The organism is Micromonospora sp. LOL_013 (assembly GCF_048060315.1).
Lineage (GTDB): Bacteria > Actinomycetota > Actinomycetes > Mycobacteriales > Micromonosporaceae > Micromonospora_E.
The window spans coordinates 1-56281 of sequence record NZ_JBHMIQ010000031.1; the positions used below are offsets into that span (position 1 = coordinate 1).

54 protein-coding genes, 1 tRNA gene and 4 pseudogenes (1 of these 59 cut by a window edge) are annotated in these 56281 nt (G+C 70.7%); 23 read left to right on the top strand and 36 right to left on the bottom strand.

The features are described 5' to 3' along the window. Positions 1–355 precede the first annotated feature (355 nt). Complete coding sequence (locus ACFHWS_RS20225) at positions 356–883, bottom strand: hypothetical protein (protein WP_416557402.1); 528 nt, start codon at positions 881–883, stop codon at positions 356–358. Beyond that, positions 880–1638, bottom strand: a complete 759-nt coding sequence (locus ACFHWS_RS20230) for a GntR family transcriptional regulator (protein WP_416557401.1) — start codon at positions 1636–1638, stop codon at positions 880–882. Before ACFHWS_RS20230 ends, ACFHWS_RS20225 begins: the two co-directional genes overlap by 4 nt. A 201-nt stretch (positions 1639–1839) precedes the next feature. Here ACFHWS_RS20230 and ACFHWS_RS20235 point away from each other — a divergent pair, with 201 nt between their 5' ends. Next, entirely contained in the window at positions 1840–3495 is a 1656-nt protein-coding gene (locus ACFHWS_RS20235) for a tetratricopeptide repeat protein (protein WP_416557400.1), read from the top strand. Positions 3496–3623: 128 nt separating this feature from the next. Here the strand turns inward: ACFHWS_RS20235 and ACFHWS_RS20240 are convergent, their stop codons facing one another. The 8 genes from ACFHWS_RS20240 to ACFHWS_RS20275 all read right to left on the bottom strand — a co-directional run bounded on the left by ACFHWS_RS20240 (position 3624) and on the right by ACFHWS_RS20275 (position 11928). Continuing rightward, a complete protein-coding gene (locus tag ACFHWS_RS20240; RefSeq protein WP_416557399.1) occupies positions 3624–4763 on the bottom strand; it encodes an ABC transporter substrate-binding protein in 1140 nt (379 codons plus the stop codon). A 76-nt stretch (positions 4764–4839) separates the two neighbouring features. Next, entirely contained in the window at positions 4840–5604 is a 765-nt protein-coding gene (locus tag ACFHWS_RS20245; protein ID WP_416557398.1) for an ABC transporter permease, read from the bottom strand. Beyond that, positions 5601–6401: an ABC transporter ATP-binding protein gene (locus ACFHWS_RS20250; protein ID WP_416557397.1), complete on the bottom strand. Its 801-nt coding sequence runs from the start codon at positions 6399–6401 to the stop codon at positions 5601–5603. The genes ACFHWS_RS20245 and ACFHWS_RS20250 overlap by 4 nt, the downstream gene beginning before the upstream one ends. Then, a complete protein-coding gene (locus ACFHWS_RS20255; protein ID WP_416557396.1) occupies positions 6398–7279 on the bottom strand; it encodes an ABC transporter permease in 882 nt (293 codons plus the stop codon). The genes ACFHWS_RS20250 and ACFHWS_RS20255 overlap by 4 nt, the downstream gene beginning before the upstream one ends. After that, complete coding sequence (locus ACFHWS_RS20260) at positions 7276–8289, bottom strand: TIGR03842 family LLM class F420-dependent oxidoreductase (protein ID WP_416557395.1); 1014 nt, start codon at positions 8287–8289, stop codon at positions 7276–7278. The genes ACFHWS_RS20255 and ACFHWS_RS20260 overlap by 4 nt, the downstream gene beginning before the upstream one ends. A gap of 11 nt (positions 8290–8300) precedes the next feature. Further along, positions 8301–9707, bottom strand: a complete 1407-nt coding sequence (gene hydA / locus ACFHWS_RS20265; RefSeq protein ID WP_416568780.1) for a dihydropyrimidinase — start codon at positions 9705–9707, stop codon at positions 8301–8303. A gap of 16 nt (positions 9708–9723) precedes the next feature. Continuing rightward, positions 9724–10566, bottom strand: a complete 843-nt coding sequence (locus ACFHWS_RS20270) for a nitrilase-related carbon-nitrogen hydrolase (protein ID WP_416568781.1) — start codon at positions 10564–10566, stop codon at positions 9724–9726. A 288-nt stretch (positions 10567–10854) separates the two neighbouring features. Continuing rightward, positions 10855–11928 carry a lytic polysaccharide monooxygenase auxiliary activity family 9 protein gene (locus tag ACFHWS_RS20275; protein ID WP_416557392.1) on the bottom strand — a complete coding sequence of 358 codons (1074 nt, stop codon included), beginning with the start codon at positions 11926–11928 and terminating at the stop codon, positions 10855–10857. Between the two features lie 505 nt (positions 11929–12433). Here ACFHWS_RS20275 and ACFHWS_RS20280 point away from each other — a divergent pair. From ACFHWS_RS20280 to ACFHWS_RS20290, 3 genes are all read left to right on the top strand, one after another. After that, positions 12434–12808 carry a hypothetical protein gene (locus ACFHWS_RS20280; protein ID WP_416557292.1) on the top strand — a complete coding sequence of 125 codons (375 nt, stop codon included), beginning with the start codon at positions 12434–12436 and terminating at the stop codon, positions 12806–12808. 32 nt (positions 12809–12840) lie between these two features. Continuing rightward, positions 12841–14838, top strand: a complete 1998-nt coding sequence (locus ACFHWS_RS20285; RefSeq protein WP_416568810.1) for a glycogen debranching N-terminal domain-containing protein — start codon at positions 12841–12843, stop codon at positions 14836–14838. A 144-nt stretch (positions 14839–14982) separates the two neighbouring features. Beyond that, positions 14983–16086 (top strand): Vms1/Ankzf1 family peptidyl-tRNA hydrolase, encoded by a 1104-nt coding sequence (locus ACFHWS_RS20290; protein ID WP_416568782.1) that lies wholly within the window; start codon positions 14983–14985, stop codon positions 16084–16086. 38 nt (positions 16087–16124) lie between these two features. On the opposite strand, the gene ACFHWS_RS20295 is transcribed toward ACFHWS_RS20290, so the two are convergent. Further along, positions 16125–17000: a universal stress protein gene (locus tag ACFHWS_RS20295; protein WP_416557294.1), complete on the bottom strand. Its 876-nt coding sequence runs from the start codon at positions 16998–17000 to the stop codon at positions 16125–16127. Then, positions 16997–17974, bottom strand: a complete 978-nt coding sequence (locus tag ACFHWS_RS20300) for an Acg family FMN-binding oxidoreductase (protein ID WP_416557295.1) — start codon at positions 17972–17974, stop codon at positions 16997–16999. Before ACFHWS_RS20300 ends, ACFHWS_RS20295 begins: the two co-directional genes overlap by 4 nt. A gap of 196 nt (positions 17975–18170) precedes the next feature. Here ACFHWS_RS20300 and ACFHWS_RS20305 point away from each other — a divergent pair, with 196 nt between their 5' ends. After that, positions 18171–18809: a response regulator gene (locus ACFHWS_RS20305; RefSeq protein ID WP_123600861.1), complete on the top strand. Its 639-nt coding sequence runs from the start codon at positions 18171–18173 to the stop codon at positions 18807–18809. A gap of 44 nt (positions 18810–18853) precedes the next feature. Here ACFHWS_RS20305 and ACFHWS_RS20310 read toward each other — a convergent pair whose 3' ends face one another. From ACFHWS_RS20310 to ACFHWS_RS20320, 3 genes are all read right to left on the bottom strand, one after another. Beyond that, positions 18854–20521 (bottom strand): GAF domain-containing protein, encoded by a 1668-nt coding sequence (locus tag ACFHWS_RS20310; RefSeq protein WP_416568811.1) that lies wholly within the window; start codon positions 20519–20521, stop codon positions 18854–18856. A 118-nt stretch (positions 20522–20639) separates the two neighbouring features. Beyond that, on the bottom strand, positions 20640–21518 hold the full coding sequence (locus tag ACFHWS_RS20315) for a universal stress protein (protein ID WP_416557296.1): 879 nt from the start codon (positions 21516–21518) through the stop codon (positions 20640–20642). After that, the gene (locus ACFHWS_RS20320; protein WP_416568783.1) at positions 21515–22633 is read right to left on the bottom strand and encodes an Acg family FMN-binding oxidoreductase; all 1119 of its coding nucleotides are present in this window, start codon (positions 22631–22633) and stop codon (positions 21515–21517) included. The genes ACFHWS_RS20315 and ACFHWS_RS20320 overlap by 4 nt, the downstream gene beginning before the upstream one ends. A 518-nt stretch (positions 22634–23151) precedes the next feature. Here ACFHWS_RS20320 and ACFHWS_RS20325 point away from each other — a divergent pair. Beyond that, positions 23152–23274: a hypothetical protein gene (locus tag ACFHWS_RS20325; RefSeq protein WP_416568784.1), complete on the top strand. Its 123-nt coding sequence runs from the start codon at positions 23152–23154 to the stop codon at positions 23272–23274. A gap of 209 nt (positions 23275–23483) precedes the next feature. Continuing rightward, complete coding sequence (locus ACFHWS_RS20330) at positions 23484–24794, top strand: FAD-dependent oxidoreductase (protein ID WP_416568785.1); 1311 nt, start codon at positions 23484–23486, stop codon at positions 24792–24794. Positions 24795–24947: 153 nt separating this feature from the next. Here the strand turns inward: ACFHWS_RS20330 and ACFHWS_RS20335 are convergent, their stop codons facing one another. The 8 genes and pseudogenes from ACFHWS_RS20335 to ACFHWS_RS20370 all read right to left on the bottom strand — a co-directional run bounded on the left by ACFHWS_RS20335 (position 24948) and on the right by ACFHWS_RS20370 (position 29543). After that, positions 24948–25073 (bottom strand): glycine radical domain-containing protein, encoded by a 126-nt coding sequence (locus ACFHWS_RS20335; RefSeq protein WP_416568812.1) that lies wholly within the window; start codon positions 25071–25073, stop codon positions 24948–24950. 121 nt (positions 25074–25194) lie between these two features. After that, positions 25195–25704 (bottom strand): annotated as a pseudogene (locus ACFHWS_RS20340) (pyruvate formate lyase family protein); the annotation flags it as partial. Then, the gene (locus tag ACFHWS_RS20345) at positions 25701–26156 is read right to left on the bottom strand and encodes a pyruvate formate lyase family protein (RefSeq protein WP_416568786.1); all 456 of its coding nucleotides are present in this window, start codon (positions 26154–26156) and stop codon (positions 25701–25703) included. The pseudogene ACFHWS_RS20340 and the gene ACFHWS_RS20345, both read right to left, overlap by 4 nt. Before the next feature lie 43 nt (positions 26157–26199). Next, positions 26200–26394, bottom strand: a pseudogene (locus ACFHWS_RS20350) (hypothetical protein); the annotation flags it as partial. Positions 26395–26638: 244 nt separating this feature from the next. Next, positions 26639–27517 (bottom strand): universal stress protein, encoded by an 879-nt coding sequence (locus ACFHWS_RS20355; protein WP_416568787.1) that lies wholly within the window; start codon positions 27515–27517, stop codon positions 26639–26641. A 10-nt stretch (positions 27518–27527) separates the two neighbouring features. Next, positions 27528–27977 carry a universal stress protein gene (locus ACFHWS_RS20360; protein WP_416557301.1) on the bottom strand — a complete coding sequence of 150 codons (450 nt, stop codon included), beginning with the start codon at positions 27975–27977 and terminating at the stop codon, positions 27528–27530. A 206-nt stretch (positions 27978–28183) separates the two neighbouring features. Then, positions 28184–28474, bottom strand: a pseudogene (locus ACFHWS_RS20365) (helix-turn-helix transcriptional regulator); the annotation flags it as partial. 208 nt (positions 28475–28682) lie between these two features. Continuing rightward, complete coding sequence (locus ACFHWS_RS20370) at positions 28683–29543, bottom strand: universal stress protein (protein ID WP_416568788.1); 861 nt, start codon at positions 29541–29543, stop codon at positions 28683–28685. Positions 29544–29686: 143 nt separating this feature from the next. Here ACFHWS_RS20370 and ACFHWS_RS20375 point away from each other — a divergent pair, with 143 nt between their 5' ends. The 4 genes from ACFHWS_RS20375 to ACFHWS_RS20390 all read left to right on the top strand — a co-directional run bounded on the left by ACFHWS_RS20375 (position 29687) and on the right by ACFHWS_RS20390 (position 32751). Beyond that, a complete protein-coding gene (locus tag ACFHWS_RS20375) occupies positions 29687–30352 on the top strand; it encodes an HAD family hydrolase (RefSeq protein ID WP_416568789.1) in 666 nt (221 codons plus the stop codon). Between the two features lie 175 nt (positions 30353–30527). Next, a complete protein-coding gene (locus tag ACFHWS_RS20380; RefSeq protein ID WP_416557304.1) occupies positions 30528–31355 on the top strand; it encodes an SAM-dependent methyltransferase in 828 nt (275 codons plus the stop codon). Positions 31356–31696: 341 nt separating this feature from the next. Beyond that, on the top strand, positions 31697–31909 hold the full coding sequence (locus ACFHWS_RS20385) for a hypothetical protein (protein ID WP_416557305.1): 213 nt from the start codon (positions 31697–31699) through the stop codon (positions 31907–31909). A gap of 143 nt (positions 31910–32052) precedes the next feature. Next, positions 32053–32751 carry a DedA family protein gene (locus ACFHWS_RS20390; RefSeq protein WP_416557306.1) on the top strand — a complete coding sequence of 233 codons (699 nt, stop codon included), beginning with the start codon at positions 32053–32055 and terminating at the stop codon, positions 32749–32751. 31 nt (positions 32752–32782) lie between these two features. On the opposite strand, the gene ACFHWS_RS20395 is transcribed toward ACFHWS_RS20390, so the two are convergent. From ACFHWS_RS20395 to ACFHWS_RS20405, 3 genes are all read right to left on the bottom strand, one after another. Continuing rightward, a complete protein-coding gene (locus ACFHWS_RS20395; RefSeq protein ID WP_416568790.1) occupies positions 32783–33199 on the bottom strand; it encodes an NUDIX hydrolase in 417 nt (138 codons plus the stop codon). A 159-nt stretch (positions 33200–33358) separates the two neighbouring features. Then, positions 33359–34738, bottom strand: a complete 1380-nt coding sequence (locus ACFHWS_RS20400) for a cellulase family glycosylhydrolase (protein WP_416568791.1) — start codon at positions 34736–34738, stop codon at positions 33359–33361. Positions 34739–34995: 257 nt separating this feature from the next. Continuing rightward, the gene (locus ACFHWS_RS20405) at positions 34996–36207 is read right to left on the bottom strand and encodes a LolA family protein (protein WP_416568792.1); all 1212 of its coding nucleotides are present in this window, start codon (positions 36205–36207) and stop codon (positions 34996–34998) included. A 136-nt stretch (positions 36208–36343) separates the two neighbouring features. Between ACFHWS_RS20405 and ACFHWS_RS20410 the strand changes: the two genes are divergently transcribed. Then, the gene (locus tag ACFHWS_RS20410) at positions 36344–37000 is read left to right on the top strand and encodes a response regulator transcription factor (protein ID WP_416568793.1); all 657 of its coding nucleotides are present in this window, start codon (positions 36344–36346) and stop codon (positions 36998–37000) included. Between the two features lie 47 nt (positions 37001–37047). After that, positions 37048–38502, top strand: a complete 1455-nt coding sequence (locus ACFHWS_RS20415) for a sensor histidine kinase (protein WP_416568813.1) — start codon at positions 37048–37050, stop codon at positions 38500–38502. Positions 38503–38513: 11 nt separating this feature from the next. Here the strand turns inward: ACFHWS_RS20415 and ACFHWS_RS20420 are convergent, their stop codons facing one another. Next, positions 38514–41045, bottom strand: coding sequence for a tetratricopeptide repeat protein (locus ACFHWS_RS20420; RefSeq protein ID WP_416568794.1), 2532 nt, complete (start codon positions 41043–41045; stop codon positions 38514–38516). A 58-nt stretch (positions 41046–41103) separates the two neighbouring features. After that, positions 41104–41394 carry a MarR family winged helix-turn-helix transcriptional regulator gene (locus ACFHWS_RS20425; RefSeq protein WP_416557311.1) on the bottom strand — a complete coding sequence of 97 codons (291 nt, stop codon included), beginning with the start codon at positions 41392–41394 and terminating at the stop codon, positions 41104–41106. 56 nt (positions 41395–41450) lie between these two features. Between ACFHWS_RS20425 and ACFHWS_RS20430 the strand changes: the two genes are divergently transcribed. Next, complete coding sequence (locus ACFHWS_RS20430; protein ID WP_416557312.1) at positions 41451–42389, top strand: hypothetical protein; 939 nt, start codon at positions 41451–41453, stop codon at positions 42387–42389. Here the strand turns inward: ACFHWS_RS20430 and ACFHWS_RS20435 are convergent. From ACFHWS_RS20435 to ACFHWS_RS20455, 5 genes are all read right to left on the bottom strand, one after another. After that, on the bottom strand, positions 42340–42891 hold the full coding sequence (locus ACFHWS_RS20435; RefSeq protein WP_416568795.1) for a potassium channel family protein: 552 nt from the start codon (positions 42889–42891) through the stop codon (positions 42340–42342). The two genes, ACFHWS_RS20430 and ACFHWS_RS20435, sit on opposite strands and share 50 nt — an antisense overlap. 84 nt (positions 42892–42975) lie before the next feature. Then, entirely contained in the window at positions 42976–43122 is a 147-nt protein-coding gene (locus ACFHWS_RS20440; protein ID WP_416557314.1) for a DUF4236 domain-containing protein, read from the bottom strand. A gap of 15 nt (positions 43123–43137) precedes the next feature. Next, entirely contained in the window at positions 43138–43593 is a 456-nt protein-coding gene (locus ACFHWS_RS20445; protein WP_123600883.1) for an RrF2 family transcriptional regulator, read from the bottom strand. After that, positions 43548–44534 (bottom strand): helix-turn-helix domain-containing protein, encoded by a 987-nt coding sequence (locus ACFHWS_RS20450; RefSeq protein WP_416554081.1) that lies wholly within the window; start codon positions 44532–44534, stop codon positions 43548–43550. The genes ACFHWS_RS20445 and ACFHWS_RS20450 overlap by 46 nt, the downstream gene beginning before the upstream one ends. Before the next feature lie 192 nt (positions 44535–44726). After that, positions 44727–45158 (bottom strand): SsgA family sporulation/cell division regulator, encoded by a 432-nt coding sequence (locus ACFHWS_RS20455; RefSeq protein WP_282230144.1) that lies wholly within the window; start codon positions 45156–45158, stop codon positions 44727–44729. A 384-nt stretch (positions 45159–45542) separates the two neighbouring features. On the opposite strand from ACFHWS_RS20455, the gene ACFHWS_RS20460 reads away from it, so the two are divergent. The 3 genes from ACFHWS_RS20460 to ACFHWS_RS20470 all read left to right on the top strand — a co-directional run bounded on the left by ACFHWS_RS20460 (position 45543) and on the right by ACFHWS_RS20470 (position 47385). Continuing rightward, positions 45543–46028 carry a TIGR02611 family protein gene (locus ACFHWS_RS20460; RefSeq protein ID WP_416568796.1) on the top strand — a complete coding sequence of 162 codons (486 nt, stop codon included), beginning with the start codon at positions 45543–45545 and terminating at the stop codon, positions 46026–46028. A gap of 60 nt (positions 46029–46088) precedes the next feature. Further along, positions 46089–46163, top strand: a tRNA-Val gene (locus ACFHWS_RS20465). Positions 46164–46530: 367 nt separating this feature from the next. Next, positions 46531–47385 (top strand): fumarylacetoacetate hydrolase family protein, encoded by an 855-nt coding sequence (locus ACFHWS_RS20470; RefSeq protein ID WP_416568797.1) that lies wholly within the window; start codon positions 46531–46533, stop codon positions 47383–47385. Positions 47386–47575: 190 nt separating this feature from the next. On the opposite strand, the pseudogene ACFHWS_RS20475 reads toward ACFHWS_RS20470, so the two are convergent. From ACFHWS_RS20475 to ACFHWS_RS20485, 3 genes and pseudogenes are all read right to left on the bottom strand, one after another. Next, a pseudogene (locus tag ACFHWS_RS20475) lies at positions 47576–47623 on the bottom strand (hypothetical protein); the annotation flags it as partial. Between the two features lie 160 nt (positions 47624–47783). After that, entirely contained in the window at positions 47784–48533 is a 750-nt protein-coding gene (locus tag ACFHWS_RS20480) for an IclR family transcriptional regulator (protein WP_416554087.1), read from the bottom strand. A 10-nt stretch (positions 48534–48543) separates the two neighbouring features. Beyond that, positions 48544–49605, bottom strand: coding sequence for a LacI family DNA-binding transcriptional regulator (locus ACFHWS_RS20485; RefSeq protein WP_416554089.1), 1062 nt, complete (start codon positions 49603–49605; stop codon positions 48544–48546). A gap of 254 nt (positions 49606–49859) precedes the next feature. On the opposite strand from ACFHWS_RS20485, the gene ACFHWS_RS20490 reads away from it, so the two are divergent. The 6 genes from ACFHWS_RS20490 to ACFHWS_RS20515 all read left to right on the top strand — a co-directional run. Next, entirely contained in the window at positions 49860–51146 is a 1287-nt protein-coding gene (locus ACFHWS_RS20490) for an ABC transporter substrate-binding protein (protein ID WP_416568798.1), read from the top strand. Positions 51147–51255: 109 nt separating this feature from the next. After that, a complete protein-coding gene (locus ACFHWS_RS20495; protein ID WP_416554093.1) occupies positions 51256–52098 on the top strand; it encodes a carbohydrate ABC transporter permease in 843 nt (280 codons plus the stop codon). Continuing rightward, positions 52088–52951 (top strand): carbohydrate ABC transporter permease, encoded by an 864-nt coding sequence (locus ACFHWS_RS20500; RefSeq protein ID WP_416554095.1) that lies wholly within the window; start codon positions 52088–52090, stop codon positions 52949–52951. The genes ACFHWS_RS20495 and ACFHWS_RS20500 overlap by 11 nt, the downstream gene beginning before the upstream one ends. Before the next feature lie 12 nt (positions 52952–52963). After that, complete coding sequence (locus ACFHWS_RS20505; protein WP_416554097.1) at positions 52964–53731, top strand: SDR family NAD(P)-dependent oxidoreductase; 768 nt, start codon at positions 52964–52966, stop codon at positions 53729–53731. Continuing rightward, on the top strand, positions 53728–55302 hold the full coding sequence (locus tag ACFHWS_RS20510; RefSeq protein ID WP_416568799.1) for a heparinase II/III domain-containing protein: 1575 nt from the start codon (positions 53728–53730) through the stop codon (positions 55300–55302). The genes ACFHWS_RS20505 and ACFHWS_RS20510 overlap by 4 nt, the downstream gene beginning before the upstream one ends. After that, a protein-coding gene (locus ACFHWS_RS20515) for a hypothetical protein (protein WP_416568800.1) crosses the window boundary here: on the top strand, positions 55302–56281 show its 5' end (the start). The gene runs 1069 nt beyond the window's last position; only the first 980 of its 2049 coding nucleotides appear in the window; its start codon is at positions 55302–55304; the stop codon falls past the right edge of the window. The genes ACFHWS_RS20510 and ACFHWS_RS20515 overlap by 1 nt, the downstream gene beginning before the upstream one ends.

Genomic DNA, 56281 nt, shown 5'->3' on the forward strand with positions numbered 1-56281 from the left:
CGACAGCAGCCACACAACCGCAGGCCACACCCCAAGATCAACTTAAGCTACGCAGCATTGGTTCAGTCCTTGGTCGGGCCAAGTGGGAGTTGATCGAGCCGCTATTGCCGCGCCGGCCACATCGATCACCAGGACCACGACCGGCCCGACCGACCCCGCCAGCAAGGTATTCTGTACGTGCTGCACACCGGGATCGGCTGGGAGGACCTGCTGGCGCCGCCTCAGCAATCAGGCCAGCCCAAGATCGTTTAGAAGATCATCTGACGAAAAACCGGGCGACACGCCGGCGCCATCCCGGTTTTTCGTCAGATGATCATGGGGGTAGGCGTGCAGGATCGACGATCGGTCGTCCCGATCAGGGGCCGGAGAAGGTGCTGAGGCCGGCGAACGCAATGAGGCCGGCCAGTACGCCGGCGAGTCCGGTGAAGGCCTGCGTCCAGCGCGTCGTCGGGGAGATGGCGTACCGGGCGCCCCAGATGGCGAACACTACAAGGGCGGTCCCACCGAGGAGGAAGCCCCATCCGAGGGGCATCGGGCCGGTGTCGGGGCTCAGGTCGTGCAACCGGCCAGCCGCGACGGTCACCGCCATCACCAGGACCACTGTGTTGAAGGTGGCGTCTGCCGCGTCCAGCCGGTTGGTGAGGCTGTCGAACACGGTGACCACGCCGATCGCCGTGGCGGCGACCGTGGTTACGATCCGCGCCTGGCTGGTCAGCCAGGGCAGCACGACTCCGATGCCGCAGCACAACCCGAGCGTCGCCATCGCGGCCGCACCGATCGGCTGGCGGGCGTGACCCTGGCGCAGCAGATAGGGCATGCTCAGGAAGGACGACAGCATCACCGCACCGAGTGTCCACTGCAGCACCCACAGGACGACGTTCATCGCGGCGCGTTGGTAGGGGCCGCGCGGCCGGTGCCGGCCGAGGGAGCGCCGCCGGTCCGCTGTGGCGGGAAGGCGTCCAGGAGTTGGCGTTCGGCGGCGTCGAGGTAGGCGGTCAGGACCCGATGGGCCTCGACGAACTCGCCAGTGACGAGTAGCTGGTGGATCTGCCGGTTGTCTCGGATGTAGGGCTGGTGGAACGCCTGTACGGCGGGGACCACCAGAAACACCAGGCGTAGCTCGGCCAGCAGGCGACGCGCGGTCTGACTGAGGCGGCTGTTGCCGGCCAGGTCGGCGATGGCCTGGTGGAACCGCATGTTCGCCGTACCCACCTTCGCCCAGTCACCGGCGGCGGCGGCGACCTCGGCCGCCTCGACCGCCTCGCCGACGCGGTCCAGCGCGCCGGGTGGCGCGTCGGCGGCGGCGAGGACCGCGGCACCCTCGATGATCCGGCGGAACGCGTAGAGATCCCGGACGTCGGCGGCGGTCAGTTCCCGGATGAAGACGCCGCGGTTGAACTCGTGCGTGAGCAGGCCCTCGTGCGACAGCAGCCGGAACGCTTCCCGCAGGGTGTTGCGGGACACCCCTAGTGCCTCGCACAGGGCGTTCTCGCTCAGCCGGACACCGGGCGGGAAGACGCCCTCGGTGATCCGTTCACGAAGGACGTCCGCAACCCGTTCGCCGTAGCCGCCGAGGTCGAGGCGGGTGCGGTCGTCGGTCAGTCGGGCGACCCAGTCTTCACGCATCGCAGCTGCCACGACTGGAGGATACAAACAGTCGGATCGTTCAACGATCCGGTCACGCAGGACACGAGCAACCATCGATCTAGTATTGCAGGATTGTTGAACAATCCGCTACCTTCATCGTGTGTCGCATCCAGCGGAGGCTGCTATGTCCAAGCGCACGTCCCTACCTGTCGGCGTTGGTGCCCGCGCGACAGCGACCCGAGGAGGCCGACGATGAACCTGGAGGCCAGCCTCCGGGAGCGGGCGGCGCTGGACGATTCCGCCGCGATGGTGGAGCTGGCGCAGTGGCTGTTGGTACGGGGTCGGCGGTCCGAAGCCCAGCAGTGGCTGCGCAACGCCGCCGCCGCTGGCGACCTCGTCGGGATGACTCACCTGGGCGCGCGGCTCGCCCAGGAGGGCGATCTGCATGGCGCGAAGAGTTGGCTCGAGCGGGCCGCCGAAGCCGGGCAGGCCACCGCGATGGTGAGTCTGGGGATGGTGCGGGTCGACATCGCCGCAGGCCGTCACGGCAACCTGCGCACCCACCTGTTGCCGCGCAGCGGACCGGTGCACGACCGGAAAACCAGGCACTGGTGGCGACGGGCGGCCGAGGCGGGGGACCCGCTGGGAATGTTCCTCTGGTCGGTTGTCTGCGCGCGACGCAACCGTCCCGACGACAGCCTCCGGTGGCGGGAGGCCGCTGCCGAGTGCCGCGATCCAGCCGTGTTGCGCGCCATCGGCGACTTCTGCCGAATGCACAACGTGGACGACGCCGAGCCGTGGTACGACCGGGCGGTCAGCGCCGACGGTGACCCGATCGAGCGGTCGACCGCAGCCGCGCGCCTAGCTGAGCTGCTCCCCGATGACGAGGCCGAACGGCGGCTTCGCGACGCGGCCACATCGGTCGGAGCGTACGGCCGGGGTGTCCTCGGCGAGTGGTTGGAGCGGCGCGGACAGGTCGCGGAGGCCGAGGAGTGCTACCGCGCCGCCGCCGAGCAGGGCAGCCACCGCGCGATGAACAATCTAGCCGCCATCCTGCTGGATCGGGCCGAGACCGGCGCGGCCGAACGCTGGTTCCGGCTGGCCGCCGACGACGGGTTCGCCGAGGCCATGAGCAACCTCGCGGCCGTTCACCTGCGTCGCGGAGATCAACAAAGCGCGGCGTTCTGGCTGATCCGGGCGGTGGGCGCGGAGAACGACGTCGCCTGGCCGGCACTGCGGCAGATGCTCACGGGTGAGGGCCTGGACCTGCTCTCCGGTGCGGTCGCCGGTGACACGCACCAGATGGCACTCGCGGGTACCTGGCTGGCGCGCTCGGCGATGACGGCGGAGGCGGAACCCTGGCTGCGGCGCGCGGCTGCCGCCGGCGATCCCGACGGCATGGACAGCCTGGGCTTCATGCTCAGCCAGCGACCCGGTGGCGGCACCGAGGCGGAGGCGTGGCTGGGCAAGGCGGTCGACGCGGGCAGCGTCAACGCCTGCTGCGAATTCGGCGTCTTCCGCGAACGCCAGCAACGCTATGCCGAAGCCGAAGAGCTCTACGCACGTGCCGCACGCGCCGGGCACGTCCTGGGTATGACGAACCTGGCCTCGCTGCTCGAGCAACGTGACGAGCTGACCGAGGCCGAACACTGGTACCGACAGGCCGCCGACCACGACCATCCCCGCGCCATGTCCAACCTTGGACGCTTGCTGGAACTGCGGGCCGATCACGGTCAGGCCGAGCATTGGTTCCTGCGCGCGGCCAGGACCGGCGACGCCGACGCGATGCACAACCTCGGCGCGATGTACGGACGCCGAGGCGACGAGCAACTGGCCCGGCTCTGGTACGTCAAAGCCGCCAAGGCCGGCTCCGACATCGCCAAAGCCAAGATCACCGGCCGATTCTGACCACCACGCGGTCCCGTCCACGTGCGACATGAAGATCAGATGACGAAAAACCGGGCGACACGCCGGTGCCGTTCCGGTTTTTTGTCATCTGATCATGGAGAACAGCGCGGTTGCCGACCGACCCTGGCTCAGGCGCCGCCGGGGTTGAGGGTGACGGTCAGCGGGGTGAAACCGGAGCCGGTGACGTCGACACCGTCCGCCTCCGCAGCTTCGAGCGCCTCGGTGATGTAGTCGTTGGTGTAGGCCAACCCCTCCGGCTCGGCGGTCAGCACCGTCTGGCCGTCCTGGTTCTTCGTGGCCAGCGACAACTCGACCGTGCGCGCCCAGTCCGCCTCGTCGATCAGCCCGATCCCGCCGGTCGACGGCCAGATCAGCTTGTTGACCTCGTTGACCTGCCACAGCTGATGGCTGGCGCCCAACGTCGACCCGGCCGCGACGGACAGGTCCCGGCACTCCTCCGGGTTGTCCCGGCAGTACGCCCAGCCCTTGATGGTGCCGGTGAGGAACTTGACGGTCTGCTCCTGGTACGCCGGGTCGTCGAGCTTGGTGGTGTCGGCCCAGATGGCGTCCTGCAGCATCGCCGTCCCGACCTCGTTCCAGTCGAGCACCGTGAAGTCCTCCGGCGTGTACAGCTCACCGGTGTCCGGGTTCTCCGCCTCCAGCAGCTGCGCGTACTCGTTGTAGCTCATCGCCTGGGCGGCGTCGATGTCGCCGCGCAGCAGCGCCTGCATGTCGAACTGCTGCTGCACCAGGGTCACATCGGACCCCGGGTCCAGCCCGGCCTGGGTCATCGCGGCGAACAGCTCGAACTCGTTGCCGAAACCCCAGTTGCCGACCTTCTTGCCGCGCAGATCCGCCGGCCCACTGATGCCGGGGTCGGCGAACGCCACCTGGTAGGTGCCGGAGCGGGCGAAGATTTGCCCCACGTCGGTGATCTCAGCACCCTGTTCGCGCGAGGCGAGCGCCTTCGGCACCCAGGCGATCGCGTAGTCGGCCTGCCCCTGAGCGAGCACCGTCTGCGGGACGATGTCCACCCCGCCTTCGAGCAGCTCGACGTCGAGCCCTTCCTCCGCATAGAAGCCCTTTTCGACGGCCGCGATGTAGCCGGCGAACTGGGCCTGGAAGAACCACTGCAACTGCACCTTTACCGTGGTGGTGCCGTCGATGGCACCGCCAGAACCGTCCGGCTCGGCGTCCGCCGTACCGCAGGCGCTGATCAGCAGCGCGGCACCCGTCAGCGCCGCCGCGGCGGCCAACCGTCTTCTCATCTTCGTCGTTCCTCCTGGTCGCGATGATGGAGCGGGGGACTACGGCGCGGGACGGGTGCGCCAGGGGAGGTGGGGGTCACGGGGCCTGGCCGGTGCGCCACGGCATCGCGAGGCGTTCCAGCAGCAGGGTCGCCAGGTAGAAGACCAGGCCGAGCAGGCAGGCGCCGACGACGAAAGCCCAGGCCCGGGGGTACGCGGTGAGCGCCGCCGCCGAGGTGATCCGCGCCCCCAGCCCGTCCTGCAGCCCACCGAAGTACTCGGCGACCACGGCCGCGATCACCGCCAGCGACGACGCCTGCCGTAGCCCGGTGAAGACGAACGGCAGCGCGCCGGGCAGCCGGACCAGCCGGGCGAACGTCGCGCCGCTGGCGGCGTAGCTGTCCATCAGTTCGCGGTGGATCGGCTGCACCTGGCGCAGCCCACGCAGCGTGTTGACGAAGACCGGGAAGAACGCGACCAGGCCGACGACGATCCGCCGGGGCACGCTGCTGGCCGCGTCGAACATGTTGTTCAGCACCGGGGCGAGCGCGATGATCGGCAGCGCGTTGACCAGCGCGGCCAGTGGCACCGACACCTCGCTGAGCAGCCGCAGCCGGCTGACCGCCAACGCCACCAGCACCCCGAGCGCTGCCCCGGCCAGCAGCCCGATCAGCGCGTTGGTGCCGCTGGCCAGCCCGGCGGTCAGCACCACGGTACGGCTGGCCCAGAACTGTTCGGCGATCGCTGACGGGGCCGGCAGCACATAGGAGGCGACCCGGCCCAGCCGTACCGTCGCTTCCCACAGCGCCAGCCCGGCGAGCCCGACGGCGACCGGCGGCCCGGCCGCCCGCAGCGCTTTCACGCCACCGCCGCATCCGCAGCCGGCGCGCCGGTGCCGCGCAGCGCCCGGCGGACCTCGGTGACGGCGGCGAAGAACTCCGCCGACTGCCGGGTCTGCTCCGTACGCTCGCCGAGGTCGACGTCGACGACGGCGGTGATCCGACCCGGCCGGGCCGACATCACCACCACCCGGTCGGACAGGTACACCGCCTCGGAGATCGAATGGGTGACGAAGACGGTGCTGGTCGCGGTGCGCGCGCAGATGCCGAGCAGTTCGTCCTGCAGGCGTTCGCGGGTCATCTCGTCGAGGGCCCCGAACGGTTCGTCCATCAACAGCAACGGCGGGTGTACGGCGAGCGCCCGCGCGATCGCCACCCGCTGCTGCATGCCACCGGACAGCTGAGCCGGGTAGTGCCCGGCGAAGTCGGCCAACCCGACCAGGGCCAGCATCTCGTCGACCCGGGCCCGCCGCTGCGCCCGCCGCACCCCGCGCAGCTCCAACGGCAGTTCCACGTTGCGCCGCACCGTCCGCCAGTCGAAGAGGCCGGCCTGCTGGAAGGCGATTCCGTACTCCTGGTCCAGTCTGGCCTGCCGGGCGGGTTTGCCGTTGACGGTGACCGTGCCGGCGGTCGGGGTGATCAGGTCGGCGATCAGCCGCAGCAGGGTGCTCTTGCCGCAGCCGGACGGCCCGATCAGCGACACGAACTCGCCCCGGCCGATGGCCAGCTCCACCCCGGTCAGCGCGGTGACCGCGTCGGCCCGGCCGGCGTGGAAGACCTTGTCGACCCCGGTGAGACCGACAGCGAACTCGCTGCTCATCCGGTCACCGCCACCCGCCGCTGGTGCCGGGTCAGTCCGACCTCCAGCAGGGTCACCGTGGCGGCGACGACCAGGCCGAGGACGGCGGCACCGAGGATCGCCGCGTACACCTTCGCCGGGGCGCTGGTCGCCTGCCGCGAATATTCCAGGATCAGTCGGCCGATGCCGCCCCGGGTGCCGGTGGAGATCTCCCCGACGACCGCGCCGACCACGGCCGCCGCCCCGGCCAGCCGCAGCGCCGGGAACAGGTACGGCAGCGCGGCCGGTGCCCGCAGTTTCCACAGGGTGCGCCACCAGCCGGCGGCGTAGCTGCGCATCAGCTCGACCCCGGCGGCCGGCGGCGACTGCAGGCCGCGCAGCATGCCGACGGCGACCGGGAAGAACGCCAGGTACGCGGCGATCACCGCGACCGACATCCACGGCTGCCACGGGTAGGTGCCGATGGACAGCCGCCCGCCCCAGCCGGCGATCACCGGGGCCAGGGCGACCAGCGGCACGGTCTGCGACAGCACCACGTACGGCAGCAGTCCACGTTCGACGATCCGCCACCGCTGCATCGCCACCGCCAGGACCAGCCCGACCAGCGTGCCGGCGGCGAACCCGACGCCGGTCACCCCGAGGGTGAACAGGCAGGCGTCCACGACGACCCGCCACACCGGCTGGCCGGCGGCGACGTCGACAGCACCTAGGCCGGCGACCACGTCGGCCAGGTGTGGCATGGCGGCGTCGTCGGCGCGCGGCAGCAGCGGTACGCCGTACACGTCGGTGCCGTCCGGGTCGCCGACCAGTTTGTAGCCTTCCCAACCGGTGGCGGCGAGGGCGAGCGCGGCCAGCGCGACCCCGGCGACGCTGGCCCGGCGCGTCCAGCCGCTGGTCAAGACGCGACCACCCGGCGGTACGCGGGGATGATCTGCTCGCCGTACGCGGCCAGGGTCTCCTGCTTGGCGTCGTGTTGCAGGTAGACGGCGAACTGGTCGACGCCGAGATCACGCAGCTCGGCGAGCCGCCGCAGGTGCTCCTCGGCCGGGCCGAGCAGGCAGAACCGGTCGATGATCTCGTCGGGCACGAAGTCGGTGTGGGTGTTGCCGGCCCGGCCGTGTTCGGCGTAGTCGTAGCCCTGCCGGCCGGCGATGTAGTCGGTGAGCACCTTCGGCACCGCGCTGCCGCCACCGCCGTAGCGGGCCACGATGTCGGCGATGTGGTTGCCGACCATGCCGCCGAACCAGCGGGTCTGCTCCCGCTGGTGGGCCAGGTCGTCGCCGACGTAGGCGGGGGCGGCGACGCAGAAGGTGACCGCGTCCGGGTCGCGGCCGGCACGTTCGGCCGCCGCCCGGACCGCACCGATCATCCAGGCGGCGATGTCCGGGTCGGCGAGTTGCAGGATGTAGCCGTCGCCGACCTCGCCGGCCAGGGCGAGTGCCTTCGGCCCGTACGCGGCGACCCAGACCTCCAGCGCCCCGTCACTGACCCACGGCAGGGTGATGTCGCGGTCGCGGTAGCGCACGGTCCGCCCGGCGGCCAGGTCGCGGATGACGGTGACGCATTCGCGCAGCTCGGCGAGGGTGGTGGGGCGGGCACCGAGGACCCGTACCGCTGAGTCGCCCCGGCCGATGCCGCAGACCGTACGGTTGCCGTACATCTCGTTGAGGGTGGCGAACGTCGACGCGGTGACGGTCCAGTCCCGGGTGCTCGGGTTGGTCACCATCGGCCCCACCGTCACTGACGAGGTGGCGGCGAGGATCTGGCTGTAGATGACGAACGGCTCCTGCCACAGCACGTGCGAGTCGAACGTCCACACGTGGCTGAAGCCGGCCTGCTCGGCCCGTTGGGCCAGCGACACCAGCTCCCGGCCGGGCGGGTCACACTGGAACACGACGCCGAAGTCCATGCTCGCCTCCTTCACAGCAGGTAGTCCGACAGGCCGCGGCGCAGGTAGCGGCCGTGGCCGGCGCGGCCGTGGTAGGCCCCATCGCCGCTGACCAGGACGGTGCCGCGGGAGAGCACGGTGTCGACCTTGCCGGTGATCTCGAACCCTTCGTACGCCGAGTGGTCCATGTTCATGTGGTGGGTGGCCGCCGAGATGGTGGTCCGGCCGGCCGGGTCGTAGACGACGATGTCGGCGTCGGAGCCGGGGGCGATGACGCCCTTGCGCGGGTAGAGGCCGAACATCCGGGCCGGCGTGGTGGCGATCGTCTCCACCCAGCGGGCCAGGGACAGTTTGCCGTCGACGACGCCCTGGTAGACCAGGTCGACCCGGTGTTCGACGCCGCCGATCCCATTGGGGATCTTGGAGAAGTCGCCGAGGCCGAGTTCCTTCTGGTCCTTGAAGCAGAACGGGCAGTGGTCGGTGGAGACTACCGCCAGGTCGTTGGTGCGCAGCCCCCGCCACAGGTCGGCGCGGTGGGGTTCGTGCCTGCTGCGCAGCGGAGTGGAGCAGACCCATTTCGCGCCCTCGAAGCCGGGCGCGCCGAGCTGGTCCTCCAGGGCGAGGTAGAGGTACTGCGGGCAGGTTTCGGCGAAGACGTTGCGGCCGGTGTCGCGGGCGGCGGCGACGGCGGCGAGGGCTTCGCTGGCGGACAGGTGCACGATGTAGAGCGGGCAGTCGGCGGCGACCCCGGCCAGCGCGATGGCCCGGCTGGTCGCTTCGGCCTCCAACGCGGCCGGGCGGGTCAGTCCGTGGTGGATCGGGTCGGTCTCGCCCCGGGCGAGGGCCTGGCCGATGAGCACGTCGATGGCGATGCCGTTCTCGGCGTGCATCATGATGGTGGCGCCGTTGTCGCGGGCCTTCTGCATGGCCCGCAGGATCTGGCCGTCGTCGCTGTAGAACACCCCCGGGTACGCCATGAACAGCTTGAAGCTGGTGATCCCCTCGGTGGCGACCAGCGAGTCCATCGCCTTGAGCGATTCGTCGTCCACCCCGCCGATGATCATGTGGAAGCCGTAGTCGACGTGGCAGTTGCCCTCGGCCTTCGCGTGCCAGGCGGCCAGCCCGTCGCCGACCACCTCACCGGCACGCTGCACCGCGAAATCGATGATCGTGGTGGTGCCGCCGTGTGCGGCGGCCCGGGTGCCGGTGTCGAAGGTGTCACTCGCGTTGGTGCCACCGAACGGGAGCTCCATGTGGGTGTGGACGTCGACGCCGCCGGGGATGACGTACTTGCCACTGGCGTCGAGGACGTCGACGCCAGTGGCCGGCCCGGTGCCGGGGGAGTGCAGCGCGGTGATCGTCTCGCCGTCGACGAGCACGTCGGCGGCGTACGGTCCGGTGGGTCCGATCACGGTGCCGCCGGTGATCAGCAGACTCATGGCTTCCTCCGCCGGCTCAGGGTTGGACCAGGTCGCCGTAGGCGTCCGGGCGGCGGTCGCGGTAGAAGGCCCAGCGGTTGCGGACCGTCTCGATTAGGCCGAGGTCGAGGTCCCGGACGATTAACTCCGACTGGTACGGGTCCCCGGTGTCGCCGACGAACTTGCCTTCCGGGTCGACGAAGTAGGAGGTGCCGTAGAAGTCGTTGTCGCCGTAATCGGCCTCGACGCCGACCCGGTTGATCGCGGCGATGAAGTACTCGTTGGCCACCGCTGCCGCCGGCTGCTCCAGCTTCCACAGGTACGACGAGAGGCTGCGGCTGGTCGCCGACGGGTTGAACACGATCTGCGCGCCGGACAGGCCCAGCGCCCGCCAGCCTTCCGGGAAGTGCCGGTCGTAGCAGATGTAGACGCCGATCCGACCGACGGCGGTGTCGAAGACCGGGTAGCCGAGGTTGCCGGGGCGGAAGTAGAACTTCTCCCAGAAGCCCTTGACGTTGGGGATGTGGGTCTTGCGGAACTTGCCCAGGTAACTGCCGTCGGCGTCGATCACGGCGGCGGTGTTGTAGAGCAGGCCGGCCTGCTCGCGCTCGTACATCGGCAGCACCATCACCATGCCGTGCTCGGCCGCGAGGGCGGCGAACCGTTCGGTGATCGGCCCGGGGATCGATTCGGCGTACGCGTAGTACTCGCTCTCCTGCACCTGGCAGAAGTACGGCCCGTAGAACAGCTCCTGAAAGCAGATCACCTTGGCGCCCTGGGCGGCGGCCTGCCGGACGTACTCCTCGTGCGCTTTGATCATGGATTCCTTGTCGCCGGTCCAGGCGGTCTGGACGATGGCGGCGCGGACGACTCCTGACATGGGCGGATCCTCTCTGCGGTACCGGTTTCCCGGCACCATTGATCCACTTCGGACAGCATGGCTGATCCGGTTGACCGGCCGTGACCTGCGCTTCCTGGCCCCGAGAAGGTACGACTGTAACCACGTGGGCAATGGCTGACAATAATATCCGTGTTACCGCCTGTTTCGGATGTGTAAGACGGTCAATTACCTACGATGGCCATCGATCTGATTTCGGCCCGGCATGACAACCGGGGCGGTGCCGCGAACCGCGACACCGCCCCGGAAGGCGTGCTGACCCGGTACGCCTCAGGTGGCGCGGCAGGTCACCGACGGTGTGCCGCCGGAGTTCGAGCCAATGAAGCCGAAGTTGGTACTGGCTCCGGCGGCGAGGCTGCCGTTGTAGCTGACGTTGCGGGCGGTCACCGTCGAGCCGCTGGCCGAGACGGTGGCGTTCCACGCCTGCTGCACGGTCTGTCCACTGGGGTAGCTCAGGGTCACCGTCCAGCCGCTGATCGCCGACGCGCCCGCGGTCACCCGTACGTCACCCTGGAAGCCGCCGGACCAGCTCGAGGCGACCGTGTAGGACGCGGTGCAGCCGGCCGAGCCGGGCGGCGGCGCGGTGGTCGGTGGCGCGGTGGTCGGCGGCGGCGTGGTCGGTGGCGCGGTGGTCGGCGGCGGGTTGCTACCGCCGAAGTTCACGTCGCTGCAGAAGTAGTAGGACTGGTCCATGTGGCTGGCCTGCCAGATGGTGTAGACCATGTGCCGGCCGGTGCGCCCCGGAGCGGTCGCCGGGATGTCGATCTGCACCCCGCTGGGCACGCTCTGCCACTGCGACGCCGGTGTGTTGCCGATCTGGGCTACGAGCTCCAGATTGCCCCAGCCCAGCGCCTGGGTGATCGGGTTGAAGCCCTGCCGGGTCACGTAGACCCGGATGTAGTCGGCGCCGTGGCTGGCCCCGTCGAACAGCCGGACGTTGAAGGAGTTGTTGATCGACGTGGCGCGCCAGTCGCCGATCGCGTCCATCGCGTTGTAGCGACCGCCTTCGGTGCGTCCACCGCTGCAGAGCTGGCCGTCCGGGATGGCGCCCTGGTGGTTGCCACCGACGCCCTCCCGGTAGAGGCCGTTCCAGTTCCACATCGCGGCGGCGTTGGCCTGCCACGCCTGGTAACACATGGGGTCCTCGGTGGCCATCTCCGGCGCCATGTGGTTGTCGCCCCAACGCTCGAGGCAGCCGTAGTTGCGTGAGGCCGGGCTGATCACCGAACCGTGCGCCGAGGCGACGTTGGCCAGCGCCGTGGTCAGCAGCAACCCGGCGGTGACCGCGACAACCAGGGCGTACAGCCCCAGCGGTCGGCGGTCGGTGGTGGTGGGAAGGGACATGACGACTCCAACTGTGGTGGGTACGCGCCGGTGGACGGCGCGACCTGGTTACGTGTGCGTTCTGCCCGGAAGATGCGCGTGGTCGTCGACGCGTGCCGAGTCAGTGGAGAGTTGCCCTGCTCCCCACGCGGATGTCAGGCTCCTACGCGGTACCCTGAGGTTGGCATCATGATCGATATTTGTCAATGGTGCTGGTTGGTCGTGGTATCGAAGATCGCTCTTGGTATCGCTGGGTTATGGCGAGTGTCGGGCGGCTGCCGTCGGCGGCAGGGACGGTCGGTGGTGCGGACCCACCGTCCCTGCCGTGGCAGGAGAAAGCGCTTTCCTCAGAGCGGTTGACATGCAACTACGAAGTCAACACGCTCGCCGGCCGGAACTCGGTATCCCACGGGCCGCAGCGAATGCCGTCGTCGGACACCCTGCCGGGTGATTTCCGGCGCAACCGCCCGCACCCCGCCGACCCAACCGGGAAGCTCGCTGAGTAGCGGACGACGGAGGTGGCGGATTGTCAGCGACCACGGAGGCCTTCTTCGCCGGTCTCGACGAACGTGCCCCCCGGCTACCCCCGACGATCGACGGCACGCTGCGATTCGACGTGCGGTACCGCGACCACATCGAGCAGTGGCTGCTGCACTTCGCAGCCGGCGGTGTACAGGCCGAACAGTCCGGTGCCGACGCGGACTGCGTCGCCGTCATCGACGGCCCACTGTTCGAGCGGCTACTGCGCGGCGAGGACCGGCTGTGGGCGACCTTCGTTCGGTTCGCGTTCATTGTCGAGGGCAACATCTTCATGGTGCCGGCGTTCGAGCGGCTGCTACCCGACACCGTCGGTGCCCGTCACCCCCGGCAGTTGGCCCAGGGCTGGGGGAGAGCACGGTGAGGAACCTGAGCTACACCAGCATCCTCGACGGCATGATGTTCATGATCAGCGACGGTCGGGGAGACATCCTTCCGTCGGCTGAACTGCCCACCGGACTCTTCTCGTTCGACATGCGGGTGCTCTCCACCTGGGATCTCACCGTCAACGGCGAAGGGCTCACCGCCCTGTCGGTCGACGACCTGCGGTACTTCGAGTCGCGGTACTTCCTGGTGCCCGGCGAACCGACCCACTACGTGGACGCCAACCTCTCGGTGATCCGGCAGCGGTCGGTCGGTGGCGGGCTGTTCCTGGAGCGGCTCACCGTCCTGAACCATCAGGACGTGCCGGTGGACCTGCGGATCCGCCTCGACATCAGCACCGACTTCGCGGACATCACCGAAGTCGCCGACGTGCAGAAGAAGGGCAAGATCTCCGTCGCGGTCGAGGACGGCACGCTGCGCCTGCTCTACCACCGGGAGAACCAGCGACGCGAGGTCGTGGTATCCAGCAGCGCGGACGCCGCCGTTGACGACCACGGCATGACCTTCGAGATCCAGGTCGGGCCGCAGGGCGCCTGGGATACCACCTTCCAGGTGGTGCTCTGGAGCCGCGGAACCGAAGGGCGGGACATCCGGGAGGCGGTGCCGGCCTACGATACCCCCGCAAAGGTGGAGACGGGCGAGGCGCTCGACGAATGGCTGGCCGCCGCGCCCACCCTCACCTGCGACTCGGCGAGCCTCGACCAGGCATACCGCCGCAGCCTCGTAGACCTGGCCGCGCTGCGGTTCCAGGGCAACACCCGCGGCGAGATGGTCTTCGCCGCCGGGCTGCCCTGGCTGATGGGCTTCTTCGGCCGGGACGCGATCATCACTAGCCTGCAGGCACTGCCGTTCGCCCCGCAGCTCACCCCCGCTGTGCTGCACACCCTCGCCGATGCGCAGGGCAGCCGGCTTGACGACTTCGCCGAGGAGGAGCCGGGCAAGATCCTGCAGGAGTTCCGGTACGGCGAACGCGCCGGCTACGAGGAGATCAGCGCCTGCCCCTACTACGGCGGTGCCGACACCACGCCGCTGTTCGTCGTGCTGCTCGACGAGTACGAACGGTGGACCGGCGACGCGGATCTGGTCCGGGAACTCGAGTTCCACGCCCGGCTCGCCCTGGACTGGATCGACTCGTACGGCGACATCATGGGCGACGGATACGTCTGGTACGCGTGCCGCAATGAACGCCTCGGAGTGCAGAACCAGGGGTGGAAGGACTCCGCCGACGCCATCTCCTACCGCGACGGTCGGCTGCCGGTCGGCCCCCGCGCAACCTGCGAACTGCAGGGCTACGCGTACGACGCGAAACGGCGCGGTGCCCGGCTGGCCCGCGACATCTGGTCCGACGCGGCCTACGCCGACCAGCTGGAACGCGAGGCGGCCGAGCTCAAGCGTCGGTTCAACGAGGAGTTCTGGATTTCCAACGGCAGGTACTACGCGCTCGGCATGGACGCCGACGGCAACCTGATCGACGCCTGCGCCTCGAACATGGGGCATCTGCTGTGGAGCGGTATCGCCGACCCGGACAAGGCCCGGCACGTCGTCGGTCACCTGATGAGCCGGCGGCTGTTCTCCGGCTGGGGGATTCGTACCCTCGCCGAAGGTGCCGGGCGGTACAGCCCGGTTGGCTACCACAACGGCACGATTTGGCCGTTCGACAACGCGCTGATCGCCTGCGGAATGCGCCGTTACGGCTTCGACGAGGAGGCGGCCGTTGTCGCCGGAGCGATGATCGGGGCCGCGCAGTTCTTCGATGGGCGGCTGCCCGGCGCGTTCACCGGCTACGACCGAGCGTTGACCAAGTATCCGGTGCAGTTTCCAGCTGCCTGCAGCCCGCACGCCTGGTCGGCCGGGGCGGTACTGATGTTCCTGCGCTCCATGCTCGGCCTGGACCCCAAGGGTGAACACCTGATCGTCCGCCCGCACCTACCGCGCGACATCGGTCGGATCGAGCTGCTGGACATTCCCGGTCGCTGGGGCGTGGTCGACGCGTTCGGTCGCGGGCACTGACCCGCGCTGGCACCGACCCTGTCGGTCACCCGGCTCGTCCGCCGGCATCCGACGGCGACGCGCCGGGGGAGTAGCCGGACCGCCGACCGGGTACCCCGTAGCGACGACCTGCCCGACCCCGTACGACCATGGGAAGGACCAACGGTGACTTCGACCACGCCCCGAACCACCCTCGTCGACCTGGCCACCGCACCCGGACCGTTCGTGTCGCTCTACCTGGACACCAGCGGCCGGGCCCCGGACACCGCCGAGCAGGTCCAGCTGCGCTGGCGGGCGGCGCGTCGGCAGTTGGCCGAGGCGGGCGCGCCCGACCACCTGCTCGACGTGATCGGTGGGTTGACCGGGCGGGCCAATCTCGACGGCGACACCCTGGTGGTGGTCGCCGACGCCGACCGGGTGCGGCTGGTACGCCAGCTGCCGGAACCACCGGATCGGGAGACCGCCAGCTATTGTCCGGTCGCGCACCTGCTGCCGCTACTGCGCTGGGAGCAGCGGCAGCTGCCCGTGCTGGTGGTGGCGACCGACCGGGTCGGCGCCGAGATCGTCGCCCTGCAGCCGGACGGTGTGGAGGTGACCGAGACGGTCGCCGGGGAGACGTTGCACATCACCCGGTCGCATCCGGGTGGCTGGTCCCAGCGGCGGTACCAGCAGCGGGCCGAGGACCGGTGGGAGGCCAACGCGACGCTGGTGGCCGAGCGGCTCACCGAACTGGTCGACGAGGTCCGCCCCCGAGCGGTCGTGGTCACCGGGGACGTCCGGGCGGTGCAGTTCCTGCGGGACAAGTCACCGACCCGGGTCTCCGCACTGCTGCACGAGGTGCAGGGCGCCTACGACACCACCGACGCGGCGGTCGAACAGGCCGTCGACGTGGTGGAAGACATTGCCGACGCCGACGTGGCCGCCGCCGTGGCGGCGTACCGGCGGGAGATCGGCCAGGCCGACCGGGCCGCCGGTGGAGCGTCGGACACCCTCGCGACGCTGGCCCGCCGTCAGGTCGACACTCTGCTGCTGGTCGACGGTCCGCAGCTGACGACCCGTTCGGCGTACACCGGTCCGCAGCCCGACCAGGTGGGTGCCACGGCCGGCGCGGTGGCCGTCTTCGGAGTGACAGACCCCGTCGAGGTGCCGCTGGGTGACGCCGCCGTGCGGGCCGCCCTCGCCGGCGGCGCCCGGCTGGTGGTGGTGCCGGGCAAGCTCGCCGACCAGGTGCCCGACGGCATCGGTGCGATCCTGCGTTACACCGTCTGACCGGGCGGCCGGGACGTCCGACCCGGCTGGCGGGCCGGTCAGCGGTGCGGATGCGGGCGGGCCACCAGCACCGGGCAGTGCGCGTGGTGCACCAGCGTCTGGCTGACCGAGCCGAGCAGCAGCCCGGTGAAGCCACCCCGACCGCGGGAACCAACCACCACCAGACCTGCCTTGCGGCTCGCCTCGACCATCACCGCGTCGGCCTCGACCCCTTCCAACGGCCGCCGCTCGATGGGCAGGTCCGGATGGTGTCGCCGAACGGCGGCGACCGCGGCGTCGAGCAGTTCGTCGGCCTCCCGGCGGGCGCTGTCGGCCGGCGCCGCGACTTCGGTGCTGTCCCGCATCGGACTCGGCCACCACACGTGGAGTACGGCCAGCCCGACCCGGCGCGCGGCGGCTTCGTCGGCCGCGGCGTGCAGGGCCTGCTCCGCGTGCGCCGACCCGTCGACGCCGACCAGCACCGGGCCGTCCGCCTCGACCGGCGCGTCCGGTGGTCGGACCACCAGCACCGGGGAGTGCGCGTGCCCGGCCACCTGTGAACTGACCGAGCCGAGCAGCAGTCCGGTGAAACCGCCGAGGCCCCGACTGCCGACCACCACGAGCTCCGCGTGCCGGGACTCCTCGATCAAGGTCGGTGCCCCGCCGGCCGCCACCTGCCGGGTCTGCACCGTGATGCCGGGCCGCTCGGCGCGCAGCTGCGCGGCGGTCTCGGCGAGCATCCGCTCACCTTCCTCGTTCGGCCCGGGTAGTTCGCCGTCGTACGGATTGATCGGGATCCCGTACCCGAAGGCGTGCAGATAGCCGTGGACCAGCACCAACGGCGCGCCGTGCCGGACCGCGGCCTCGGCGGCGTGTCGGGCGGCGCACAGGCTGGCCGGTGATCCGTCCACCCCTGAGACGATCGGGTCACTCATCGTTCCTCCCGGACCGTGTCGATCACGTTGGCCGGATCCCGACGTGGCGTCGGTCGGCCGGGCTGACCGTATCCGATCCTGATGACCATTTGTGGTGTTCCGAACCGGCCGAGCGCCAGCCGGAGCTGCTCGCGGGCCTGAGCGACCTCGATCGGCTGGGACAGCATCGACGTCGCCAGGCCAGCGTCGGTGGCCGTCAACAGCACCCGCTGCAGCGCCTGCCCGGCGGTCAGCTGGTCGCTTGGCGTGTTGCCGGTCGCGCCGAGCACCGCCACCAGCGGTTCGGACTCGAAATCGCGTCCCGCAGCGCGGCGGGTACTGCCAAACGGTCGTCGGGGAAGTAGATCGTGCGGCTCCGCGACCGGTCCGCCGGCGGCCGCCGGCACCCCGTCCGGTGCCGGGAAGTGCCGGGTCCACCGGGCCACTTCCGCCCGGTACCCGGGATCCCGGTCGAGCACCCGGTTGGCGCTGGTGGCGATCTCCGCTACGGCGGTGACGGCGGTTGAGCCGACCACCAGCTCCAGCCAGCCGCCCTCGGCCCGGGCCGCCTCGATCAGCCGCCGCCGCTCCGGCGGCGGCACCGGGTCCGGCCGCAACGGCAGCCGGTTGCTGTGCCGGCGTGGCACCGCGGCGTACAGCCGGGACTCGGCCGGCGTGGCCGGCCGCGGCGGTCCGGGCACCAGCCGGGCCAGCAGCCACGGGTCGGCCGGCTCGGGGCGGAGCCGGACCTCGGCCGGTGTGCCGGCGGCGACCAGGGCGAGCCGTAGGTTGAACAGGGCGGCCCCGCAGCCGATCCGGGCGGCCCAGCCGGTCGGATCGCAGGCGGTGAGCAGCCGGTCCGGGTCGAGCCGGAGCTCGATCGCGCCCTCGACCAGCCGGAACCGCCACGGCTGGCTGTTGTGCAGCGACGGGGCGCGGACCGCCGCGGTCACCGCGGTACGCAGCTGGGCCATGGTGAACGTGGTGGTCAGCATGACTACACGGTGCCCGGTCCCGGGCCGGCACCGGCAGGGTCGTACGTCCCGGATCCTCCCGGGCCACCGGGCCCGTCCGTCTTGCCTGCCGCGCCCCACCGTCACCGGCACCCGGTCCCCGGCCGGCCCGGCCGGTCCCGGCGCCCGGGACTTTGGTCCCTGGCCGCCGCGCCCCGCGACAGGGTAGAAACAGGGGATGATCCGCGTCTTCCTGCTCGACGACCATGAGGTCGTCCGCCGTGGCCTTGCCGACCTGCTGCAGAGCAGCGGCGACATCGAGGTGATCGGCGAGTCCGGGTCCGCGCAGGAGGCGGCCCGGCGCATCCCGGCGCTGCGCCCGGACGTGGCGATTCTCGACGCTCGACTGCCGGACGGCAACGGCATCGACGTCTGTCGCGACGTGCGGGCCGTCGACTCGTCCATCAACGGGCTCATTCTCACCTCGTACGAGGACGACGAAGCGCTCTTCGCCGCGATCATGGCCGGTGCCGCCGGCTACGTGCTCAAGCAGATCCGGGGCACCGACCTGGTGGACGCGGTACGCCGGGTGGCGGCCGGTCAGTCGTTGCTCGACCCGGCGGTGACCCGCCGGGTGCTGGAGCGAATTCGCAGCGGCGTCGAGGAGCCGCACGAGCTGAAGTCGCTCACCGAGCAGGAACGCCGGATCCTGGAGTACGTCGCCGAAGGGCTGACCAACCGGGAGATCGCCGGCAAGATGTTCCTTGCCGAGAAGACCGTGAAGAACTACGTCTCCAGTCTGCTCGCCAAGCTCGGCTTGGAACGGCGGACCCAGGCGGCGGTGCTCGCCACCCGGCTGCTCGGCCCGCGTCACTGACCCTCGGTCAGATCAGTCCCGTAACGGGACCTTGCCGGGTCAGATCAGTCCCGTAACGGGACCTTCCAGGTAAGGATGGTGCCGCGGGGATCCCCGGCGGCCACCGAGAAGGCTCCGCCGCGCTGCTCGGCACGTTCTCGCATGTTGACCAGCCCACCCCGGGCGGCGGCCGGGTCCACCCCGATCCCGTCATCGGTCACCGTGAGTGCGAGTTCACCTTCGAGTGCCGACACCCGTACCGTCACCTGATTCGCCCGGGCATGCCGTACTACATTGGACAGCGCCTCTCGCAGCACCGCCAGCAGGTCCGGACGGAGCTGGTCCGGCACGGCGCTGTCCACCGGCCCGTCCAGCTGCAGGGCGGGCCGGAAGCCCAACCCGTCGGCGGCCAGGTCGACCGCCTCGCGCAACTCGGTACGCAGGGCCGCGCTCATCGGGGTACGCAGCTCGAAGATCGCCCGGCGGATGTCCCGGATGGTGGAGTCCAGATCGTCGACGGCGGTGTTGATCCGTTTTCCGATCTCCGGTCGACCACTGCACAGCGGCATGGCGCTCTGCAACTGCAGCCCGGTGGCGAACAGCCGCTGGATCACCACGTCGTGCAGGTCGCGGGCGATCCGTTCCCGGTCCTCCAGCACCACGAGCAGCTCGCGTTCCTCCTGCGCTCGGGCCCGCTCGATGGCCAGCGCCGCCTGACCGGCGAAGCTGGCCAGCAGCGGCGCGTCCCCGTCGGTCGGCCCGGCAGCGTCCGCGTGGTGCGCCACCACCAGCACGCCGTGCAGCGTCTCCGCGACCGTCAGTGGAGAGATCACCGCTGGTCCGGCGGTGACCGGCACCGGCCACGGTGCCGCCTTCGCCAGGCTCTCCACCATGATCGGCTCACCGCTGGTGATCGCGCCGGCGAAGCTGGTCTCACCAGCCGGCAGCACCGCGCCGACCAGCCCGAAGGTCGACCCGTCCACCACCTCGACCGTGAACTGGGCCGCCTCGTCGTCGTTGACCAGGACCAGGACCATGTCTGCCTCGGCCACCTCACGTGCCCGCCGGGCGACCAGGGTCAGCGCGTCGGTGCGGCGCACGGTGCCGAGCAGTACGCCGGTGATCTCCGCGGTGGCGGCCAGCCAACGTTCGCGTCGGTTGGCCAACTCGTACAGCCGGGCGTTTTCGATCGCCACGCCGGCGGCGGCGGCCAGCGCCGTCACGATCTCCTCGTCGTCCTCGGTGAACTCGGCCGCACCCTGCTTCTCGGCCAGGTACAGGTTGCCGAAGACCTGGTTGCGGATGCGCAGCGGCACTCCCAGGAAACTGTGCATCGGCGGATGGTGCGGCGGAAACCCGTACGACCGGGGGTGCCTGGTGATGTCCGGCATCCGCACCGGCGCCGGATCGTCGATGAGCAGGCCGAGAACGCCTCGACCGTGCGGCAGGTCACCGATCGCCGCGTGCGTTTGCGGATCGATGCCGTGGGTGACGAAATCGACCAGCTGGCGGTCCGGGCCGATCACCCCGAGGGCGCCGTACCGGGCCCCGGCCAACCCGCACGCCGCCTCGACGATGCGCCGCAAGGTGCTGTGCAGCTCCAGGTCGGTGCCGATGCCGACCACCGCGTCGAGCAACGCACGGAGCCGCTCCCGACTGGTGACGACCTCGCCGACCCGGTCGAGCATCTCGTGTAGCAGCTGGTCCAGTCGGACCCGGGACAGTGGGGTCAGCCCGAGCGACGGCGCGTCGCGGTGCTCGTCCGGCGGGGGGTTCGCGGCGCTCACAGCGACGATGCTAACCGGCCCGTCGCCGGACCGGCTCGGCTCGCCGCCCGCCGGGCCGGCCCACTCAGTGCCGGGTCGGCCGGATGACGACCAGCGGACACTGACTGCGGTACAGCAGGGCGTTGCTCACCGAGCCGAGCAGCAGCCCGGTGAAGCCGCCCCGCCCGCGGGCGCCAATCACCAGCAGCTGACCCCGGGCCGACTCTTCGGTCAGCACCTTGGTCGCCCGACCCTGGACCGACAACTGCCGTACGGTCAGGTCGGGATGCCGCTCGCGGACCCCGGCCACCGACTCGGCGAGCAGCGCCTCCTCCTCTGCCTGCAGGGCTGCCGCGTCGTAGACCAGCGGTTGCATGTCACCCGGTCCGATCGACGGCGGATGGGTCCAGGTGTGGACCGCGAGCAGCTCCGTGCCACGCAGGTCGGCCGCCTCGGCGGCGAAGCCGACGGCCTGTGCGGACAGCTCGGAGCCGTCCACCCCGACGATCACTGGACCGCTGCGGTCACAGTCGCCCCGGGCCACCAGCACCGGACCGTCGGCGTGGGTCGCCACCTGGGAGGCGACCGAGCCGACCAGCGCCCCGGAGATCGGTCCGAACCCGTGGTCGCCGAGGACGACCAGCGCTGCGGAGCGGGCCTCGGCGAGCAGGACCACGGTGGCGGCCCCGTCGACCACCTGGGTGGCGATCTCGAGCTGCGGCGCCTCGTCGGCCGCCGCCCGGGCGGCCTCGTCGACGATCTCCCGGGTGTACCGTTCGACTTCGCCCTCCGGCGGCACCGCTGGTGCCAACGCCATCGGTGCCTGCAGCGCCGGCCAGACGAAGGCGTGCACGATCCGCAGCGGGCGCCGTCGCATCGCGGCCTCCCGGGCGGCCAGCCGGGCGGCCTGCACTGCGGCCTTGGAACCGTCGACACCGACCAGTACGGGTCCGTCGGGACTCATCGGCCCTCCGCAGGGTCGGCGGCGTGGGGTTTTGCGGTGTCCACCGCACTGGTGTCCACCAGCTGCGCCGCCGGCATCCTCGGCGGGTGCGGCGGGCCGGCGTGGTCCGGGCTGGCGATGCCGAGCCGTAGCACCAGGTACGGGTAGCCGAGCCCGGCGAGGATGTGCCGCAAGGTCTGCCGGGTGGCGGCCACCTCGACCGCCCCGCTCAGCGGCACCACCGAAATGCCCAGCTCGGTCGCGGTCAGCCAGGCCGAGGAGAGCGCCTCGCCGGCGGCCAGCCAGGACGCCGGTTCGTCGTCGGCACCGAAGAGCAGGGCGTAGACGGCAGCCCGGTCGTGCCCGCCGCCGACCGGCAGAGTGCCGGCCCGGCCGAAGTCGCGTCCGGGCACCGTGGTCTGCGCGGCGCGTTCCGGCAGGACCTCGTCGGGCAGTCCGGTGCCGGGCGGGGTGCCCAGCCCGGTCCAGTAGTCGAGCTCGCTGCGGATCTGCGGGTCCTCCGACTCGACCTCCTCCGCCCGGCTGGCTGCTGCGGCGAGCAGCACTACCTGGTCGGAGGAGAGGATCTGCAGCTGGACGTCGGCTCCGGCGGCGGCGGTGATCGCGGTGACCGCCGCGACCGGCAGCGGCTCGTCGCTGACCGGCCGGCGGTCGGTGTGTCGCACCTGCATCGCCTGGAACATCCGGACGGTGTCGGGCTGGATCGCGATCCGTTCGGTGGGTCGCAGCACCGCCAGCAGATCCTCCTCGGCCGGGTCCGGCAACCGCTGCACCTGGGCCGTCCAACCCTGGGCGGCGAGCGCGATCCTCGCGTGGTGCAGCGCGGCACCGCAGCTGAGGATCAGTAACCGGCGGTCCGGATCGGTGGCCGGCAACTGCCGATCCCGGGCAGCGCGCAGCTCCAGACTGTCCGGCCGAACCCGCCAGTGCCAGGGCTGGGTGTTGTGCACCGACGGCGCGTGGCCGGCGGCTGCGGCGGCCTCGGTCAGTACGGCGGCCAACGGCCGGGCGCCGGTCGCGGCGTCGGCGCCGGTCACCGCCGTGTCGACGCCGGTCCCGGTCCCGGTCCCGGTGCTGGTGCTGGTGCTGGTCCCCTTGGTGGTCGCCTCGTCCATCTGCTGCCTCCTGGTCAGGGTCTGCTACGCCGGCTCACGGCCGACGGGACGCGGGGAATCCGGACCCGAACCACGTCCGTTCCCGCTCCGGGACAGATGTAACACCAGTGCGGGCAGCGCCGCGACAGCGGCACAGGCCGCCAACTCCGGTAAGCGCCAGCGGCTCGGCGCCCAGCAGCGTGTGCAGCGGGCCGAGGTAGACCCCGGCGAGCTGCAGCAGACCCGCGCCGGCCACTGCGAAAACCAACGCCGGGTTCGCCATCCGCCGCCGTACCCCGTTGGAGGCGCGCCGGTGGTGAGCACCCGGTGAGCAGGCCGGCGCCGAGCACCGACTCGGTCGGTGGTCTGGGCGGCCGACGCGGCACGTCCGGCTCGGCCGGTCGTTCCTGGCCGACCTACCCCGGCCCTGGCTGGAGCGGCTGTCGTACCAGGCGCGCCCCGGGGTCCGGCACAGCGGGCAGCAGATCTTCCGGAAGGGGCGGACGGCGGACCGGTTCTGGCTGCTGCGGACCGGGCAGGTGGTGTTGAACTTCCAGGTGCCGGGCCGTGGCGAAATCGACATTCAAACGGTTGCGGCCGGGAGCGTGCTGGGCTGGTCGTGGCTGCGCGGGTCGCGACGGGTGATGGTCGCGACGAAGTGACCGGTTGGTAATCGGACCCAGTGTGCGAACGCCTGCGGTGGGGTGGTCGTTGGAAGCGTGTCCGCCCAGCCGGAGCTCAGGGCGCGGTACAGCATGATGCGTTGTCTCGATAGGCATCGATTCAACTGATGGGGTGACGGGCCAACTCGCGGACGTCCCCGCTGCGTGCTGCCGTCTCGGCTGGCCGCCACCACGTCGAGAGGAGACAGATGAGCATCGAGTACGCCGCCCGGCAACTGCCCGTGGTCGTGATCGGCGCCGGCCCGGTGGGACTGGCCGCCGCCGCCCACCTCACCGGGCACCGGGTCCCGTCGCTGGTGCTGGAAGCAGGCGCCGCCGCCGGTGCCGCGATCCGCAACTGGCAGCATGTACGGCTGTTCAGCAGCTGGCGGGACAACATCGACCCGGTTGCCGGCCGACTGCTCGACGCCGCCGGCTGGTCGGTACCCGAACCCGGGCACCACCCGACCGGAGCCGAACTGATCGAGGAGTACCTGCTGCCGCTGGCGAAGCTGCCAGTGCTGGCCGACCGGATCCGCTACGGCACCCGGGTCACCGGGATCACCCGGCTCGGCGTCGACCGGCTGCGCGGCCCCGGACGCGGCGACGCGCCGTTCGTGGCCCGCCTGGCCGATGGCACCGAACAACTCGCCTGCGCCGTTGTCGACGCGTCGGGGACCTGGGACACCCCCAACCATCTGGGCGGCGAGGGCCTGCCCGCGTTCGGCGAGCCGGCCGCAGCCGCACATCTCGACTTCGCCCTGCCCGATGTGCTCGGCGTCAACCGCGCGGAACATGCCGGCCGGCACACCGTCGTGGTGGGCGCCGGACACTCGGCCGCCAACACCTTGCTCGACCTGATCGAACTGGCCGACCAGCAGCCTGGCACCCGGATCACCTGGGCGGTCCGTCGGGTCACCGCCGATCCGATCTTCGCCCCGGGTGCCGCCGACGCGTTGCCGGCACGCGGGGCGATCGGCACCCGGCTGCGCCAACTGGTCGACGTTGGTCGGATCGTCCTGGAGACCGGATTCGTCACGCATCGGGTGGAGCAGCTGTCCGACCTTGGCCCGGTCCGGCTGTCCAGCCGCGACGGGCGGACCGTCGTCGCCGACCGGGTGGTGGTCGCCACCGGGTTCCGTGCCGACCACCGGCTCGCCAGCGAGCTCCGCCTCGACCTGGACCCGGTGCTCGGCACCAGCCGTGGCCTGGCCACCCTGCTCGACCCCGGGCCGGCCCGGGGTTGGTCGGCGCCGGCACCCGGAGTCGACGAGCTGCGCCATCCCGAGCCGGGCTACTTTGTCGTCGGCATCAAGAGCTACGGCCGGGCGTCGGCCTTCCTGATGGCCACCGGCTACCACCAGGTCCGGCAGATCGCCGCCGAACTTGCCGCCGCACCGGTCAGGTCGGCGGCCGTCGGCGGCTGGCGTGGCGGCACTCACCGGTTCCGCTGGTCACCGGCGTGGCGGGCCGACCGCCCGGTCGCCGCGGCCTACGGCGACCAGGTCGGTAGCCGGTGAGTCCGGTGGACGCCAGCACGAACCGGACCCAGATCGGGGTGCCCCGGTCGGCGAGCCGCCAGCGGACAGCCGGCGAGGAACGCGACGAATCGGGTACCGGGGCCGTCCGCCCCAATCGACACGTCGTACGAGTGGACCGCCCCGGTGGTCACCTCACAGCCCTCCGTGGAACGTCCGGGAGATGACGTCGCGCTGCTGCTCGGCGGTGAGCCGCACGAAGTTCACCGCGTACCCGCTGACCCGGATGGTCAGCTGCGGGTACCGCTCCGGGTGCCCCATCGCGTCCTCCAGGGTGGCCCGGTCCAACACGTTGACGTTGAGGTGGAAGCCGCTGGCGGGCGATCCCGCAGGCCAGGAACCGGTGCACCGGGTAGTCGTGCAGCGCCATCTGCAACCGTTCGTACGCGTACCGGTCGTGCATGTGGTGGATGACGTTGAGCGCGGTGACGTAGGTGGCGGCCAGCCAGTCCAACGTCCGGTCGAAGGCCGCGAGGACCTCGTCGTAGTCGAGGACCTCCCCGCCGACCGGCTGACTCACCGGGGCAATCTGCTCGCCGGTGACCTCATCGCGGCCGCCGTTGATCGCGTGGGCCTTGGCCAGGTTTGCCCGGGCCCCGAAGAACTGCATGTCCCGGCCGAGGCGCATCGCCGACACGCAGCAGGCGATCGCGGTGTCGTCGTCGTACCAGGACCGCAGCGTGTCGTCGTTCTCGTACTGGATGGCGCTGGCGTCCAGCGACACCTGGGCGCAGAATTTCTTGAGCCCGTCGGGCAGCGTGGGGGACCGGAGTACGGTCAGGTTCGGCTCCGGCGCCGGTCCCAGGTTGTAGAGCGTCTGCAGGTAGCGGAACGTGGTCCGGGTGACCAGGGTCCGTCCGTCGGTGCCGGTCCCGCCGAGGGATTCGGTCACTCAGGTGGGGTCGCCGGAGAAGAGTTCGTCGTACTCGGGGTGCGCAGGAAGCGGATGATCCGCAACTTGAGCGCAGAGTCGTCGACCAGCTCCTGCGCGGCCAGCTCGGTCAGCTGCCCGGAGTCGATGTCGCGCTGCAGGTAGACGTCGAGGAACGTGGCGGTCCGGCCGAGCGACATCGCCGCGCCGTTCTGCTCCTTGCCGGCGGCCAGATAGGCGAAGTACAGCCATTGGACCGCCTCCCGGGCGCCGGCGGCCGGCCGTGAGCCGTCGTAGCCGTACGCGGCTGCCATCTCGACCAGCTCACCGAGTGCCCGGATCTGCTCGGCCAGCTCCGCCCGGTCGCGGATCACGTCGTCGGTGGACGGGACCAGGTCCAGCGCCTCGCGCTGCGCCCGGCGGTCGGCGATCAACCGGTCCACACCGTACAGGGCGAACCCGCCGGTAGTCACCGATGATCCGTCCCCGCCCGTAGGCGTCCGGCAGCCCGGTGACGATGTGCGAGCGGCGGGCCCGCAGTACGTCGGCCGGGTAGGCGTCGAAGACGGCGTCGTTGTGGGTCTTGCGGTACGTGGTGAAGATTCGGTGCACCTGTGGGTCGGCCGGGTAGCCGGGAGCATGCGCGGTGATAGTGGACGGCGTCGCGAAGTCGACGTCGTAGACGCCCCGACGGCGTTCCTCGACGAACATGTCCCGCAGCCGGTCCCAGACCGCCCGGGTCCGGTCGGGCCGGTCAGGAACCCGGCGTCGCCGGTGTACGGCGTGTAGTTGGCCTGGACGAAGGCGGCCACGTCGATCGTGTCCCGCCACCGTCGTCCCTGGAAGGTCCGCCACGGATCGTGGATCTGCTCGGCGAACACGTCAGCCTCCATGGGTGGAAGGCCCGGCGGGTCAAGGGACGGCCCGCCGGGCGGGTGGTCGTCGGCGCGCCAGCTCAGGGCACGTCGGCCGGGATGGTGTCGCGGATCACCGCGACCGGGCTGTGACTGTGGTGCAGCAGCTGCTGCGACACCGAGCCGAGTAGCAGGCCGGTGAAGCCGCCCCGGCCGCGCGAGCCGACCACCACCAGGCTGGCGGTACGCGACGCGTCGACCAGGACCCGGCCCGGGTTGTCGCCAACCGCCTCGGCGGTCATCGTGACCTCGGGATACTTTTCCCGCCACCCGGTCAGCTCGTCGTCGAGCAGGGCACGCTCGGCGGCGACGATCTCCCGAGGGTCGAAGGCCGGTGGCTGCCACCGCTGTGCCGGTGGGTGCCAGGCACGCAGCACCCGCAGCGGCACCAGCCGGCTGGCCGCCTGCTCGACGGCGAAGCGCAGCGCGGCCAGTGACGACTCGGAGCCGTCCACGCCGACCACCACCGAGGCGGTGGGGTGTGCCGCACCGCGAACCACCACCACCGGGCAGTGTGCGTGCGCGGAGACGGCCACGCTGGTCGACCCGAGCAGCAGGTCTGCGAAGCCGCCGTGCCCCCGGTTGCCGACCACCAGCAGCGCCGCGTCCCGGGACTTCTCACGCAGCCGTAGGGCGGCGGGTCCGTCGAGGACGACGGTGCTGATGTCGGCGTCCGGGTGCGTCTCGGCGGCCTCGGCGGCCGCCACCCGCAGCATCGTCTCCGCGTCGCGCCGGGAGGCCGCGTTCGGCCAGCTGGTCGGCACGGGGGCCAGCGGACCGGTCCCGGTCGGCCACTCGAAAGCGAACGCGAGGACCACCGGGGTGGCGGTCCGGACGGCTTCGGCGACCGCCCAGCTGACCGCGGCGTCGGCGCTGGACGAGCCGTCGTACCCTACGACGACCGGCCTGATCACGGCCATCACCTCCGGCTCAGCTCGTGGGGTCGGCGGCCGAGCAGACCAGCGCGGGAACGGGGATCACCACGACCGGGCAGGTGGCCTTGCGGATACACTCCTCGCTGACCGAGCCGAGCACGGTGTGCTGCAGGCGGCCGTGCCCGTGGCTGCCCAGGACCAGCAGGTCCGCGCCGCGGGCGGCGGTGGTCAGCACGTCGGCGGCGCGGCCCTCGACCACCTCGCCGACGACCGGCGACGCCGATCCGACCCGGGCGGTCAGCGCGGTGATCTCCTGGTCCAGCAGTTCGCTGGCGCGTTGCCGCTCCTCGATGGGGCTGACCGTGGTTCCACCGTCCCACCGCCAGGCGACGACGGCGCGCAGCGCGCCGCCCCGCTCGGCGGCTTCCCTGGCGGCCCAGTCGAGAGCCTGGCGGCTGCCCTCGGAGCCGTCGACACCGACGACGATCAGGTGACTGGCGCTCATGGTCCTCACTCCTTCAGTCGCACCTGACTACAGTCCACCTCCGTCGACGGCTGGGGGACAGGTGCGAAGGACCCGCCGTTGCGGGACTGGGGTCCCGTCGGTCGACCGGCCGGCGTCGGCGGCCCGGCCGGGGTCGGATGTGGATCGGCCGGCGGCGATACGGTCGGCGTCGGCGTCGGCGGTCCGGCCGATGCCGGCTGGCCGCCGGTGAACAGCGCGAGTAGTTCGCCGACCAGGTGGTCGCATTCGGCCGGATGTCGGAACGGCACGTGCGGATTGACCGTGTACTCGTTGCGCCGGCCGACCCGGTGCCGGGCGAGGTATCCGGCTTCCTCCAGGTCGGCGACGATGGTGTGCGCCGCGCGTTCGGTTATCCCGACCCGCGCCGCCACGTCCCGCAGCCGGGCCCGTGGGTCGCGGGCGATGGCGAGCAGGACGTGTCCGTGGTTGCTGAGGAGGGTCCAGGGCGGAAGGCGCCACGTGTCGGGGGTTGTCACAGCGTAATCATATGAGTACCAATACGTGAACATCGTCCACATGGCTGCCGTGTCCTGACCGTTCCGTGCTGCCGTGTCCCGACCGGGCGGGCCGGCTCACCGCCTCAACCGTCGGGCCCCTAGCATCCGGGCCCACCAGGGACGACGGCTGTCGGCGACGACCCGTGGCGCCCGCCTCCTGCACGGTCGAGGGTGACCCGCACGCCGGTCAGTCGCCGACGGCCGGCCGGGGCCCGCCTTCGCGGACGATCGCCGTCGCGCACCCGGCATGGTGCAGCACCGCCTGGCTGACCGCGCCGAGCGGAACCCGCAGCGGATGGTCGCCACGGGCTCCGACGACCACCAGACCGGCCTGGGTGGCACGCTCGATCAGCACCCGGGCCGGCGGGCCGTTCACCACTTGCTGACGGACCGCGACGTCGGGATGCTTCTCCTGCCACGGGGTCACCGCCGCAGCGAGTTCGTCGGCGGTCGCCGCCGAGGCGTCGGCCCAGCTCGACTCGCTCTCCCAACTGCGCACGACGATCAGGTCGCTGTCCCGTTGCGCGGCGGCGTCGAAGGCGAAGCCGAGCGCCCGCTCCGAGCCGGCTGAGCCGTCCACGCCGACCAGCACCGGCGCGGCCGGTTCGGGGGCCGGCTCGGAGCCGGCCCGGGCGACCAGCACCGAGCAGTCGGCGCGGGCGGCGATCTGTACGGCGAGTGCGTCCAGCGGCAGGCAGGTCCACCGGGCCAGGTCCCCGTCGCCGATCACGATCAACGACGCCATCCGGGACTCCCGGAGCAGCGCGGTGGCCGGGGCGTTCTCGGACACCTCGGTGGTGACGTCGATTCCGGGGGCCGTCCGGGTGGCGATCTCCACAGCGCGTTCGACGAGCTGGTAGGCGTCCGGCTGGGGGTCGTCGCCACCGGACAGGTCGTCCGGGATCCAGTTGAGGGCGTGCACCAGCCGCAGCGGCCGGTGCGCGGTGGCGGCTTCCCGGGCGGCCAGGGCGACGGCGGCCCAGCTGGATGCCGAGTCGTGGACGCCGGCGACGATCCGGTCGCGGGCCGGTGCGGCGTGCTCCGACATCGCAACTCCTTTCACCGCTTCAGTCCGGTGCGTGGGCCGCTGCAGCGACCCGGCTCGGATCGAGAAAGGGGAGCTCACCTGCGAGGATAGCGCTCAGTGACCCCGCTCCGGGTCGATTCCGGTCGACCGGGCAGGATGGGGTCATGATCTCGGCGGTGGTGTTCGACATGGACGGCGTACTCATCGACACCGAGCCGGTCTGGGAGCAGGTCCGGCGCGACTACGTGGCCGGGGCCGGTGGTCGGTGGCTGCCGGACGCCCAGCAGCGGCTGATGGGGATGAGCACCCCGGAGTGGGCCGGCTACCTGGACGCGGACCTCGGCGTCGGGCGCGGCGCCGACCGGGTCGCTGACGAGGTGATCGACGCCATGGCGGCGCGGTACCGGGCCGAGCTGCCGTTGATCCCAGGCGCGATCGAGGTGGTCTGCGACCTCGCCGGGCGGTTCCCGCTCGCGCTGGCCAGCTCCTCCCCCCGCCGTCTGATCGAACAGGTGCTGGCCACGGCGGGGCTCACCGAGGCGTTCCGGGCGACCGTGTCGACCGAGGAGTGCGCGGCCGGCAAGCCGGACCCCGAGGTCTACCAGGTGGCGGCACGGCTGCTCGGCGAACCGCCGGGGCGGTGCCTGGCGGTGGAGGATTCGAGCAACGGGCTGCGGTCCGCCGTGGCCGCCGGTCTGGTGGTGGTCGCGGTGCCACACCCCGCGTATCCGCCGGCGGCCGACGCCCTGGCCGGCGCGACGCTCGTCGTCGACCGCCTCGACGAGGTGACGGTCGACCGGGTGCTCGCCCTCGCCGTCGACAGGGGATAGAGTGGCCGGTCCCGCCGTCGACAGGGGATAGACATGCCACCGGCGGTTCCGACCCGGCGCGGGTGAGCCGGATCCGCCGGGAGAGTCCCCGGGGCGGATCCTCTAGACTGCGCCTGGCAGCGCTCCCAACCGACCACGAGATCCTGGTCGGACGCATCCCCCGGAGGTCTCCGCCGTGAGCATTGAGGACCGAGTTCCGGTCGGGGTGGACACCACCCGCCCTAGCGTCGCCCGCGTGTACGACTACATGCTCGGCGGCAAGGACAACTTCGCGGTCGATCGCCAGGCCAGCGAGATGGCGCTGCAGGTCACCCCCGACGGTCCGCTGGCCGCCCGGGCCAACCGCGGCTTCCTACGCCGCGTGGTGGGGCACCTGGTCGCCGAGGCCGGCGTGCGGCAGTTCCTCGACATCGGCTCGGGCCTGCCGACCCAGGGAAACGTGCACGAGATCGCCCACCAGGTCGACCCGCAGGTGCGGGTGGTGTACGTGGACAGTGATCCGATGGTGCTGGCACACGGTCGGGCGCTGCTCGACAGCTCTCCGATGACCACCGTCGTCCAGGCGGACGCCCGCGACCCGGAGCAGATCCTGGCCAACCCCGACGTACAGTCGATGATCGACCTGGATCAGCCGGTCGGTCTGCTGATGCTCGGCATCCTGCACCATCTCGGTGACGACGAGGATCCAGCCGGGGTGGCGACGGTCTACCGGAACGCGGTCCCGAGCGGGAGCTACCTGGCCCTGTCCCACTTCCACCACCCGGGTGACAGCCAGCCGGAGGCCGCCCGCAAGGCGCTCGTGGTCGAGAAGATCTTTAACCAGACGTTGGGTACCGGTCGGTGGCGCCAGCGTGACGAGATCCTCGGGTACTTCGGCGACTTCGAGATGCTCGAACCGGGCCTGGTGCCCCTTGCGGAGTGGCGCCCGGACCATGACGACGAGCCGTCGGAGCAGACCGACACCTACTACACCTTCGTCGGCGGCGTCGCCCGCAAACCCTGACCCACCGCGTCCGTCCCGTACGCTGTCGTAGCCGCCGCACCCTTGCCGTAACCGGGTCTGCTGGAAGGCAGGGCTACACCGCGCGTGCTAGCGTCCGACAGCCTGGGGCGCCGGCGGTGACCGTCGATGCCCGTGGCCGGTCGCCCCACGACCGCACCCGTGCACCTTCTGCGGAGGTACGCCGTACCTTCGGATCCTTCGTCGAACGCCTGGCACAGCATCGAGACCAACGCTTTCGGGCTGGATGAGTTCGTCAGTGGTGTCTCGGCAACGAGATGGACGGGCCTTGACAGCTGGGTCATCAGACCGCCGATGTCAACCGTGGGCAGCGGGAGTCCCTCGTGCTCGACATCGACCTGCGGGCATCCCCCGGCTACCGGGTCGTTGAGCAGGGCGTGCTGACCGACCCGGACGTGCGGGCCGCCAACACGTCGGCGCAGCCGGACCGGGTCCGTCCCCAGACCCTTCCCGGCCCGGCGGCCGACCAGGGGGCGGCTGTCGGTGATGCTGCCGCCCGTCTCCTGGACGATGGTGCGTCTGGCGACGCCGGCTGATCCGCCGACCGGGTCCGGGTGACACCTCTCTGTGGTGGGGAGTACGCCCGCGACGCCCCGGCGCGGCATCCGTCGGACCGTCACGGGCACCGTCCCGCAACTGCTAACGTCGGCTCCGCAGCCCCCCGCGAGCGGGGGGTGCTGTGCTGAGCGACTGGCTGCAGCCGTTGCTGTCGATGGACAGTGCGTTGATCTACCTGCTGGTCGGGCTGTTGGTGTTCGCCGAGGACGCGCTGTTCGTCGGCTTCGTGTTCCCCGGCGAGACCGCTGCGGTGCTCGGCGGCGTCGCCGCCAGCCTCGGCACCATCTCGCTGCCCGGCATCACCGTGGTCGTGGTCAGTGCGGCCGTGGCCGGCGATACCACCAGCTATCTGATCGGCCGGGCCCTGGGGCCCCGGCTGCTGCGGATGCGTTTCCTGCGCAAGCGGCAGGCCTGGGTGCGGCGGGCGCAGCACCAGTTGGCGGTACGGGGCGGCACCGCGGTCTTCGTTGGCCGGTTCGTGACCTTCTTCCACGCGGTGATGCCCGCCCTGGCCGGCGCGGCACACATGCCGTACCGGCGGTTCTTTCTTTACAACGTCGCCGGCGCGTTGGTCTGGGGGGTCGGCACGGTGCTGATCGGCTACCTGGCCGGCAGCTCCTACGCCGCGATCGAGGAGGTCGCCGGCCGGGCAGCCGCCGTCGTGGTCGCGGTGCTGGCGCTCGGGGCGCTCGTCGTCTGGCGGCTACGGGCCGCCCGCCGCGAATGTGCACCCGACGCGGCCGCCGGCCAGCCGGCATCCGGTCGTCACCGGCCCGGCCGAGGCCGTGACGGCTGCGACCGGTCCGGTGACCATGCCTGACGACCAACCAGCCGCGCCCGGCGACGAATTCCTACGCCGGCACCGGTAGCAGCTCCGCCATCCGCAGCCCGTCAGCGGTCGGCGGCGACAGGGGCAGCCGGTCGATCTCGTTGACCGGCACCCACCGGATGGCGTCCGCACTGCCGCCGACCTCGGTGACAACCGGCTCGCCCGGCCCCACCCGCGCGCTGTGCAGCAGCCCGACCACGTGCCAGTCGGTGCCGTTGCGGTGCGCCAGGTACGACCGCACGTCCAGCAACCGCGACGACATCACCTCCAGCCCGGCCTCCTCCTGCAGCTCCCGGGCGAGCGCCTCGCTGGGCTGCTCGCCCGGATCGAGACCACCTCCCGGCAGGTGCCACGCACCCGGCTCGAACACCGGAGACGCCTCGGACAACCGGCTCAGCAGCACCGCTGAGTCGCGGACGACCACCGCGTACGCGCCCACCCGTATACGAGGACCTTCGCTCACCATCAACCTCCAGCTCGTAGCGACTTGGCAGTGCCCACACCGGCCGCCGGCCGGCTCAGGTGAACGACGCCGGGTGTGGCCGGTGGCCGGACGGGTACCCGTCCGGCCACCGGCCACACCTTCGGGTGGCGGCCGCTACCGCGCGGCGCAGGACAGCGTCGGCACCGGGTTGCTGCCGCTCCAACTGCCGATGAAGCCGAAGGTCGTGCTCTGTCCGGCGCCGAGGTTGCCGTTGTAGCTGACGTTGGTCGCCGAGACACTCGCCCCGGTGCTGGTGACGGTGGCGTTCCATGCCTGGTTGACCGACTGACCGCTGGCGAACGTCCAGCTCACCCGCCAGCCGCTGAGCGCCGAACCGCCCGCAGTCACCCGGACCTCACCCTGGAAACCACCCTGCCACTGACCGACCACCGCGTACGTCGCGGTGCACGCCCCGGCCGGCGGCTGGGTGGTGGGGGGTGTGGTGGTGGGGGGTGTGGTGGTGGGGGGTGCGGTGGTGGGGGGTGCGGTGGTGGGCGGTGGCGTACCGCCGCTGTAGATGGTCGCCTCCCGAGCGGTCTCCCGGATTCCGTCGGCACCGTTGAACAGCCGCTGACCCCACGAGGTGAGGCTGTTGACGTTGAAATTGTTCACCATGTCGAGGTATTCGACGCCGCCGCTGTTGCCGCTCCACGACCAACCGAGCCAGCCGATGCCGTGCTGCCGGGTGTAGGACAGGATCGAATCCTCGTCCGGGTTGCCGTCGGAATGGTCGTGCCCGAACTCGCCGACCGCGATCGGCAGCCCGGCCGAGCGGAACCGCCCGAGGTAGTTGCTGATCTCGGCGGCGGTGTCGAACACGCCGTACATGTGGATCGAGAAGATCAGGTTGCGGGTCGGGTCGGCGTTCCACACCGACTGCGCGTTGTCGCGCATCGTGAAGGTCCAGTCCTGTCCCCAGTTCGGTGCGTCGACCATGATCGCGTGTTCGAAACCGGCGTCGCGCAGCCGCTGTACCGCGCTCGTGGTGTGACTGGCCCAGCTCTGGTAGCCGCTGTTGCCAAACGGCTCGTTGCCGATGTTGATGATGACGTAGTTCTCCTGGCCGCGCAGCACGCTGGCCAGGCTGATCCAGTAGTCGGCGGCGGACGCCAGGGTCGCGGCGGCCCCCTCCTCGCCGTACCCGGTGGTGTCGTGCACCTCCAGGACGCAGATCAGCCGGTTGGCCTTGCACAGCGAAATGACGTTGGCGACGTCACTGGCATCGTTGCGGGTCCACCGATGGCCGTTGCTGAGCACCACCCGGACGGCGTTCGCGCCCAAGGACTTGATGTTGGCGAAGGAACTGGTCTGGCTGGGGTACCAGGTGTGTGCGTGGTTGACCCCGCGCAGGACGAACGGAGTGCCGTTCGCCTCGACCAGCCGGCCGCCGCTGACGTGCAGACCGACGGCGGCGTGTGCGGGCTGGACCAGTACCACGACGGAGGTGACCAGGGCGAGCAGCGTCGCGGCCGCGACGCTCAGACGTGTCTTCATGACCTACCTCGGGTAGCGACCCGTGGGTGACCCACGGGGACGAAAGACACCTGCTGACCTGGCCAGCGCGGTGTCGGCGACTACCCGGCCCTTCACGCAGGCATCAGAGTAGACCGGCGCGGTCCCGCTACGCAACCGGTTAAGTTGCTCCGTCCCTGGTGTCGGTCCGCACCTCTGGCTGATCGTGCCCGGTAACCGCCGCTACCGGCGTCGACGTCCGGTGATCCGGGGTCGACGCCGGTAGTGGACCGGTCAAGTCAGCGGGTCTCGGTAGCCACCTTGTACAGCCGCTCCGGCGTCACCGCGCCGGCGAACAGCCGGCCGTCGTCGGCGATCAACGCGGTGAACAGCGCACTGGAGAACAGCCGGCCGCTGCCCCACGGGCCGTCGACCGCCGGCAGATCACCCAGCATCTGCATGACTTGGGCGCCCTCGGCGGACTCACCGGCGTGCTCCTCGACCGCGGTCGCCGCCTCGGCCGGCGGCGTGATCACCAGGACGGTGCCCCAGCCGCTGCCGACCGTACGGACCGCGTCCTCACTGTCCGCCCAACCCCGCGCCAGCTCCTCCAGCATGCCGTCGGTCTCGGCGTCGCCCGGCAGCTGGTCCGGACCTCGGGAACCGTCACCCGGCGCCGCGACGTCGTCCTCGCCCGCCTCGATCACCTCGGTGCCCGGCGGTGGGTTGAAGACGAACTGCTCCTCATCCGGTGTGTCGAAGCTGACCTGGGTGAACGCCGTCTCGATGGCGGCCCGGTCGGCGCCGACCGGATAGACCGCGAACCGCAGCGGCACGTACTCCACCGAGTCGATCGCGATCCGGATCTCCTCGACCAGCGAGTCCTTGTCGCGTGGGGTGAGCACCAGTTCGTACGCGGTCCGCCCGGCGAGCTCCGCCGAGCGGCCCACCGACACCTCGGTGCTCGGGTCGATCGCCTCCAGCACTTCGTCGGCCGCCGCCTGCGGGGTGATGGGCAGCTCCGGCGTCGGATCGGCGCCGGCCCGCTCGCCCGCCGCGTCGGCGTGATCGCCCTCGGCCGGCAACTCGAAGTGGGTGGCCTGCTGCTGCTGGCTGGACCAGATCCAGACGTCCCGTCCGTTGCGGATGACGTCGGTCTCGCCCAGCGTGCGGACCATCGCCAACCGGGCCTGGTCCGGACCGGCATACCAGACGCGCAGAGTCTGCGTGCCGTTGATCAGCGAGCCGAGCCCGTTGCCGGCACCGATCTGACCGGCCAGGTTGAGCGCCGTCGGCAGGCCCAGCTCGGCGCGGTGCACGACAGTCCCGGACATGCCGTCGATTTCGGCGGTCTGCAGGTCGACCAGCAACTGCTCGGCGCTGCGCGGCGGCAGGACCGGGTCAGCGGACGCGGCGAGCGCCCCCACGGCAACGCCGCCGCCGACGAGCACCGCCGCCGACGCGGCGGGGACCAGCCAGCGCATCGCCGGCCGGGATGTGAATACCGACATCTTCGTACCTCCTGCCGCCCATCGTGCGTCGGGTGTACTGAGACGTTGCTGAGAGCCGGTGGCCAAGCTGAGAACACGCTCAGCGACGACGATCACGGGTAACCCGGTTACACGCCCATGGTGGCACCCTTGACCAGTGCGGGTGCTGGTGGTGGAGGACGAGGTCCGGTTGGCCGACGCCCTGCGGCGCGGCTTGCAGGAGGAAGGCTTCGCCGTGGACGTCGCCGCGAGCGGGCCGGCCGGGCTGGAGCTGGCCCGGCACGGCGGGTACGACGCGATGATTCTTGACGTGATGCTGCCCGGACTGTCCGGCTACCGGGTGGTGCGCCAGCTGCGGGCCGAGCAGAACTGGCTGCCGGTGCTGATCCTGTCCGCGAAGGACGGCGAGTACGACCAGGCGGACGGCCTCGACTGCGGTGCCGACGACTACCTGACCAAGCCCTTCTCGTACGTGGTGCTGCTGGCCCGGCTGCGCGCGCTGCTGCGGCGCGGCGCGCCGCAGCGGCCCGCCGTGCTCACCGCCGGTGACCTGAGCCTCGACCCGGCCCGGCGGCGGGTCACCCGGGCCGACGCCGAGGTGGCGCTCACCGCCCGTGAGTACGCCCTGCTGGAGTACCTGATGCGGCGCGCCGGCGAGGTGGTCTCCAAGATCGAACTGCTCGACCACGTCTGGGACGCCAGCGTCGACACCGCGCCGAACGCCGTCGAGGTGTACATCGGGTACCTGCGCCGCAAGGTCGGCCGGGATCGGCTGGAAACCGTCCGGGGTGCCGGCTACCGGCTGGTCCCGTGACCGGCCGACGGCTTTCGGTGGTGCATCCCAGTCAGTGGCGGGCGTACCTGCGGGTCCGGCTCAGCCTGCGCACCCGGCTGACCGCGATCAGCGTGCTGGGTCTCACCGCCGGCCTGGCCGCTGGGGCGATCGGGCTCACCGTCGTCCTTGCCCTGGCGTTGGAACGCAGCGCCGACGCCGACGCCCGGACCACCGCCGACGCGATCGCCCAGCTGGTGGCCGCCGACGCGGTGCCTGACCCGTTGCCGGTGGCCGGCAACGACGTACGGGTGCAGATTGTCGACGAGCGGGGACGGATACGCGCCGCATCCATTGGCGCCGACCGACTCGTCCCGATGCTCTACGCGGCCGAGCGGGAACAGCTCGCTGCCGAACCGACCGGGGCGGTCACCGTGCCGGGTGCCCGGCTCGGTCTGCGCGGCCCGGTTCGGGTGATCGCGCAACCGGCCGGCGGGCTGGCGCAGCCGCGTACCGTGCTGGTCGCCCGGTCGATGGCCGACATCAACCGCAGCCTCGCCCTGGTCCGGGTGATTCTGCTGATGACGTTCCCACTGTTGGTGGCAGCGGTCACGGTCATCGTCTGGCGGGCCGTCGGGGCGGCGCTGCGGCCGGTGGAGAAACTGCGGGCCGGCGCGGCCGAGATCACCGGTGGCGACCAGGCCGGCCACCTGCCGGTGCCGGGTGGTGGCGACGAGATTCACCGGCTGGCGGTCACCCTCAACGACATGCTCGACCGGTTGGAGGCCGCGCGGGCCCGGCAACGCGCGTTCGTCGCCGACGTCGCCCACGAGCTGCGCAGTCCGCTGACCAGTCTGCGTACGCAGCTTGAGGTGGCGCAGCGACTCGGTAGCCGCACGGACTGGTTGGCGGTCGCCGACGACCTGCTGGCGGACAGTCAACGGCTCAGCCGACTGGTCGACGACCTGCTGCTGCTGGCCCGCGCCGACCAGCAGGCCGGCCAGTTCGGGGTGGTGCTCGGCCCGGTCGGTCCGGTGGAACTGGGCGAACTGGCCGCCACGGTGGCCGCCCGGTATCCACGACCTCCGGTGCGGGTGGTGCCGCCGGACCAGCCGCTGTGGATCGCCGGTGACCCGGACGCGCTGGTCCGGGTGTTGGCCAACCTGCTGGACAACGCGGTCCGACACGCCCGCTCCGAGGTGCTGGTGACCGCCCGACCGCACGGGCCGGACTGGCATGAGCTGCTGGTCACCGATGACGGTCCGGGTGTCCCACCGGCCGACCGGCAACGGGTCTTCGACCGGTTCACCCGGCTCGACGACGCGCGGGCCCACGACGCCGGTGGCGCCGGGCTCGGGCTGGCCATCGTCGCGCAGTTGGTCCGCCGACACGGCGGCACTGTCGAACTGGCCGATGCGGGGCAGGCGGAAGATGCGGCGGGACGCGACGGTGATGCGGCAGGGCCCGACAGGGCCCATACCGGACTTCAGGTTCGGGTTCGGCTTCCGGCAGACCCGGTGGACGACGACCCCGGCCCGGCATAGACCGGACAGCGTCACCGGGCGTTCGCTGACCGGTCCGTGCAGACCGGGTCGGCCTGCCCGATCACATCGGCCGAGTAGACCACGGCGACCGTGAAGCAGTAGTCGATCGACTCGTCCAGCCCGTACGCGACGAAGCTGTCCGCACCCGCTGGCAACGTCATGAAGGCCCGGGGCTGCTGATCGCTGCTGCCCCCGGAGATCAGCACCTGTCCCTCGGCACCCGCCGGATAGGTCCAGGTCAACGTCACGCTGTCCCGGTTGTCGCGCAGACCCACGCCGCCCGGCGCGGTACCCGGTGTGGCCGGCGGCGCAGCGCTGGTCGGCGTACCGGTCGGGGGGGTGGCCTCGGCTGGTGCCCCGGCCGGCTCGGAGGGCGTCTCGTCGACCAGGCTGACGCCGGCCACCACCGCCGCAGCGCCGAGCAGAACCACCACCACGCCGGTGAACACCAGCATCGGCCCGCGTGGGCGGGCGGCGGTCGCCGCCGGCTTGGGCACCGGCACCAACTCTCCTCGCTGCCGTCGGACCGGAAGACTCCTGCGGCGGTCGGGTATCCGGCTGAGTTCACGTCGTGGCAGTCGGGACAGCGTCCCGGTACTCCGGCCCGTGCCGGTGGCGCCGGTTCCGATGGTCGCGCCGACTCCACCGGCTGCGACGCTCGCGGCCGGTTCGTCCGTGGCTCCGGTGCCCGGCCCGTCCGTGACCTCGGCGTGGCGGACCGCGGAGTCGGCATCGACCGAGGCCTCCCGGCCCGCAAAATCTTCGTCGCTCACCGGTGGTGCCGGTTCCGGTCGAGCGTCTGCCCTGTCGGGCACCCGTGGGTTGGGTACGAAGGCAGGGGTCTCCGGCGGCACCGGCTCGCCGGGCACGGCCGCCGGGCCGCTGATGGAACTGTCGGCCGTGGGAGAGTCGGCCGCTGACGGGCCGGTCGCTTGCCGGAACCGGACCGGCCCGAACGGGCTGACCGGGCCGGCGGCGTCTGAGGCGTCCGGCCGCTCTGGTGCGTCCGGTTGATCTGGTCCGTCCTGGCGATCCACCGCGGCCGGATTGGAGCCGTCCCCGGCACCGGACTGCTCGGGCGGCCACCACGGTTCGTCGAAGAGCCAAATACCAGATGACCCGTCATGGTTGGCTGAGCCGGACGGCGGCAGATCGACCGGCACCCGGGGCGGTGGGATGGTCGCCGGCCGGCCGTCGGTCGGGTCGGGTTCGTCCGGTTGGTGCTGGTCGCCTCCCTGCTCCTGCCCGGTCGTGTTCCGCCGGGCAGGGGAGGGGTCGTCGGTTAGCCAACCACTGGGCGACCAGAGCGGGTCGTCGGCGTCGCTGCTCGCCGGTTCCCGTTCGATCCAGCCGTGCTGGGCCCACGGCCGGCCGCTGTCCAGCTCAGCCACCGGGTCGGGCACCGATTGGTCCACCGGCTGGTCCAGCGGGTCGAGCCAGGGCGGGTCGGCCCGGTGCCGTCCGTCCCGATGGCCGTCCGTCGCGTCGTCGCTTGACCGGCCGGTGGCCGGCGTCGCCGACGGCGCGTTCGGTTCCGTCCAGAACGCCGCCGACCAGCGGGGGTCGGCTACCTCAGCGACCGGTGGTTCCGGCTCGATCCAGCCGGGCTCGGCCCAGGCCGGACCGGTGAGCCGGTCGCGCCCGGCGGGATCGGCCGCCGGAGTCGTTGGCCCACCGGCCGGCCTGGTGCCGGGCGGCCGGCCGCCCTGGCCCAGGCCGCCGTCGTGGCCTGGGCCGCCGTTGTCGTCCGGCTGAAGATTCGGTCCTGGGCCGTCGGTGTCGTCCGGACCGCGGTCGGGATCCGGGCCGCCGGTGTCGTCCGGCCCGTCGTTGACCGGCCCCGGCCCGCCACAGCGGTGCGCCGGATCAGCGGACGCCTCGGCCAGCGCGGCGACCTGCCCGACCAGCGGATGGTCGGCCGGCAGGCGGGTGCGGCACAGGTCGATGGCGAGCGACAGGCTGACGTCGGACTCGGCGAGCCGGCCGCAGTCGCGCTGCATCGCGCCGAGCCGGGCCAGCATCTTGATCCCGGCCGGATGCCCCTCGCCGTACACCTCGCGGTGCAGTTCCCAGGCATCCTCCAGACGGTCCCGGGCGACGTCGCACTCGCCGCGGGCGAACTCGACGGTGGCGAGGTCCGCGTGGGCGGCCAGGACCCGGAGCGACTCGGGGCCGTCGATGGCGCAGAGCTCGTCGATCACCTCGCGGTACAGGTGCGCGGCGCGGGCGTCGCTGCCCACCCGGTGCAGTACGGCGGCGAGGGTGGCGGCGGCCCCGATGGTCCGTTCGTCCGCCGTTCCATGCAGCCGCTGGTTCGCCGAGTACGCGTACGCCGCCCACGCCCGAGCCGCCGGTGCGTCGCCGAGCGCGACCGTCACCCGGGCGAGTAGTCCGGCGGCCTCCGCCTGTTCGGTGCCGGCGTGTGCGGGACGCGGGTCGGTGGCGGCCAACGCCGTGGCCAGCAAGTCGCGCGCGCCCAGCAGGTCGCCGACGCTGATCAGGCCGTGCGCCTGCGTGGTGATTTCGCCCAGGCCGAGAGACACGTCCCATCGTGCGTGTCCGACGACGGTCTGTACAAGGGCCTGATGTGGGACAGTTCGCTCATGATGGCGGATTGTTACCGGCCAGATGCTTGACTAATGCTTCGCTGATGATCCGCAGTTGATCGACCTGTTCCGGGGTCAGCTGGTCGAACAGGTGTCGCCGAACCGCGTCGACGTGGCCGGGCGCGGCGGCGGTGAGGGCAGTTGAGCCGGGCTCGGTGAGCACCGCGAACTGACCGCGCCGGTCGGTCGGACACTCCTCGCGGCGGACCCAGCCGAGCTGTTCCAGCCGGGACACGGCGTGCGACAACCGACTACGGGAGGAGCCGGGTCGACGGCGGCCCGCCAACGGGTCGGTCGGCCCCGCCCGTGCGGGCCGTGACCCGGGCCGGTAGAACGGACGCCATGACAGCCGAGCCAGCGGGCCGGGTCCCGCGTGACCTGTTGCTCCGCCACCTGAGCACCTGGGTTCCCGCCGCGCTGCGCCAGGCCCGTCGCGCCACCTTCGTTCAGGCGTACCAGGGCCCGCCGGGGGCCACCGCGTACGCTGCGCTGCGCGCCGTCGCCGACCACCCGGAACTGGTCACCGGCCGGCACCTGACGGTCGTCACTGTCACGTCCTCCGGTGCCGAGGCGGACCCGACCGGGCTGCCGGCGGCGGTGACGGCCCATCTGCTGCCTGGCAGTCCGGAGCTGCTCCCGGTGGCCGTGACCGCCGCCGCAGCCGCCAACGCGCCGCTGTTGTGCCACCTTGACCTGGCCGGTGGCCCGTTGCCCGGACCCGCCGTGTGGCGTGCGTCGACGGCCGGCCGCCCGGCCGAGTTGCTGGTGGTCGGAGCGGCTTCATCAGCTGAACTGCGCCCGGTGTTGACCGCAGCCGGCTTTCCGCTGATCAGCGTCGTCGAGCTGGTGCCGGCCGGGGCGACCGGGCAGGTCGACGGCGCTACGTCGTACCCGGTCGCCTTCGCCACCGGGTCCGGCAAACGCATCGAGGCGTTCAAGGAAGCGCTCTGGGAGGTCGACCCGGCGGGGTGGGGGCTGCGTGCCGCCGACGATCCGCAGGCGACGGCCGTCGCCGGGCCGGAGCCGGACCACGGGCTCGCCGCGCTGCGCGACCGGCTGTACGCCCACCTCGTCGAGTGCGGCTCCCGGACCGTCGCCGAGCTGCGCAGCTTCACGGTGACCGGGACGGTCCACCGGGCCGTCGACGCCAACCGGGCGCTGGCCGGTCTGCTCGCCGCCGACCGGGTACGGCGCTGGCCGGCGGACGGACGGTTGGCCGGCGATGTGGAGATCACCCCGACTGCCCCGGCTGCCGGCGGGCGTACTCCGTCCACTGCCTGACCAGCAGCGACGCGCCGGTGGCGAGCACCCCGACGCTGAACACCATCTGGACGCACACCGCCGCGCGGGCGAGTTGGCCCTCGGCGTGCACGTCGCCGTACCCGACGGTGGTGAGCGTGCCGATCGCGAAGTAGAGCGCGTCGGTCTTCGTCGTCAGGTTGACGAACTGGTCCGGGTCGCTGAACGAGATGACCAGGTCGGCCAGCGCGAACACGACTACTCCGCCGACCAGCGCGATCGCCAGTCGGGTGAGGCGTACGTCGGTCGGATCGGCGGTGATCTGGTCGCGGATCTGCTGGAGCACCAGCGCAGCCGCCAGAGCCACGCCGACGACGGTGACCACGGCGCGGACCGCGAGATGCATCCCCGTCACCCCCGGCTCCACCGGGACCAGGTAGTAGAGCAGGACCATCAGCAGGCAGATGGCAGTGGTACGCCGTACCTCGGCCCGGCGGGGATTCCGAGTACGGGACAGAGCATCATCTCCAGCTATATCGGACATAAAATTATTATTCCTACAAATCAAAGGCCCGGCGGGTGATCCCGCCGAGCCTTCGATCGTTGCCCTGCGCCTGCGCTGCGCCGCTCAGCTACGCGACTTGTCCTGCTTCCACGAGAACGGGCCAGGCAGGTCGTACCGGTGCCTCCTGGCTCGCGAGTTCCACGACCATCGGCCGATCCGGATGGTCCAGGACGAGAACTCGTTTTCGGTGAAGTTCAACTGGAGCCCCACCGTCCACTTGCCTGACTAGCGGGACTCCCAGGCATCCGGCTTCAGCGTCAATTTGCGTACGTGCGCCGGCATCCGGCCGGTGAGTACCTCGGCGAGGCTGACCTCGTCGACCACCTCGCGCAACGCGGCGCGTACCGCGATCCAGAGCCGGGGCAGGTTCTCCGCGGCGCCGGCGTACCGGGTCTCCTCCGGACGCAGCCCGCGCACCCCGGCCAGCGGCCCGTCCACCGCCCGCAGGATCATGCCGATGGTGACGTCCCCAGGCGGCTGGCTCAGCGTGTAGCCACCCTCCGCGCCGCGCTGCGCCCGGACCACCCCGCCGCGGCGCAGGTCGGCCAGCACCGCCTCGAGGAATTTGCGCGGCATGTCCTGCTCGGCGGCGATCGCCTGGGTGGACATCAGCGTCGGGTACGCGGCAGCCAGGATCAGCGCTGCTCGTACCGCGTAGTCGCCGCGCGCGGAGATCTGCACGCCACCATCATGCCGGTTGCCGCGACCCGGTCGGTCACCGGTGGGCGTTCCCGCAGGTCAGCGCGGAAGCTACCCGGGCTGCACCCCACTTCGCGTTGAAAGAAACGGCCGAAGTTCGTCGGCTCGGGGAAGCCGAGCCGTGCACCGATCTGGGCCACCGGCAGGTCGGTCGCCGCGAGTAACCGCTTGGCCTGCAGGGCCACTCGGTCGTCGATCACCTGTTTGGCGGTCCGCCCGGCCACGGTCAGACTGGCCCGGGTGAGGGTCCGGACCGCGCAGGACAGCCGTTCGGCGTACTCCTCGACCCGCCGGCTACGCGCGTGGTCTCGCTCCACCTCGGCCCGGAACCGCCGGAAGGTGTCCCACCTCGACGAACCCGCCCCGGTGGCCTCGTCCGCCCATGCGGGAACGTCACCGGGACGGTCATCTGTGGTGGGGGCATCGAGCGCCGGCGGGGAGTCGGACGGCAGCAGGGCGATCCGTAGCAGCAGGACCCGCAGCTCATGGCGGAGGAGTTCGTCGACGAGCGTCGTCCGCCGGGACCGCTGGCTGTCCACGACGAGTTGGCTGACCTCGTTGATGATGGCGTCGGCGTCCTCACCGGTGAGCTGCCAGTGGGCGCGGGAGGTGGGCCGGTCCGGCATCCCTGGTGCCGCAGTCCATCGCACCAGGATCGCGTCCAGACCGTGCTGTCCGCCGGCCCGGACCACCTGCCCGGCCCGGGCCCACAGCAGAGTGCCGGGTCGGCACGGGTACGCGACAAAGTCGATCTCGTGGCTGCCGTGACCGGCGGTGACCAGTAGCAGTTCGTCGTGGGGGAGTAGTCGTGGTCGAGGTGGTGCGTCAGCAGTCAGGCTGTCACTGAGAGTAGTTGCGCTGATCGCTGGCCCGAGGGAATCCGGGTCGGACATCCGGCGGGCGAGCTGATCGGGCTGAACCATCGTTCTCGACGGTAACCGCAGTGCGCCGCAACCGCATCCCGGCCACCCGGCGGGATCGTCGCATCGTGCCAGCGGAGGTGCCGGGGCGCACCGGCGGCGGCACCAGCGGCGGGAGTACGGCGCATCGCCGTACTCCCGTCACGCGAAACAGCCGTAGTCCCCGCCGGGTCGGGCGGAGTCGGGCCGTTCCGATCAGCGTCCGGCCAGCAGCCGGTTTACCGCAGTGTCCACGTCCAGGTGGTCGGACTCGCGGCCGCGGGGCACCACCACGTAGGTGCGGCGCAGAAAGCGGACCAGCACGCTGCGCGGTACCTCGAACAGCGCGTTGCCGTCCGGGGAGCTCAGCGCGAGCGCCACGAAATCGCCCCGGGGAGTTGCCCAGGGCCAGACCCGGACGTCACCGATCCCGGCCGGTTCGTCGAGCCCGGTCACCAGAAGCTCTCGGGCGAACGACCAGCTGACCGCTTCACCGCCGGCCGACTCCGCGTGGAAGAGCACGTGGACCGCGTACGGATCAGTTGGTTCGTAACGCAGGCTGGCTCGTACCGGCAGCGCGGTAGCGTCAGGCGCGATGAGCCGTAGTGACGTCTCGACCTCGACGGTCGTTGGTCGGATGACACTCATGGACGTTCTCCCCCCGGCGCCGCTGCGGGACGCCCGCCCCGCTTTCCCCATACTCCGGCCTTGCATTTGACTACGCTCCGTCTATCACTGATCTCACCCAGTAGAGGGAAGCGGTTCCGGCATGCACTGAAAAAGTCCGTTTTAGGTGGCTTGTCCGGATCTGCCTGGGTACTGGGACGTGCCCGGCGTCGGGTGGTTCAGACGTCGACTCACTCCGGTAACGTCCAGTGGTGCCCTGGGGTGACGGGGCAGGCGACAATGAGGGGCAAAATGGCCATAAAACCCTCCTCCGCCAAGCGGATGGCCGAGAATTCAACACCGGGTCATGCGCCGTACGACCCGGCGGATGAGGCTGTCGGACACGCCGAGTCGGGGGGAGACCAGGTGGGCAGCGACCCGATCGGGCGTCAGGGTGGGCGCGGCGCTCCGGTTGCCGTCACCGATCGTCCCGAACCGGAGGCACCGCGAACGTTGTCCGGGCTGCGCCAACGGATTCGGGTGACCCTCGCCCTGATCCGCTCCAATCCCACTGGCCGGATCGCCTTGAAAGTCGGCGTCGGCCTGCTCGGTGCCCTGATCGTGGTCCTCGGCCTGGTGCTGATCCCGCTACCCGGGCCAGGCTGGCTGATCGTCTTCGGCGGACTCGCGGTCTGGGGCGTGGAGTTCCATTGGGCCAAGCGGCTGCTCGCCTTCGCCCGACGGCACGTTCAGGGATGGACCCGGTGGGTGACCCGGCAGAGCTGGCCGGTGCGGCTCGGCATAGCCGGGGTGGGCCTCGCCTTCGTCGCGGCCGTGGTGATCGTCTCGCTGAAGGTCGGCCTCGGCATCGACGTGATCGCCAGCTTCCTGCGCTACCTCGCCACCACCTGAGCCGACCGCCACCCGGATGTGCGCCCAGGTGGGATGATCGGGTACAGTCATCCGCGCTGAGGGCGATTAGCTCAGCGGGAGAGCGCTTCGTTCACACCGAAGAGGTCACTGGTTCGATCCCAGTATCGCCCACCACTTTCATGCGAGCGGGGCCCGCAGTGGCGGCCTTGTCGCGAGGAATCCACGTACGGGCGGTCCGCTCGGTTCGGCGTATCGCGTGCCGGTCACCGGTCCGGCGGTGATCCGTCGCCGGACCGGTGACCGTGTCCCGGTCCATCCGCGCTGATTAACGGGCCAGCTGCACGGTGTCGTACGGGTGGCGACCACCCTGCCCGCCCGGCTGATCAGTCCACAGGCTGCTTCGAGGGTGTGCGTCGTCGATTGACAGACCTCGCGGAGGTTGACGAGACTGGCGAGTGTATCGATTTACTGCGCACGGCCTGGCTGATGCCGATGGTGCCGTCCCGGTCTGCGGAGACTTGTCCTGCTTCGAAGGGAATTGATGATGAAGCTCATGCGGGTCGGCCCAAAGGGCAGCGAGCGACCGGTCCTCCTCGTCGGGGGCCGTCACTTCGATCTGACCAGCGTCACCGCTGACATCGACCCGGCCTTTTTCGGCGGTGACGGCATCAACCGGGTACGCGCTGCCATGGCCGCCGGGGATCTCCCAGAGGTCGATGTCCGGGGTGCCCGCGTCGGTGCGCCGATCGCCAGGCCAGGCACGGTGGCCTGCATCGGGCTGAACTACTCCCGACATGCTGCGGAGTCCGGCACCGTTCCGCCGGCCGAGCCGGTCGTTTTCCTCAAGGCTTCGAACACCGTGGTCGGGCCCTACGATGACATTGTGATCCCGAGGGGTGCGGTGAAGACCGACTGGGAGGTGGAGTTGGCGGTCGTCATCGGCCGGCGGGCACGTTACCTCGCGTCACCCAACGAGGCGGGCGACGTCATAGCGGGGTACGCCGTGTCCAACGATCTGTCCGAGCGGGACTACCAGATGGGTGATGCCGGCGGCCAGTGGGCCAGGGGCAAGAGTTGCGAGTCGTTCAACCCGATGGGACCATGGCTGGTCACTGCCGATGAATTAGATGATCCGCAACGCCTCACCCTGCGCAGCTTTGTGAACGACCAGCCTCGTCAGCATTCCACCACACAGGACATGATTTTTGATGTGCGCCACCTGATCTGGTATCTGAGCCAGTATCTGGTGCTTGAGCCAGGTGACGTCGTCAACACCGGTACGCCGGAGGGGGTCGCGTTGTCTGGCCAGTTTCCCTATCTGCGCGTGGGGGATGTGGTGCGGGTCGACATCGAAGGGCTGGGCGAGCATCGCCAAGTCTGCCGCGCCGCCGATTGACTCTGCCGTCGGTGCCGGTTATCGGAGCCGATGTCGGGCGCTTTTGTAGAATCCGCCCGCTCTGACCTCGGCGCCAGGGGCGGAAGCGACGCGAGGACGCCGCGCCGCCCGGGGGTGTGAGCCCCCGGGTGTGTGTGCCGGAGGTCGACGACCAGCTCGCGTGGGCGGCACCGTTGTTCGCCATCTCACGCAGCTCCGACCGGGCGTAGCTGGAGCCGCCTGTGGTCACCCCGTTGACGGGGGAGCGGAGCTGGACCGACCGGCACGAGTCCGTAGTGACGAAATAGGGGAGATTTGGAAGCCGTTCAGGGCGGGTTGCTTGATTTCGGTCGGGCTGCCGGAGGAGCCGGTCGGCAGCGCGATGATGACTGGATGGTCAACGGAGTATTGCGAAGTTGTTAGATCCGACCCGTCAGGCCGGCGATGGTCGCTGCCCGGATTGCGTCCGCGAGTTCACTGGCATGCGCCTCGGTCAGCTCGCCGTCGGTGACGCAGACGCCGATCGCGTCGTGCGGGCCGAGCTTGGCCGGAGCGGCGACCGCCACGCCGCGGCCGCCGTTCGGGTCGGCCGGCACCTGGTCGACAGCATGTCCACGCTCGACCACCCGCCGGAGCTCTTCGCGGAGCGCTGCGAAAGCGTCGGGAGGCAGGGGCGGTGCGGCGGACAGCATCCGTGCCAGTGACTCGTCGTCGGCCACTCGGGCCAGTACGACGCGGCCGATCGCCGTGGTGTATGCCGGGGCCGGCCAGCCCGTCCGAAGCATCGGTGCCACGTCGACCTCTTCCCGCGTCAGCAGGGCGACCATGTGGCCACCTACCAGCCGGCCCAGTTGCACGGTGGTCTTGAGCCGGCGGTGCAACAGGTCCACGACCGGGGTGAGCCTGCGGACCGCGCGGTCGGTACGCAGGTAAGCTGCGCCGGTCCGCAGTGCTTGGACACCCAGCCCGTAACGGGACCCTGCGGTGTCAGTCTCAACCCAGCCGCGCTGCACGAGGGTGTGGAGCAGTCCGTGCATGCTGCTCTTGGGGATACCCAGGGCGCGGGCGAGTTCCACGAGGGTGCGCCGGTCCGCGGTGGCGGCGAGTAGCTCCAGCAGCTCGACGGTGCGGTCTGCCGATTTGACCCGGGGGACGCCGCCTGTCGTCATCGTGGTACCCCTACTTCCTCACTTCCGGTACCGGGCCCGTCGAGGTGCGGACCACCAGCTCTGGGCGGAGCAGCAGCGACTGGCTCGGGCCGGGTTCGGTGTTGTCGATCCGGTCCCGCAGGTGCCGGAACGCGGCTGCCGCCATCTCCGCGACCGGCTGGCGTACGGTCGTCAGTGGTGGTGCGGCGAGGTCGGCGAGCACGATGTCATCGAAGCCGACGACCGAGATGTCCTGGCCTACCCGGAGCCCGGCGTCCCGGATGCCGGCGCTGATTCCGAGGGCGCACATGTCGTTGATGGCGACGATGGCGGTGGGGCGGTCCGAAGTCCGCAGCAGCGCGTTCGCGGCGGTGCGACCGAGACCGGCGGCGTCGAGATCTCCGTAGGGCTCCTGCTCTGCGCCACCGGACCAGACGAATGTTTCGACCGGGTCCAGGCCGGCCTGCTCGAGTGCGTCGGTGAAACCCCGGAACCGTTCCCGGCGGTTCACGCTGCGCAGCGACCCCGAGACGAAGGCGATGCGTCGGTGGCCGAGCTGTAGCAGGTGGGCGGTGGCCAGGTGGGCGCCCACCACGTTGTCGACGCTGATGTTGACCAGAGTCCCCGGGTCACCGGCCTGAGCGGTGCGGTCGAACGCGACCAGACTGAGCCCGGTCTCGACCAGTGGCAGTACGTGATCCAGCGAGGGCAGCGAGGAGCAGAGGACGACGCCCCGGATGCCGTCGGCCCAGAGCTCCTCGAGGTAGCGCCGTTCCCGGTCGGGTTCCCGTTCGCTGTTGCAGAGCAGGACGTGGTAGCCGTCGCTCAACGCGGCCCGTTCGAGGTAGCGGGCGAAGCTGCCCCAGAACGGATTGGCGACCGACGGCACAACGAGCCCGATCACCTGGATCCGGCCGGTGCGCAGTTGCCGGGCCGCCCGGTTCGGCCGGTAGCCGAGCCGGTCGATTGCGGCGGCCACCCGGATGCGGGTCTGGGGGAGCATGCGGCCGGGACGTCCGTTGAGGAAGTTCGACACGGTGCTGGGCGAGACGCCCGCCTCGCGGGCCACCTGGTAGATCGTCACACCGCTCACGTCGCGTGCTCCCCCTTGTTGGCGATCTGAACCAGCTGAGTGTAGAGGTTTACCAGCTCGTGACCGCCCGTGGGCCTACCAGTAAAGCCGGTGTTTCGGCGCCGTGTCTAGCCATTGACATGTCTGCACCTCGCTCCTTGCCTTGCTGCAACGATCTACCAGTAAATCGATGCAAAGATCTTCCTGCCACGAGCTAGATCGTGGTGTCGCAGCTAACCAGAGCGGCGGAGCGCGCCGCGGGAGAGAAGGCCAGGATGACCAGAACCCGGGGGAGTCGGACCCGTGCGGTGACGATGGTGCTCGTCGCCGCGCTGCTCGCCACCGCGTGCGGCGGACCGGCGGGCACAACGGAGGGCGACGACCAGACCAGCGGCACGATCCGGCTGTTGACGCCGATCTTTGAGGGCGCCGACGGCAAGACCGTGTTGGAGGAGCAGCTCGACGCGTTCAAGGAGGAGTACCCGGACATCACCGTCGAGGTCGACTACACCTCGTACGGCAAGCTGAACGAGAAGCTCACCACGTCGATCGCAGGTGGTCGGCCGTACGACGTGATGCTCATGGGCGTCGGTTGGATCCCGCCGTTCGCAGCCAAGGGTGCCTTGGCCGAGCTGGACGAGAACCAGCAGGAGCTTGCCGAGCGGTACAACGAGCGGGTCGTCGAGCCCGGCATCTACCAGGGCAAGGTGTACGGCCTGCCGATCATGTTGGACACCCGGTTCGGTCTGTACCGCAAGGACATCTTCGCCGAGGCGGGCATCGCCGCCCCGCCGAGCAACTTCGCCGAGCTGCGGGAGATCGGGCGCCAGCTGACCGTGCGAGACGCAAGCGGCAAGCTCACCCGCGCTGGCGTGGACATCCTCTCCAACGATCTGCGCCAGACCTTCCTCCCGCTGATGTGGGCCAACGGTGGCGAGCTGTGGACCTCCGACGGGCAGCCGGCCTTCAACAGCCCGGAGGCGGTCGGGGCGTTGCAACTGATGACCGACATCATCCTCACCGACAAGAGCGAGGACTTCGGCTTCACTCAGCCCGGTGCCACCGGCCTGCCGTTGGCCCAGGGACGGGCGGCGATGATGGTGGGGCACAACAACCACCTACTGGCGATCGAGGAGCAGGCACCGGAGCTGATCGAGGAAGACAAAATCGGCTTCTTCATGATCAGTAACGAGCGTCCCGCGATGTTCCAGGGCGGGACCCTGGCAACGGTCTCGGCCAAGTCGCAGCGTCCGGCGGCAGCCAAGGCGCTGGTCAGCTTCCTCACCGACGAACAGGCGTCGCTCGCCGCGAACGAGCAGCGGGGTAACGTGCCGGCCCTCAACAGCCTGGCCGACTCCGATTACGTGCAGAGCAACCCGGCCGCGCAGTTCGCCATGGCGAACCTCGACGCCGCCTACTCCGAAGGGGGTGTGCCGGCCTGGTTGGAGATCCGGGGCGACTTCAAGGCGGCCATCGAGTCCGCCCTGCTGGGCCAGAAGGACCCGCAGCAGGTACTCGACGAGCTGGTGGCCAAGGCCCAGGCAGCGATCGCCAAGGGCTGACATGACCAGCACCCTCGAGACCGTGAGCGTGGCGTCCGCGAGTCGGGCGCCACGCCCGCCCCGCCGTCGCCGAAGGCTGGGTGCCGAACGTCGTCGCGCGGCGTACCTGATGCTGGCCCCGTCGGTCATCCACCTGGTCTGGTGGATCGGCCTACCCGTGGTGGCCACGTTCGGCCTGGCCTTCACCGACTACGACATCATCGCCGGCACCGTCGAGTGGGCCGGTCTGGAGAACTTCCGCGAGATCTTCGCCGACGACATCTGGAACCTGTCGATCTGGCATACCGTCGTCTTCACCTTCTTCACCGTTCCGGTGGCGATGGCGATCGCGGTGGTCATCGCGGTGCTGCTCAACCAGCGGATCAAGGCGCTGGCCTGGTACCGCGCGGCGTTTTTCATGCCGCACATCACCGCCACCGTCGCGATCGCACTGGTCTGGATGTGGATGTTCGAGCCCAACCTGGGGTTGTTCAATCTGCTGCTGGGCTGGATCGGGGTGAACGGGCCGGCTTGGCTATCGGACCCCGACTGGGCGATGCCGGCGGTCATCCTCGTCAGCATCTGGAAGGGCATCGGCCTGAAGATGCTCATCTACCTGGCGGCGCTGCAGAACATTCCGCACGATCTGTACGAGGCGGCGGATATCGACGGCGCCTCCGGCCCCCGCAAGTTCTTCGCGATCACCCTGCCGTTGCTGAAACCCGCCACGTTCTTCGTCTTCATCGTCTCCATGATCGACGCGTTTCAGGTATTCGATCAGGTGTACGTCCTGACTCCCGATGGCGGCCCGGCGAACTCGACAACCGTCATGACATACGAGATTTACCGGACGGCGTTCGGCGAGTTCGACATCTCGGCGGCCTGTGCGCAAAGCGTGGTGCTGTTTGCCTTCCTGCTCGTCCTGACGGTGATCGGGCGCCGACTGACCGGGAAGGACGGCGATGAAGCGTAAGTTCGACGCCCGCTGGGTGCTGCACCTGCTGCTTGGTCTCGGCGGACTCATCATGGTCGTTCCGTTCGTCTGGATGATCCTGACGTCACTCAAGAGCCGCGCCGACATCGCCGCCTACCCGCCACAACTGCTGCCGACCGAATGGGTGTGGAGCAATTACCAGGCAGCACTGGACTACGCCCCGTTCGGGACGTACTTCCGCAACAGCCTGCTGATCGCCATCGGGCACACGGTGATCAACCTGATGCTGGCTACGATGGCCGGTTACGCGCTGGCCCGGGTTTCGTTCCGGGGCCGGACCGTACTGTTCATGGCCATCCTCGCGATGATGATGATCCCGACCTACACGAAGATCGTCCCGCAGTACCTGATCGCCAAGGGGATGCCGTTCTTCGGCGGCAACGACTACCTCGGTCGGGGCGGCTACGGCTGGCTCGACTCGTGGTGGGTCCTGATCGTTCCGGGCGCGCTCACCCCGTTCGCGATCTTCCTGTTCCGGCAGTTCTACCTCTCGCTGCCCCGCGAGCTGGAGGAGGCCGCCCGCATTGATGGTATGGGGGAGTTCGGGATCTTCGCCCGGGTGATGACCCCCTTGGTGAAACCAGCCGTCGCGACGGTCGCCCTGGTCACCTTCGAGAGCAGTTGGAACAATTTTCTCTGGCCGTTGCTGGTCACCACCCGCGACGACCTGCGGGTGATCCAGGTCGGTCTGGCAGCCTTCCAACAGGCCGAGCGGACCGAATGGTCCTACCTGATGGCCGGATCGACGCTGGCCACCGTACCGATGATCGTGCTGTTCCTGTTCGCCCAGCGGTACTTCGTGCAGGGCTTCGCCACCGCCGGAATCAAGTAAAGGGGTATCTCAATGAGTATCGATCTGTCTGGGCGTCGAGCCCTGGTCACGGGTGCCGGCCACGGTATCGGGGCCGCCATCGCCGTGGCGCTCGCCCAGGCCGGGGCGGACGTGGCCGTCCACCACGGACACTCCGCCGGCCCGGCCGCCGAAGTGGCCTCGGCGATCGAGGCGCTGGGTCGCAAGACCGTCGTCCGGCAGGCCGACCTCACCCGGACGAGCGAGGTGGCCGCACTCGTCGAGGAGGCTACGGGGTTCCTCGGCGGCCTGGAGATCCTGGTCTGCAACGCGGGCGGAATGGTCGGCCGGAGCCCGGTGGCGGAGATGACCGACGAGCACTACGCCCAGGTCGTTGACCTCAACCTGGGCGTCACCTTCCGAACGGTGCGGGCCGCGATTCCGCACCTGCGGGCCGCCGGTACGGCGGGGCGGGTGATCACCATGTCGTCGTTGGCTGCACACAACGGTGGCGGTGCCGGATCAGCGGTCTACGCTGCGGCAAAGGCGGGGGTGCGGGGCCTGACCAAGGGGCTCGCCAAGGAGCTGGCGGCGACCGGGACCACGGTGAACGCGGTCGCCCCGGGATTCATCGGCGGCACTGCCTTCCACGAGACGTTCACCCCGGCACAGACTCAGGAAGCGATCATCGCCGGGGTACCGCTCGGCCGTGGCGGCCGGTCCGAGGACGTCGCCGGCGCAGCCGTGTGGCTCGCCTCCGAGGCGGCCTCCTACGTCACCGGGTCGACGATCGACATCGACGGTGGAGCCTGGTTCCGGTGACCGTGCCGACGCCGACCCTGCGTGCGCCGGTACTCCCGTCCGAGCGGGGCGGTTGGTGGCATGCATACGTCTGCCCCGCGCACGGCGTGGAACTCGATCACGACCGGCTGCTCGACGGTGCGTTCCCGGACGCCGGCGCGCGGTGCCGCCACGGCTGCCGGGTCGACAATCCGTCGGTCCGGGGCGGTTGGACCGTCCTGGCGCATCAGGCGAGTGCCCGACGTATCCGGTTGCTCGCCCGGTCGCCCCGGGGTGACGACCGCCGGGCAGCTGTCGACCTGCTGACCGCGTACGCCCGCCAGTACGCGGCACTCGGCGCGGCACCGCACGACGGAGCCGCCGACTGGATGCTGCGTGGCCGGCTGTTCCATCAGGCGCTGACCGAGGCGATCTGGGCGGTGACCATCGGCCAGGCCGCTGCAGCGCTGCGGGCGGGCGGTGAACCACTGCCCACGGAGGTGAACCAGTTGCTCCAAGCCCTTGTCGAGGCAGCCGGGCAGGCCCGCCAGGCGCTGGTCGACGCCGGCAAGTTCGAGTCCAACTACACCGCGTGGCTGATTGCCGCTGGCGCGGTCTGCTCGGGCCGCCCCGACTGGCTGACCGGTCGGCACGGACTGTGTGACCACGTCTCGACGGCGATTCGCCCGGACGGGTGGGAGTGGGAGGCAGCCACCTACTACCACGGCTTCGTCCTGCGGGCGTACCTGTTGACCCTCCAGTCACTGCCGCAAACTCTGGTGCCACCGCAGACGCACGCCCGACTCGCCGGGATGGCCACGGTGCTCGAGACCCTGGCCACCGACGGAGGTCTGCTACCAGCCCTGCACGACGGCCCGTACGACCGGCCAGCGGCCCGGTACGAGCTGGACGAACTCCGGGAACTGCTGCCCCTGCTGGGCCGTGGGCCGACGGAGCCGCAGCCGGTGACGATCTTTCCCGACGGGGGCTATGTGGTGCTGCGTGGATCGGGGCTGCACGCTGTCGCCGACTTCGGCCCGCACGGTGGCCCGCACGGGCACCGCGACAAGCTGGCCCTGTACCTGTACGGTGCCGACACTCCCTGGCAGCCCGACCCGGGTCAGGTGCCGTACGGCCACCACGGCTGGCGGCACCACTACGCCTCGACCGCCGCCCATCCCACCTTCGCAGTCGACGGGCTCGAGCAGGCGGAGTGCACCGGGCATCTGATCGGGTACGACAGCAGCTCGGTCGCCATCGGTTGTGACACCGCGTATCCCGGGGTGACCGCCCGGCGCCACCTGACCCTGCGCGGCGGTGTGCTGGTCGACGAGTTGCGGGTGGAGACCGACCGACCCCGCCGAATCAGCGCGCAGCTCAGACCGGATGTCGACCTGGCGGTTCGGGCTGTCGCCGACCGAACCCTGGAAACGGTCTGGCCCGGCCGGCAAACCCTGCACGGCCGGCACACCGTATCGGTCGACGCCGACGTCGTCTGCCGTCCCGGACCCGGACCGGCGGACGACCCGCAGCGCGTACGCCGCTGGGTCGACTGGACCGCGACCGACGCGACCACAGTGACGTTCCGATCGATCTACCGGATGGAGAGCTGATGCAACCCCTGCTCATCGGTGACCGCCTCGGGCAACTGCGCGCGGCGCTCACCACCACTCACGCCGCCCAGTGGCGGCGGCTGTACGAGCAATGCGCCTGGTACCGCGGACAGAGCCCGCCCGCCGAGCATCCGACCGCGAGCATCACCTACCTCGGCCCGGCCGCGATGAACCTGGCCCTCGCCTACCGCCTCACCGGCCAGCCCGGCTACCTGCTCGAAGCCCGCCGCTGGATTGGTACCGCCGTGTCCTACCCGCACTGGGGCAAGGCGAAGATGCCCGACCACGACCTCGACGCGGGTTGGCTGCTGCACGGGCTGTCCCTGGCGTACTCCTGGCTGCGCGACGACCTGCCCGACGACGAGGCGGCGGCGCTGCGGGCAAAGCTCACCCTGCAGGGTGAGCGCCTGTACGCCTTCGCCGTCGAGACCGAAGGCTCCTGGTGGTCGTCGAGCTACTGGCAGAACCACAACTGGATCTGCTACGCCGGCCTGGCCGCCGCCGGATACGTCCTCGACGAACCACGGTGGAGCGACCGGGCACGGGAGAATCTCGCGACGGTGCTGGACCTGATGCCGGGCGACGGATCGGACTCCGAGGGTGTCGTCTACTGGCGGTACGGCGTACCATGGCTGGCCATCCACCTCGACCTGCTGCAACACGCTGAAGGCATCGACTGGTGGCGGCGCGGCGACTTTCTGAGTCGCACCTTCGAATGGCGGCTGCACCAGTGCGCCCCCGGCTTCGAGGAGAACATCGACCACGGGGACTGCCACGACCGCCGGTCCGGGCACAGCGTCGCGCTCTACTACAAGCTCGCCGCCGCGTACCGCGACGGCCGCGCCCGCTGGCTTGCCGACCGCGTCGCCGATCGACACTTCTGGCGGGAGGCGTACGCCTCCGGCGTCAGACCGGGCGTGATGCCGGAGGCCGGCTACGAACTGCTCTGGTACGACCCGCAGGTGCCGGCCGTGGATCC

What these genes read in the sequence shown, in the direction of transcription:
- ACFHWS_RS20225 (WP_416557402.1), bottom strand. Translation starts at nt 883, where the DNA reads ATGAACGTCGTCCTGTGGGTGCTGCAGTGGACACTCGGTGCGGTGATG.
- ACFHWS_RS20235 (WP_416557400.1), top strand. Translation starts at nt 1,840, where the DNA reads ATGAACCTGGAGGCCAGCCTCCGGGAGCGGGCGGCGCTGGACGATTCC.
- ACFHWS_RS20240 (WP_416557399.1), bottom strand. Translation starts at nt 4,763, where the DNA reads ATGAGAAGACGGTTGGCCGCCGCGGCGGCGCTGACGGGTGCCGCGCTG.
- ACFHWS_RS20250 (WP_416557397.1), bottom strand. Translation starts at nt 6,401, where the DNA reads ATGAGCAGCGAGTTCGCTGTCGGTCTCACCGGGGTCGACAAGGTCTTC.
- ACFHWS_RS20260 (WP_416557395.1), bottom strand. Translation starts at nt 8,289, where the DNA reads ATGGACTTCGGCGTCGTGTTCCAGTGTGACCCGCCCGGCCGGGAGCTG.
- hydA (WP_416568780.1), bottom strand. Translation starts at nt 9,707, where the DNA reads ATGAGTCTGCTGATCACCGGCGGCACCGTGATCGGACCCACCGGACCG.
- ACFHWS_RS20270 (WP_416568781.1), bottom strand. Translation starts at nt 10,566, where the DNA reads ATGTCAGGAGTCGTCCGCGCCGCCATCGTCCAGACCGCCTGGACCGGC.
- ACFHWS_RS20275 (WP_416557392.1), bottom strand. Translation starts at nt 11,928, where the DNA reads ATGTCCCTTCCCACCACCACCGACCGCCGACCGCTGGGGCTGTACGCC.
- ACFHWS_RS20285 (WP_416568810.1), top strand. Translation starts at nt 12,841, where the DNA reads ATGATGTTCATGATCAGCGACGGTCGGGGAGACATCCTTCCGTCGGCT.
- ACFHWS_RS20295 (WP_416557294.1), bottom strand. Translation starts at nt 17,000, where the DNA reads ATGAGTGACCCGATCGTCTCAGGGGTGGACGGATCACCGGCCAGCCTG.
- ACFHWS_RS20300 (WP_416557295.1), bottom strand. Translation starts at nt 17,974, where the DNA reads ATGCTGACCACCACGTTCACCATGGCCCAGCTGCGTACCGCGGTGACC.
- ACFHWS_RS20305 (WP_123600861.1), top strand. Translation starts at nt 18,171, where the DNA reads ATGATCCGCGTCTTCCTGCTCGACGACCATGAGGTCGTCCGCCGTGGC.
- ACFHWS_RS20315 (WP_416557296.1), bottom strand. Translation starts at nt 21,518, where the DNA reads ATGAGTCCCGACGGACCCGTACTGGTCGGTGTCGACGGTTCCAAGGCC.
- ACFHWS_RS20320 (WP_416568783.1), bottom strand. Translation starts at nt 22,633, where the DNA reads ATGGACGAGGCGACCACCAAGGGGACCAGCACCAGCACCAGCACCGGG.
- ACFHWS_RS20330 (WP_416568785.1), top strand. Translation starts at nt 23,484, where the DNA reads ATGAGCATCGAGTACGCCGCCCGGCAACTGCCCGTGGTCGTGATCGGC.
- ACFHWS_RS20335 (WP_416568812.1), bottom strand. Translation starts at nt 25,073, where the DNA reads ATGGGGCACCCGGAGCGGTACCCGCAGCTGACCATCCGGGTCAGCGGG.
- ACFHWS_RS20355 (WP_416568787.1), bottom strand. Translation starts at nt 27,517, where the DNA reads ATGGCCGTGATCAGGCCGGTCGTCGTAGGGTACGACGGCTCGTCCAGC.
- ACFHWS_RS20360 (WP_416557301.1), bottom strand. Translation starts at nt 27,977, where the DNA reads ATGAGCGCCAGTCACCTGATCGTCGTCGGTGTCGACGGCTCCGAGGGC.
- ACFHWS_RS20370 (WP_416568788.1), bottom strand. Translation starts at nt 29,543, where the DNA reads ATGTCGGAGCACGCCGCACCGGCCCGCGACCGGATCGTCGCCGGCGTC.
- ACFHWS_RS20375 (WP_416568789.1), top strand. Translation starts at nt 29,687, where the DNA reads ATGATCTCGGCGGTGGTGTTCGACATGGACGGCGTACTCATCGACACC.
- ACFHWS_RS20400 (WP_416568791.1), bottom strand. Translation starts at nt 34,738, where the DNA reads ATGAAGACACGTCTGAGCGTCGCGGCCGCGACGCTGCTCGCCCTGGTC.
- ACFHWS_RS20405 (WP_416568792.1), bottom strand. Translation starts at nt 36,207, where the DNA reads ATGTCGGTATTCACATCCCGGCCGGCGATGCGCTGGCTGGTCCCCGCC.
- ACFHWS_RS20430 (WP_416557312.1), top strand. Translation starts at nt 41,451, where the DNA reads ATGACAGCCGAGCCAGCGGGCCGGGTCCCGCGTGACCTGTTGCTCCGC.
- ACFHWS_RS20435 (WP_416568795.1), bottom strand. Translation starts at nt 42,891, where the DNA reads ATGTCCGATATAGCTGGAGATGATGCTCTGTCCCGTACTCGGAATCCC.
- ACFHWS_RS20450 (WP_416554081.1), bottom strand. Translation starts at nt 44,534, where the DNA reads ATGGTTCAGCCCGATCAGCTCGCCCGCCGGATGTCCGACCCGGATTCC.
- ACFHWS_RS20455 (WP_282230144.1), bottom strand. Translation starts at nt 45,158, where the DNA reads ATGAGTGTCATCCGACCAACGACCGTCGAGGTCGAGACGTCACTACGG.
- ACFHWS_RS20470 (WP_416568797.1), top strand. Translation starts at nt 46,531, where the DNA reads ATGATGAAGCTCATGCGGGTCGGCCCAAAGGGCAGCGAGCGACCGGTC.
- ACFHWS_RS20480 (WP_416554087.1), bottom strand. Translation starts at nt 48,533, where the DNA reads ATGACGACAGGCGGCGTCCCCCGGGTCAAATCGGCAGACCGCACCGTC.
- ACFHWS_RS20490 (WP_416568798.1), top strand. Translation starts at nt 49,860, where the DNA reads ATGACCAGAACCCGGGGGAGTCGGACCCGTGCGGTGACGATGGTGCTC.
- ACFHWS_RS20495 (WP_416554093.1), top strand. Translation starts at nt 51,256, where the DNA reads ATGCTGGCCCCGTCGGTCATCCACCTGGTCTGGTGGATCGGCCTACCC.
- ACFHWS_RS20500 (WP_416554095.1), top strand. Translation starts at nt 52,088, where the DNA reads ATGAAGCGTAAGTTCGACGCCCGCTGGGTGCTGCACCTGCTGCTTGGT.
- ACFHWS_RS20505 (WP_416554097.1), top strand. Translation starts at nt 52,964, where the DNA reads ATGAGTATCGATCTGTCTGGGCGTCGAGCCCTGGTCACGGGTGCCGGC.